This window comes from Methylobacterium sp. A49B (assembly GCF_053346215.1).
Map to the genome: position 1 here is coordinate 1 of NZ_JBKFBO010000074.1, position 41,951 is coordinate 41,951.

At 70.2% G+C, this 41,951-nt stretch carries 37 protein-coding genes and 1 tRNA gene; 22 read left to right on the forward strand and 16 right to left on the reverse strand.

What is annotated here, in order from left to right; genetic code table 11:
* Positions 1 to 963: hypothetical protein (locus ACLBX9_RS08995; protein WP_447718681.1), on the forward strand; the 963-nt coding region annotated here is incomplete at its 5' end.
* Positions 964 to 990: 27 nt separating this feature from the next.
* Here the strand turns inward: ACLBX9_RS08995 and ACLBX9_RS09000 are convergent.
* Both ACLBX9_RS09000 and ACLBX9_RS09005 read right to left on the reverse strand, forming a co-directional pair.
* Positions 991 to 1,704: a MarC family protein gene (locus tag ACLBX9_RS09000; protein ID WP_010685280.1), complete on the reverse strand. Its 714-nt coding sequence runs from the start codon at positions 1,702 to 1,704 to the stop codon at positions 991 to 993.
* A gap of 69 nt (positions 1,705 to 1,773) precedes the next feature.
* A complete protein-coding gene (locus tag ACLBX9_RS09005) occupies positions 1,774 to 2,508 on the reverse strand; it encodes a class I SAM-dependent methyltransferase (protein ID WP_447718682.1) in 735 nt (244 codons plus the stop codon).
* A 142-nt stretch (positions 2,509 to 2,650) separates the two neighbouring features.
* Between ACLBX9_RS09005 and gloB the strand changes: the two genes are divergently transcribed.
* The 9 genes from gloB (at position 2,651) to lpdA (ending at position 14,710) form a co-directional block, all read left to right on the forward strand.
* Positions 2,651 to 3,427 carry a hydroxyacylglutathione hydrolase gene (gene gloB, locus ACLBX9_RS09010; protein WP_447718683.1) on the forward strand — a complete coding sequence of 259 codons (777 nt, stop codon included), beginning with the start codon at positions 2,651 to 2,653 and terminating at the stop codon, positions 3,425 to 3,427.
* 411 nt (positions 3,428 to 3,838) lie between these two features.
* Positions 3,839 to 4,351 (forward strand): TetR/AcrR family transcriptional regulator, encoded by a 513-nt coding sequence (locus ACLBX9_RS09015; RefSeq protein ID WP_244625695.1) that lies wholly within the window; start codon positions 3,839 to 3,841, stop codon positions 4,349 to 4,351.
* Positions 4,352 to 4,750: 399 nt separating this feature from the next.
* Positions 4,751 to 5,713, forward strand: coding sequence for a malate dehydrogenase (mdh, locus tag ACLBX9_RS09020; RefSeq protein WP_010685284.1), 963 nt, complete (start codon positions 4,751 to 4,753; stop codon positions 5,711 to 5,713).
* A 112-nt stretch (positions 5,714 to 5,825) separates the two neighbouring features.
* Positions 5,826 to 7,022: an ADP-forming succinate--CoA ligase subunit beta gene (gene sucC / locus ACLBX9_RS09025; protein WP_447718684.1), complete on the forward strand. Its 1,197-nt coding sequence runs from the start codon at positions 5,826 to 5,828 to the stop codon at positions 7,020 to 7,022.
* Between the two features lie 2 nt (positions 7,023 to 7,024).
* Positions 7,025 to 7,909: a succinate--CoA ligase subunit alpha gene (sucD, locus tag ACLBX9_RS09030; RefSeq protein WP_012317924.1), complete on the forward strand. Its 885-nt coding sequence runs from the start codon at positions 7,025 to 7,027 to the stop codon at positions 7,907 to 7,909.
* A 171-nt stretch (positions 7,910 to 8,080) separates the two neighbouring features.
* Positions 8,081 to 11,068 carry a 2-oxoglutarate dehydrogenase E1 component gene (locus tag ACLBX9_RS09035; protein ID WP_010685287.1) on the forward strand — a complete coding sequence of 996 codons (2,988 nt, stop codon included), beginning with the start codon at positions 8,081 to 8,083 and terminating at the stop codon, positions 11,066 to 11,068.
* Positions 11,069 to 11,159: 91 nt separating this feature from the next.
* Positions 11,160 to 12,479: a 2-oxoglutarate dehydrogenase complex dihydrolipoyllysine-residue succinyltransferase gene (odhB, locus tag ACLBX9_RS09040; protein ID WP_010685288.1), complete on the forward strand. Its 1,320-nt coding sequence runs from the start codon at positions 11,160 to 11,162 to the stop codon at positions 12,477 to 12,479.
* 7 nt (positions 12,480 to 12,486) lie between these two features.
* Entirely contained in the window at positions 12,487 to 13,242 is a 756-nt protein-coding gene (locus ACLBX9_RS09045; protein ID WP_010685289.1) for an SDR family oxidoreductase, read from the forward strand.
* Between the two features lie 67 nt (positions 13,243 to 13,309).
* Entirely contained in the window at positions 13,310 to 14,710 is a 1,401-nt protein-coding gene (gene lpdA, locus ACLBX9_RS09050) for a dihydrolipoyl dehydrogenase (RefSeq protein ID WP_447718685.1), read from the forward strand.
* Positions 14,711 to 14,903: 193 nt separating this feature from the next.
* On the opposite strand, the gene ACLBX9_RS09055 is transcribed toward lpdA, so the two are convergent.
* Complete coding sequence (locus ACLBX9_RS09055) at positions 14,904 to 15,761, reverse strand: response regulator (protein WP_039893883.1); 858 nt, start codon at positions 15,759 to 15,761, stop codon at positions 14,904 to 14,906.
* Between the two features lie 154 nt (positions 15,762 to 15,915).
* Positions 15,916 to 16,884, reverse strand: coding sequence for a tyrosine recombinase XerC (locus tag ACLBX9_RS09060; protein ID WP_447718686.1), 969 nt, complete (start codon positions 16,882 to 16,884; stop codon positions 15,916 to 15,918).
* 106 nt (positions 16,885 to 16,990) lie between these two features.
* On the opposite strand from ACLBX9_RS09060, the gene ACLBX9_RS09065 reads away from it, so the two are divergent.
* Positions 16,991 to 17,311 (forward strand): YnfA family protein, encoded by a 321-nt coding sequence (locus tag ACLBX9_RS09065; RefSeq protein WP_447718687.1) that lies wholly within the window; start codon positions 16,991 to 16,993, stop codon positions 17,309 to 17,311.
* Positions 17,312 to 17,318: 7 nt separating this feature from the next.
* Here ACLBX9_RS09065 and ACLBX9_RS09070 read toward each other — a convergent pair whose 3' ends face one another.
* Positions 17,319 to 17,891, reverse strand: coding sequence for a peroxidase-related enzyme (locus ACLBX9_RS09070; protein WP_447718688.1), 573 nt, complete (start codon positions 17,889 to 17,891; stop codon positions 17,319 to 17,321).
* A gap of 90 nt (positions 17,892 to 17,981) precedes the next feature.
* On the opposite strand from ACLBX9_RS09070, the gene ruvC reads away from it, so the two are divergent.
* Positions 17,982 to 18,605 carry a crossover junction endodeoxyribonuclease RuvC gene (gene ruvC, locus ACLBX9_RS09075; RefSeq protein ID WP_447718689.1) on the forward strand — a complete coding sequence of 208 codons (624 nt, stop codon included), beginning with the start codon at positions 17,982 to 17,984 and terminating at the stop codon, positions 18,603 to 18,605.
* 17 nt (positions 18,606 to 18,622) lie between these two features.
* Here ruvC and ACLBX9_RS09080 read toward each other — a convergent pair.
* A tRNA-Tyr gene (locus ACLBX9_RS09080) sits at positions 18,623 to 18,706 on the reverse strand.
* 446 nt (positions 18,707 to 19,152) lie between these two features.
* On the opposite strand from ACLBX9_RS09080, the gene ACLBX9_RS09085 reads away from it, so the two are divergent.
* The gene (locus tag ACLBX9_RS09085; RefSeq protein ID WP_447718690.1) at positions 19,153 to 21,003 is read left to right on the forward strand and encodes a DEAD/DEAH box helicase; all 1,851 of its coding nucleotides are present in this window, start codon (positions 19,153 to 19,155) and stop codon (positions 21,001 to 21,003) included.
* 23 nt (positions 21,004 to 21,026) lie between these two features.
* Positions 21,027 to 21,344, forward strand: coding sequence for a hypothetical protein (locus ACLBX9_RS09090; protein ID WP_010685296.1), 318 nt, complete (start codon positions 21,027 to 21,029; stop codon positions 21,342 to 21,344).
* Between the two features lie 670 nt (positions 21,345 to 22,014).
* On the opposite strand, the gene ACLBX9_RS09095 is transcribed toward ACLBX9_RS09090, so the two are convergent.
* Positions 22,015 to 23,070, reverse strand: coding sequence for a double zinc ribbon domain-containing protein (locus ACLBX9_RS09095; protein WP_447718691.1), 1,056 nt, complete (start codon positions 23,068 to 23,070; stop codon positions 22,015 to 22,017).
* Positions 23,071 to 23,484: 414 nt separating this feature from the next.
* On the opposite strand from ACLBX9_RS09095, the gene ACLBX9_RS09100 reads away from it, so the two are divergent.
* Positions 23,485 to 23,898, forward strand: coding sequence for a DUF3597 domain-containing protein (locus ACLBX9_RS09100; protein ID WP_447718692.1), 414 nt, complete (start codon positions 23,485 to 23,487; stop codon positions 23,896 to 23,898).
* A gap of 43 nt (positions 23,899 to 23,941) precedes the next feature.
* On the opposite strand, the gene ACLBX9_RS09105 is transcribed toward ACLBX9_RS09100, so the two are convergent.
* Entirely contained in the window at positions 23,942 to 25,069 is a 1,128-nt protein-coding gene (locus tag ACLBX9_RS09105; protein WP_191991830.1) for a polyamine ABC transporter substrate-binding protein, read from the reverse strand.
* Positions 25,066 to 25,422: a RidA family protein gene (locus tag ACLBX9_RS09110; protein WP_010685301.1), complete on the reverse strand. Its 357-nt coding sequence runs from the start codon at positions 25,420 to 25,422 to the stop codon at positions 25,066 to 25,068. The genes ACLBX9_RS09105 and ACLBX9_RS09110 overlap by 4 nt, the downstream gene beginning before the upstream one ends.
* 182 nt (positions 25,423 to 25,604) lie before the next feature.
* Between ACLBX9_RS09110 and ACLBX9_RS09115 the strand changes: the two genes are divergently transcribed.
* Entirely contained in the window at positions 25,605 to 25,868 is a 264-nt protein-coding gene (locus ACLBX9_RS09115; RefSeq protein ID WP_010685302.1) for a GlsB/YeaQ/YmgE family stress response membrane protein, read from the forward strand.
* Between the two features lie 81 nt (positions 25,869 to 25,949).
* On the opposite strand, the gene ACLBX9_RS09120 is transcribed toward ACLBX9_RS09115, so the two are convergent.
* From ACLBX9_RS09120 to rpsO, 3 genes are all read right to left on the reverse strand, one after another.
* Positions 25,950 to 26,171 carry a YgaP-like transmembrane domain gene (locus tag ACLBX9_RS09120; protein ID WP_012317941.1) on the reverse strand — a complete coding sequence of 74 codons (222 nt, stop codon included), beginning with the start codon at positions 26,169 to 26,171 and terminating at the stop codon, positions 25,950 to 25,952.
* Between the two features lie 170 nt (positions 26,172 to 26,341).
* Positions 26,342 to 28,564, reverse strand: a complete 2,223-nt coding sequence (pnp, locus tag ACLBX9_RS09125; protein ID WP_010685304.1) for a polyribonucleotide nucleotidyltransferase — start codon at positions 28,562 to 28,564, stop codon at positions 26,342 to 26,344.
* A gap of 209 nt (positions 28,565 to 28,773) precedes the next feature.
* Entirely contained in the window at positions 28,774 to 29,043 is a 270-nt protein-coding gene (gene rpsO / locus ACLBX9_RS09130; RefSeq protein ID WP_010685305.1) for a 30S ribosomal protein S15, read from the reverse strand.
* 455 nt (positions 29,044 to 29,498) lie between these two features.
* Here rpsO and ACLBX9_RS09135 point away from each other — a divergent pair, with 455 nt between their 5' ends.
* The 3 genes from ACLBX9_RS09135 (at position 29,499) to ACLBX9_RS09145 (ending at position 33,640) form a co-directional block, all read left to right on the forward strand.
* Complete coding sequence (locus ACLBX9_RS09135; RefSeq protein ID WP_447718693.1) at positions 29,499 to 31,499, forward strand: hypothetical protein; 2,001 nt, start codon at positions 29,499 to 29,501, stop codon at positions 31,497 to 31,499.
* A complete protein-coding gene (locus tag ACLBX9_RS09140; RefSeq protein ID WP_447718694.1) occupies positions 31,492 to 32,172 on the forward strand; it encodes a hypothetical protein in 681 nt (226 codons plus the stop codon). The genes ACLBX9_RS09135 and ACLBX9_RS09140 overlap by 8 nt, the downstream gene beginning before the upstream one ends.
* A gap of 73 nt (positions 32,173 to 32,245) precedes the next feature.
* Positions 32,246 to 33,640 (forward strand): amino acid permease, encoded by a 1,395-nt coding sequence (locus ACLBX9_RS09145; RefSeq protein ID WP_447718695.1) that lies wholly within the window; start codon positions 32,246 to 32,248, stop codon positions 33,638 to 33,640.
* Here the strand turns inward: ACLBX9_RS09145 and ACLBX9_RS09150 are convergent.
* The 4 genes from ACLBX9_RS09150 to ACLBX9_RS09165 all read right to left on the reverse strand — a co-directional run bounded on the left by ACLBX9_RS09150 (position 33,633) and on the right by ACLBX9_RS09165 (position 37,145).
* Positions 33,633 to 34,043, reverse strand: coding sequence for a flagellar biosynthesis protein FlgC (locus tag ACLBX9_RS09150; RefSeq protein ID WP_447718696.1), 411 nt, complete (start codon positions 34,041 to 34,043; stop codon positions 33,633 to 33,635). The two genes, ACLBX9_RS09145 and ACLBX9_RS09150, sit on opposite strands and share 8 nt — an antisense overlap.
* Positions 34,044 to 34,105: 62 nt before the next feature.
* Positions 34,106 to 34,966, reverse strand: coding sequence for a formyltransferase family protein (locus tag ACLBX9_RS09155; protein WP_447718697.1), 861 nt, complete (start codon positions 34,964 to 34,966; stop codon positions 34,106 to 34,108).
* Positions 34,966 to 35,733 (reverse strand): SDR family NAD(P)-dependent oxidoreductase, encoded by a 768-nt coding sequence (locus tag ACLBX9_RS09160; RefSeq protein WP_010685311.1) that lies wholly within the window; start codon positions 35,731 to 35,733, stop codon positions 34,966 to 34,968. The genes ACLBX9_RS09155 and ACLBX9_RS09160 overlap by 1 nt, the downstream gene beginning before the upstream one ends.
* Before the next feature lie 104 nt (positions 35,734 to 35,837).
* A complete protein-coding gene (locus ACLBX9_RS09165; RefSeq protein WP_010685312.1) occupies positions 35,838 to 37,145 on the reverse strand; it encodes a capsule biosynthesis protein in 1,308 nt (435 codons plus the stop codon).
* Positions 37,146 to 37,497: 352 nt separating this feature from the next.
* Here ACLBX9_RS09165 and ACLBX9_RS09170 point away from each other — a divergent pair, with 352 nt between their 5' ends.
* The 3 genes from ACLBX9_RS09170 to ACLBX9_RS09180 form a co-directional block, all read left to right on the forward strand.
* Complete coding sequence (locus ACLBX9_RS09170) at positions 37,498 to 38,997, forward strand: capsular polysaccharide export protein, LipB/KpsS family (protein WP_447718698.1); 1,500 nt, start codon at positions 37,498 to 37,500, stop codon at positions 38,995 to 38,997.
* A 221-nt stretch (positions 38,998 to 39,218) separates the two neighbouring features.
* A complete protein-coding gene (locus tag ACLBX9_RS09175) occupies positions 39,219 to 40,709 on the forward strand; it encodes an LTA synthase family protein (RefSeq protein ID WP_447718699.1) in 1,491 nt (496 codons plus the stop codon).
* A gap of 193 nt (positions 40,710 to 40,902) precedes the next feature.
* The coding region (locus ACLBX9_RS09180) for a polysaccharide biosynthesis/export family protein (RefSeq protein WP_447718700.1) at positions 40,903 to 41,951 on the forward strand (1,049 nt) is incomplete at its 3' end.

The following is a 41,951-nucleotide window of genomic DNA, read 5'->3' on the forward strand; positions in this document are numbered from 1 at the left end:
GCCCACGTGAAGTGGTTCTGCGCCTACGATGTGGCCGGGCAGCCGCAGGGTCTCGAGCAGGTGCTGTGCCCGGACTTCGAGTGGCTGACCGGTCTTGCCCTGGTCTGCCTGATGGCGGGCTGCCTGGCCGAGGGGACCCCGCTGGGCGGTGCGCTGCTCAGGGCGCTCGATCGCGTGACCGCCCGGATCCGGACCGACACCGAGCTTCTGGTCCGCTGCACGCTGGGCTTCTTCCTGGTGTCCCTCTGGAGCCTGGGCGGCATCATCCTCACGCCGGAACTCAAGACCGACCTGGCCTGGATCCCGTGGCTGCAACTGGCGATGGCAGGCTGCCTGATCTGGCGCCGGACCATGCCGCTCACCGGCCTCGGCATCGTCTTCCTGTTCAGCTTTGCCACCGCGCAGTACGGCCTGTTCCATCTCGCCGACTACCCGATCTTCCTCGGCATCGCCGCCTACCTGATCATCCAGGGCCTCGGGCTGGATCCGTTCGGCCTGCGCCCCCTCGACCTCGTGCGCTACGCCGCCGCCGTGACCCTGATGTGGGCCTCCATCGAGAAGTGGGCCTACCCGCAGTGGACCGATCCGCTGCTGGCCGCCAAGCCGCAGATGACCATGGGCGCGACGCCCGCGCTGTTCATGCAGGCCGCCGGCGTCATCGAGTTCACCCTGGCCTTCGCGTTGATCTGGACGCCCCTCGTCCGGCGCAGCGCCGCGATCATCCTGGCGGCGATCTTCGTCTCGGCGATCTTTGAGTTCGGCAAGGTCGACGCCATCGGCCATTCCGGCATCATCGTGGTCCTCCTGGCCATCGCGGCCGACGATGCAACGGCAACCGTGCGGGCCCGGCAGGCGCTGATGGCGCCGGCCTGGTACGGGGCGGCGCTGGCGGCCTTCCTGTTCCTCTACTACGTGGGCCACGCCGCCCTGTTCGGCGGCCTCGGCGAGATGCCGATCATCTGATCGGCGCCGCCCGCGCCGGACCCGACCTCATCGCGCCGCACCCAGCGGCGCGAACACGTCGATGAGCCCATTGATCAGGATCTGCGTGCCGACGCAGAGCAGCAGGAAGGCGAACAGGCGGCCTGTGACGCGGGCCCTGGCCGGCCCGATGAGCGCCACCACCCGGTCGGCCGATGCGTAGAGGAGGGCGACGGCGGCGGCCACCACCAGGGCGGCCAGGGTGACGCCGAGGTAGAAGCCGAGCCGCTCCGCGTAGGCCGCGGGCCGGTTCGCGCCGAGGGTGATGGCGACCGCGATCGTGCCCGGCCCGGTGGTGAATGGCAGGGTCAGGGGGAAAAAAGCGATCTCGGCGAGGGGGCCCGGCGCCGGGTCGCCCTGCGGCTCGGTCGGAGCCGCAGCCCGGCTCGTCGACCCCGAGGCCTCAGCCTGCTTGCGCGCCTCCCGCGCCTCCGGCCGGTTGAGCTGGGTCCAGGCCGAGGACATCACCACGAGGCCACCGGCGATACGCAGCGCCCCGAGGCTCACGCCGAAGAAGTTGAGGATCGGCGTGCCGGCCCACAGGGCGCCGAGCATCACCAGCGCGGCGTAGACGCCGATCCGGCGGGACAGCAGCACGCGGTCGGCGTGGCTGTAGGCACTTGTCACCTGCGCGAAGATGAAGGCGCCGCCGATCGGGTTCACGATCGAGATCAGGCCCGAGAGGGCGAGCAGGAACTGCTGGGCGGTGAAATCGATGCTCATCGGAATCGGTCCCGGTTGTGGACCGTCTAGACGACCGAAGCCTTCCGAGACATGGCGCGGACGTCACACTCAGCCCGGGGAGGGCGCCGGTACCAGCACGCGCGCGGGCGCGAGGCGGCGCGCCCGCCGCACCTGCTGGACCGCGACCGGCCGGTAGAGCTGCTTCGTCGCGTCGACCACGTGCAGACCCGCGAAGGGCAGGGACAGGCTGGTGCCCACCCATTCCCAGGCCGGGCCGGTGCGCAGCATCAGGCGCGAGCGCACGGGCGGCATGTAGAGCGTCTCCGACCAGCTCACGGGGGAGAACAGGGTGTCGCGCATCAGCTGCCCGAGCTGCGAGCGGCTGTAGGGCTGGCCGTGGCCGAAGGGCGTGGCCTCGCGGCGCGCCCAGACCCCCCGCCGATTCGGCACCACCAGGATCATCCGGCCGCCCGGCGTCAGCGTCCGCCACACCTCCTGAAGCAGTTCGGTCGGGCTCTCCACGGATTCGAGGGCGTGGACCAGGATGACCCGGTCGATTGCGGCCTCGGGCAGGGGCATCATCGTCGGATCGGCCAGCGCCGCGCAGGAGCGGCCGGAGCTCGGCCAGTTCACCACCCCCTGGGTCGCCGGCATGAAGGCCAGCGTCCGCTCGGCGATGCAGTGGATCGGGCCCAGATACGGGGTGGCGTAGCCGATCCCGAGCACGCGCAGGCCCGACACCGAGCCCAGGAACTCGTGCAGCGCGCGGCCGACCACGCGATGCGTCGTGCGGCCCAGGGGGCTGGCGTAGAAGGCCCGCAAGCCATTGACGTCGAGACGCATGAAAGGACAGGACACCGGGGCCGGAACGTTCACCGTACTCAATGGTGAGCCGGACGGCCCGGGGCAAGCGGCGAAGGAACCCGGCCACACCGCCGCCCGTTCACCGCGGCAGCTTTCGCGCGGAACGGAGGATCTTCATCCGATGGCGGCCGAGACCGAGATCCGCACCTTCCTCTGTCGCAGCGATAATATCGGCGTCCTGATCCGCGATCCCGCCACCGGTGCCTGCGCGGCGATCGACGTGCCGGAGGCCGGGCCGGTCCTGACAGCGCTGGACGAGACCGGTTGGCGGCTCACCGACATCCTCGTCACCCACCGGCACGGCGACCACGTCGAAGGCATCCCGGCGGTCAAACAGGCCACCGGCGCGCGGGTCGTCGCACCCGCCAGGGCCGGCGACGCGGTCCCGCAGGTGGACGTCACGGTGCGCGAGGGCGACACGGTGCAGGTAGGCGATCTGGAAGCGCAGGTCTGGGAGACGCCGGGCCACTGCGCCGACCACGTCACCTACTGGTTCGCGCAGGCCGGGATCGTCTGTGCCGGCGACACGCTGTTCACGCTGGGCTGCGGCCGCGTGATGGAGAGCCCGCCAGAAACCCTCTACCGGTCGCTGCGGCGCTTCGACGAGCTGCCCGACGCAGCCCAGGTGTTCAGCGGCCACGACTACGTACTCTCCAACGCGCGCTTCGCCCTCGCGGCGGATCCGGAAAACCCGGATCTCAAGGCGCGTTTCGCGGAGGCCGAGCGGGCGAAGGCGGAAGGCCGTTTCCTCATTCCGTCGACCATGGGGGCGGAGCGGGCGACCAACCCGTTCCTGCGCAGCGCGCTGCCCGCCCTGGCCAAATCCGTCGGCATGCCGCCAGAAAGTGACCCCGAAATCGTCTTCGTCGCTCTAAGGTCGTGGAAGAACCGCTTCTGATGCAGGTGATAACGAGAAAAATTTGTTGCCTTCTCAAGGCAAACTGACACATAGGGATGTTTAAGCGGTCCTAATCCGCTCAGGTAACCGGGCTCCCGGGGGGAAGCCGCAACGTCAACGCGAAGCGCCGGGACGCTTCAGCCGGTATGATGGGGGTCCGTCTCGCCCTACCACCTGTCCACTTCCCGCCTTCCTCTTCCGTTTCTCAAGCCAGAGTCTGCCGGGTCCAAGGAAGAGTCGCTCGCCGCCAAGGCCAAGCTTCCTGGAACCGACGACGCCGAGACCGGCCCGATCCGCGACGCCGGCGATGCCGGCACGCAGCGGCCCCGCACCCCTGTGGCGGCGGATGTCAGGTTGCTCGGCATCGCCACCGAGCATCTCTCACGCCTTGGGCCCAAGCGTGTGACGGTCGTGGCCGTTGCTGCCGAAGCCGGCATGACGCACGCCAATGTCTACCGTTACTTCCCGTCGAAAGACGCGCTTCTCGACGCGGTGGCGGGCCGATGGCTCCGCGAAGTCGAGGCCCGGCTCGCCGGGATCGCCGACGCCCCGGATCCGGCCGACGACAAGATCGAGCGGCTGCTGACGGCCCTGGCGACGGTCCAGCGCGACGCGCTGTTCGACGAGCCGAACCTGTTCGCGGTGCATCTCGACGCCACCGTGGCGGCCCGTCCGATCGCCCGCCGGCACCGGGTGCGCCTGCGCAGCCTCGTCGAGCGCGTGGTCGAAGAGGGGATCACCTCGGGGATCTTCTCGGCGCGGGACCGCGAGCGGGCGATCGCCTACATCTTCGACGCGAGCTACCGGTTCACGCATCCGCTGGCGATTCAGCACGATGCGGAGGTGCCGCGCGATCTGATCGAAGCCCGGTTCGGCGCCGTGATCCACGCGATCCAACGGGTTTTGCGCTCCGGCGTGCTCTGACTCGTCGCCAAGCCGCTGTCTCTGTGAAGGCCCGGACCTTGCGTCCGGGCCTTCTGCGTTTCCGGCCAGTCGATCGACAGGTCGGCGCGGGAGACCACAAAATGACAGCTTTTCATATCTGTCATCCAAGCTTTGCGGCACGCCATCGGCTGGGTGCAGTGCACCTAAAACCTTCGCCACGTTGACGTTTCCATATGCGGGCCGGCGGTTGTCCGGCCGCCCCGGTCTAAAGGACGAGGGGCCTCGACGCCCGGCATCGGGTTGAAGCGGCGGTGCTTTTCGGCCACACAGCCGCGCAGATTTCAGAGCGGCGAAGCCGGGTCCGCAACAGGCTGACGAGCAGCCCCGGCATCGCCCGACGCAGCATCGACCTCGACACGCAGCGGAGACGAATCCGACATGGCGCGCAACAAGATCGCCCTCATCGGTGCCGGCCAGATCGGTGGCACCCTGGCTCTTCTGGCAGGCCTCAAGGATCTCGGGGACGTGGTGCTGTTCGACATCGTCGACGGCGTGCCGCAGGGCAAGGCACTGGACATCGCCGAGGCCGCCCCGGTCGAGGGCTTCGACGCGACCTATGCGGGTGCCAGCGACTACGCCGCCATCAAGGGCGCCGACGTGGTGATCGTCACCGCCGGCGTGCCGCGCAAGCCCGGCATGAGCCGCGACGACCTGATCGGGATCAACCTCAAGGTCATGCAGGCGGTGGGCGAGGGCATCAAGACCTACGCGCCGGACGCCTTCGTGATCTGCATCACTAACCCGCTCGACGCGATGGTGTGGGCGCTGCAGAAGTTCTCCGGCCTGCCCACCAACAAGATCGTCGGCATGGCCGGCGTTCTCGACTCGGCCCGCTTCCGCCACTTCCTCGCGGAGGAGTTCAAGGTCTCGGTGGAGGACGTCACGGCCTTCGTGCTCGGTGGCCACGGCGACGACATGGTCCCGCTGACCCGCTACTCCACGGTCGCGGGCGTGCCGCTGACCGACCTCGTCAAGCTCGGCTGGACCACCCAGGAGAAGCTCGACGCCATGGTCGACCGCACCCGCAAGGGCGGTGGCGAGATCGTCAACCTGCTCAAGACCGGCTCGGCCTTCTACGCGCCCGCGGCCTCCGCCATCGCCATGGCGGAGAGCTACCTGCGCGACAAGAAGCGGGTCCTGCCCTGCGCCGCCTACCTCGACGGCCAGTACGGGGTGAAGGGCATGTTCATCGGCGTGCCGATCGTGATCGGCGCCAACGGCGTGGAGCGCGTGCTGGAAGTGACCTTCGACGCCGCCGAGAAGGCGATGTTCGAGAAGTCGGTCGCCTCGGTGACGGGCCTGATCGAGGCCTGCAAGGGCGTCGACAGCAACCTCGCCTGACCGGTAAGCGGAGACCGGGCAGCGCGTAGCGTTCGGAGATTCGAATCCCAATCGCTCGATTTCTCTACGCGCCGCCCGCTGCCACCTATTCGCTCCTCCCTACGAGGCTCCGATGAATATCCATGAATATCAGGCCAAGGCCGTGCTGAAGGAGTTCGGTCTGCCCGTCTCCCGCGGCGTGGCCATCTTCAACCCGTCGGAGGCCGAGGCCGCCGCCAAGGAGCTCGGCGGCCCGGTCTGGGTCGTGAAGAGCCAGATCCACGCGGGCGGCCGCGGGAAGGGCACCTTCAAGGGCGCACCTGAGGGTGCCAAGGGCGGCGTGCGCGTCACCAAGTCGATCGACGAGGTGAAGCAATATGCCAGCGAGATGCTCGGCCAGACGCTGGTGACGATCCAGACCGGCCCGGCCGGCAAGCAGGTCAACCGCCTCTACATCGAGGAAGGCGCGCAGATCGCCGAAGAGTTCTACCTCTCGATGCTGGTCGACCGCGCCACCGGCGGCGTCGCCTTCGTGGTCTCCACCGAGGGCGGCATGGACATCGAGGCGGTCGCCCACGACACGCCCGAGAAGATCCACACGATCGCGGTCGACCCGGCCACGGGCGTGATGCCCCATCACGGCCGCGCCGTCGCCAAGGCGCTGGGCCTGTCGGGCGCCCAGGCCAAGGAAGCGGCCGCGCTGACCGAGAAGCTCTATGCGGCCTTCGTGGCCAAGGACATGAGCCTGCTGGAGATCAACCCGCTGGTGCTGACCGCCGACGGGCACCTCAAGTGCCTCGACGCCAAGATGGCCTTCGATTCGAACGCCCTCTACCGGCACGCGGACATCATGGCGCTCCGCGACGAGACCGAGGAGGACGCCAAGGAGATCGAGGCGTCCAAGTACGACCTCGCCTACATCGCGCTCGACGGCACGATCGGCTGCATGGTCAACGGCGCCGGCCTCGCCATGGCGACGCTCGACATCATCAAGCTCTACGGCGAGGAGCCGGCGAACTTCCTCGATGTCGGCGGCGGCGCCTCCGAGGAGAAGGTCACGGCGGCGTTCAAGATCATCACCGCCGACCCGAACGTGAAGGGGATCCTCGTCAACATCTTCGGCGGGATCATGAAGTGCGACGTGATCGCCAACGGCGTGATCGCCGCCGTGAAGGCGGTGGGCCTGCAGGTGCCGCTGGTGGTGCGCCTGGAGGGCACCAACGTCGAGCAGGGCAAGGCCATCATCCGCAACTCGGGCCTCAACGTCATCCCGGCGGACGACCTCGACGACGCCGCCCAGAAGATCGTCGCCGCCGTGAAGGGAGCCTGATCATGTCGGTGATGATCGACGCCAACACCAAGGTCATCTGCCAGGGCTTCACCGGCAAGAACGGGACCTTCCACTCCGAGCAGGCCATCGCGTACGGCACCAAGATGGTCGGCGGCACGTCGCCCGGTAAGGGCGGCTCAAGCCATCTCGGCCTGCCGGTGTTCGACACGGTGGCCGAGGCCCGCGAGGCCACGGGCGCCGAGGCCTCGGTGGTCTACGTGCCGCCGCCGGGCGCGGCGGATGCGATCTGCGAGGCGATCGCCGCCGAGGTGCCGCTGATCGTCTGCATCACGGAGGGCATTCCGGTGCTCGACATGGTTCGGGTGAAGCGGGCGCTCACCGGCTCGAAGTCGCGCCTCGTCGGGCCGAATTGCCCGGGCATCGTCACGGCCGGCGAGTCGAAGATCGGCATCATGCCGGCCAACATCTTCCGGCCCGGCTCCGTCGGCATCGTGTCCCGCTCGGGCACGCTGACCTACGAGGCGGTGTTCCAGACCTCCAATGCCGGCCTCGGCCAGACGACCGCGGTCGGCATCGGCGGCGATCCGGTGAAGGGTACCGAATTCATCGACGTGCTGGAGCTGTTCCTCGCCGACCCGAAGACCGAGTCGATCGTGATGATCGGCGAGATCGGCGGATCGGCCGAGGAAGAGGCGGCGCAGTTCCTGAAGGACGAGGCCAAGCGCGGGCGCAAGAAGCCGATGGTCGGGTTCATCGCCGGCCGCACGGCGCCTCCGGGCCGCCGCATGGGCCATGCCGGCGCGATCATCTCGGGCGGCAAGGGCGGCGCCGAGGACAAGATCGCCGCCATGGAGGCCGCGGGCATCCGCGTGTCGCCGTCGCCGGCCCGGCTGGGCTCCACGCTCGTCGAGGTTTTGAAGGGCTGAGGCCCCGCGCGCCTGCGTTGCGGCCATCGCAGGGCCGCAACCCCCATATCGGGCGTGCAGACGATTTCAGCGGGGCGGTCACCCGCCCCGTTTCGGTTTGAGGGCGCTCCGCCGCGCTGACGGAGATCCCGAAGGGCAGGGCTCCTGCCCGCGCGACAGGATGGACGCACCATGGCACGCCAGGACGTGAACGAAGCGCTCCTCGAAACCTCGTTCCTCTACGGCGCCAACGCCGCCTACATCGAGGACTTGCAGGCGGCCTACGCCCGCAACCCGTCCTCCGTGGATCCGGAATGGCAGACCTTCTTCAAGGGTCTCGGCGAGGACGAGACCCTGGTCGAGAAGAACGCCGCCGGCGCCTCCTGGGAGCGGCCGAACTGGCCGGTGCCGCTGAACGGCGAATTGGTCTCGGCGCTCGATGGCAACTGGGGCGCGCTGGAGAAGGCGATCGGCGACAAGATCGTCGCGCGCGAGGCCAAGGAGGCCAAGCCCGGAAAGCCGCAGGACAGCGTCACGGCCACCACCGGCGTCTCGGTGGAACAGGCGACGAAGGATTCGGTGCGGGCGATCATGCTGATCCGCTCCTACCGCATGCGCGGCCACCTGCACGCCAAGCTCGACCCGCTGGGCCTCGCCCCGCGTGGCGACCACGAGGAGTTGCACCCGCAGCATTACGGCTTCCAGGAAAGCGACTGGGACCGCCCGATCTTCCTCGACAACGTGCTCGGCCTCCAGTTCGGCACGATCCGCGAGATCGTCGACATCCTAGAGCGGACCTACTGCCAGACGCTCGGCGTCGAGTTCATGCACATCTCCGACCCCGCCGAGAAGGCGTGGATCCAAGAGCGCATCGAGGGCAAGGACAAGGAGATTTCCTTCACCCCCGAGGGCCGCCGGGCGATCCTCAACAAGCTGATCGAGGCCGAGGGCTTCGAGAAATTCCTGGACCTCAAGTACACCGGCACCAAGCGCTTCGGTCTCGACGGCGGCGAGTCGATGATCCCGGCGCTGGAGCAGATCATCAAGCGCGGCGGCGCGCTCGGCGTCCGCGAGATCGTGCTCGGCATGGCCCATCGCGGCCGGCTCAACGTGCTCACCAACGTGATGGCCAAGCCCTTCCGGGCGGTGTTCCACGAGTTCAAGGGCGGCTCGGCCTCCCCGGCCGAGGTCGAGGGCTCGGGCGACGTGAAGTACCATCTGGGCGCGTCCTCGGATCGCGCCTTCGACGGCAACAACGTCCACCTGTCGCTCACCGCCAACCCGTCGCACCTCGAGATCGTCGATCCGGTGGTGCTCGGGAAGGTCCGCGCCAAGCAGGACCAGTGGGCCAAGCCCAACATCGAGCGCCGCACGGTGCTGCCGCTCCTGATCCACGGCGACGCCGCCTTCGCGGGCCAGGGCGTGGTGGCGGAGTGCTTCGGCCTGTCGGGCCTGAAGGGTCACCGCACCGGCGGCTCCATCCACTTCATCATCAACAACCAGATCGGCTTCACCACCGATCCGCGCTTCTCGCGCTCCTCGCCCTACCCGTCCGACGTCGCCAAGATGGTCGAGGCGCCGATCTTCCACTGCAACGGCGACGATCCCGAGGCCGTCACCTTCGCCGCGAAGGTCGCGGTCGAGTACCGGCAGAAGTTCGGCAAGCCGGTCGTGATCGACATGCTGTGCTACCGCCGCTTCGGCCACAACGAGGGCGACGAGCCGGCCTTCACCCAGCCGAAGATGTACCAGCGGATCCGCAAGCACCCGTCGGTGCTGGAGACTTACGGCCGCAAGCTCGTCGAGAACGGCTCCGTGACCCAGGAGGCGCTCGACGCCCGAAAGGCCGAGTTCCGCGGGATGCTCGACAGCGAGCTCGACGTCGCCAACAATTACAAGGCGAACAAGGCCGACTGGCTCGACGGGCGCTGGTCCGGCGTGAAGGCCGTGCACGAGGACGTGGACGATCCGCGCCGCGGCCGTACCGCCGTCTCGGCGGAGACCCTCCAGGAGATCGGCCGCAGGATCACGCAGGTGCCCCCGGGCTTCCACCTGCACCGGACGATCCAGCGCTTCATGGACAACCGCGCCAAAGCGGTGGAAACCGGGGCGGGCATCGACTGGGCGACCGCCGAGGCGCTGGCCTTCGGGGCGACCCTCCTCGACGGCAACCGGGTCCGGCTCTCGGGCCAGGACGTCGAGCGCGGCACCTTCTCGCAGCGCCACGCCCTGGTGATCGATCAGGAGAACGAGCAGCGCTACACGCCGCTCAACTCCATCCGCGAGGGGCAGGCGTCCATCGAGATCATCAACTCGATGCTCTCCGAGGAGGCGGTGCTCGGCTTCGAGTACGGCTACTCGCTGGCCGAGCCGAACGCCCTGGTCCTGTGGGAGGCGCAGTTCGGCGACTTCGCCAACGGCGCCCAGGTGGTGATCGACCAGTTCATCGCGTCCGGCGAGCGCAAGTGGCTGCGCATGTCCGGCCTCGTGCTGCTGCTGCCGCACGGCTACGAGGGGCAGGGGCCCGAACACTCCTCCGCCCGCCTGGAGCGCTACCTCCAGGCCTGCGCCGAGGACAACATGCAGGTCGCCAACGTCACGACGCCGGCGAACTACTTCCACATCCTGCGCCGCCAGCTGAAGCGGGACTTCCGCAAGCCGCTGGTGCTGATGACGCCGAAGTCGCTGCTGCGCCACAAGCGCGCCGTCTCGAACCTCGACGCGCTCGCCGAGGGCTCGACCTTCCATCGCGTGCTCTGGGACGACGCCGAGGAGGAGGGCGCGCAGAACAAGCTGGTGCGCGACGACAAGATCCGCCGCGTCGTGCTGTGCTCCGGCAAGGTCTACTACGACCTGCTGGAGGAGCGGGAGAAGCGCGGCCTCAACGACATCTACCTGATGCGCGTCGAGCAGCTCTACCCGTTCCCGCTGAAGGCGCTGGCCAACGAGATGGCGCGCTTCCGCAACGCCGACGTGATCTGGTGCCAGGAGGAACCCAAGAACATGGGCTCCTGGTCCTTCGTCGAGCCCTACCTCGAATGGGTGCTCGGCCAGGCCGGCTCCGCGGTGAAGCGCGCCCGCTACGTCGGCCGTCCGGCCTCCGCCTCCACGGCGGTCGGCCAGATGTCGAAGCACCAGGCGCAGCTCCAGGCCTTCCTCAACGAGGCCCTGGCGGTCTGATTTCTTGGGACTTGGCGGCGGCCTGCTCCGGCCGCCGCCTCTCACTCCTGGCCGTCCGGCACGGCCGAACCGATCCGGAAGTGCAAGACCTATGGCAACCGACATCCTCGTCCCGACGCTCGGCGAATCCGTGAGCGAGGCCACCATCGGCCGCTGGTTCAAGAAGCCGGGCGACACGGTCGCGGCCGACGAGCCGATCGTCGAACTCGAGACCGACAAGGTGACCCTGGAGGTCAACGCTCCGGCGGCGGGTGAGCTCGGCGAGATTCTCGTCAAGGACGGCGAGACCGTGGAGCCCGGCGCGCTCCTCGGCTCGATCGTCGAGGCCGGGGCGGGCGCAGCGCCGGCCAAGAAGGCAGCTCCGAAGGCGGCCGAGTCCAAGACCGAGACCCGCAGCGAGGCCCCGAAGGCCGCTTCCTCCGACAAGGCCGAGGCGCCGGCCCAGGAATCCTCGGCCGGCTACGGAAACCACGGCGACGCGGCCGCCCCAGCAGCGCAGCAGCGCCCGGCGGGCGACAACGGCCCGGCGGTGGCCAAGCTAGCCCGCGAATCCGGCGTCGATCCGTCGGGCGTGAACGGATCGGGCAAGGACGGCCGCGTCACCAAGGGCGACATGCTCGGCGCCATCGCCAAGGGCCCGGCCCCGTCTGCGGCACCCGCCAAGGAGGCCCGTCCGACCCTGCCGCGTGCCCCCTCGGCGCCGGACGATGCCGCGCGCGAGGAGCGCGTGCGCATGACGAAGCTCCGCCAGACCATCGCGCGCCGCCTCAAAGACGCGCAGGACACGGCTGCGATGCTGACGACGTTCAACGACGTCGACATGTCGGCCGTGATGGCGATGCGCAGCCAGTACAAGGACATCTTCGAGAAGAAGCACGGCACGAAGCTCGGCTTCATGGGCTTCTTCACTAAGGCGGTGATCGGCGCCCTCAAGGACGTGCCGGCGGTGAACGCCGAGATCGACGGGCAGGACCTCGTCTACAAGAACTACTACCATATCGGCATCGCGGTCGGCACCGATAAGGGCCTCGTCGTCCCGGTGGTGCGCGACGCCGACGACCTGTCGATCGCCGGCATCGAGAAGAAGATCGCCGGCTTCGGCAAGAAGGCCCGCGACGGCAAGCTCTCCATCGAGGAGATGCAGGGCGGCACCTTCACGATCACCAACGGCGGCATCTACGGCTCGCTGATGTCGACGCCGATCCTCAACGCGCCGCAATCGGGCATCCTCGGCATGCACCGCATCGAGGAGCGCCCGGTGGTCCGCGCCGGCAAGATCGAGGCGCGGCCGATGATGTACCTCGCCCTGTCGTACGACCATCGCATCGTCGACGGTAAGGAGGCCGTGACCTTCCTCGTGCGGGTCAAGGAGGCGCTGGAGGATCCGGCTCGCCTCGTGCTGGACCTCTGAGGCTGTCATGTCGGGCGCTGAGAACAGGGTCGCCATCGTCACCGGCGGCAGCCGCGGCATCGGCCGGGCCGTGGCGCTGCTCCTGGCCGAGCGCGGCTATGCGGTCTGCCTGAGCTACGTGTCGGACGCCGCCGCGGCGCAAGGCATAGTCGACACGATCACCGCCAGGGGCGGCAAGGCGCTGGCCGTGAAGGGCGATGTCGGCAGCGAGGCCGACGTGATTGCCCTGTTCCAGGCCGCCGACGGGCTCGGTCGGCTCACGGCGCTGGTCAACAATGCCGGCGTGGTCGACGTGAAGTCCGACGTCGCCGACATGAGCCTCACCCGCCTGCAGCGGATGATGACCACCAACGTGGTCGGCAGCTTCCTCTGCGCCCGCGAGGCGGTGCGGCGGATGTCCACGAAGCGCGGCGGGACCGGGGGCGCGATCGTGAACCTGTCCTCGGTGGCGGCGCGGCTGGGCGGTCCCGGCCAGTTCGTGGACTACGCCGCCTCGAAGGGCGCGATCGATTCACTGACGATCGGCCTCGCCCGCGAGGTGGCCGCCGAAGGCATCCGCGTCAACGCGGTGGCGCCCGGCATCATCGCCACTGAGATTCACGCCAGCGGCGGTGAGCCTGACCGCGTGGAGCGCCTTGGACCTGGCGTCCCGATCGGCCGGGCGGGCACCGCCGAGGAGGTCGCCGCGCCGATCGTGTGGCTCCTCTCGGAGGAGGCTTCCTACACCACGGGCGCCATCCTCGACGTCGGCGGCGGCCGCTGAGCCTCGACCCGACCTGACATTCCATGCCCGTCAGCGACGCGGCACGACCGAGCGGAAGCGAACCTGCATGTCCTACGATCTCGTCGTCATCGGCACCGGTCCCGGCGGCTACGTCTGCGCGATCCGCGCGGCGCAGCTCGGCCTGCGGACCGCGGTCGTCGAGAAGCGCGCGACGCACGGGGGCACATGCCTCAACGTCGGCTGCATCCCGTCGAAGGCGCTGCTCCACGCCTCCGAGGCATTCGAGGAGGCCAACAAGCACTTCGCCGATCTCGGCATCGATGTCGGCACGCCGAAGCTCGACCTGAAGAAGATGATGGCGTTCAAGGCCGAGGGCGTCGCCGGCAACACCAAGGGCGTCGAGTTCCTGCTGAAGAAGAACAAGGTCGACACCTTCCACGGCACCGGCCGGATCGCCGGGGCGGGCCGCGTCGAGGTCATCGCCGAGGATGGCGGCAACCAGATGCTGGAGACCAAGAGCATCGTCATCGCCACCGGCTCCGACGTGGCACGCCTGCCCGGCGTCACCATCGATGAGAAGATCGTGGTCTCCTCGACCGGCGCCCTCGACCTCGATCGGGTGCCGAAGAAGCTCCTCGTCATCGGCGCCGGGGTGATCGGTCTCGAACTAGGCTCGGTCTGGCGTCGGCTCGGCTCCGAGGTCACGGTGGTCGAGTACCTGGATCGCGTGCTGCCCGGCATGGATGGCGAGGTCGGCAAGCAGTTCCAGCGGATCCTGACCAAGCAAGGCATCGCCTTCAAGCTGTCCACCAAGGTGACGGGCGTCGAGGTCGGCAAGAAGGGTGCGAGCGTCACCGTCGAGCCGGCCGGGGGCGGCGCGGCGGAATCGCTGCAGGCGGACGTGGTCCTCGTCTGCATCGGCCGGGTGCCCTACACGGAAGGGCTCGGCCTCGACACGGTCGGCGTTCAGCGCGACGACAAGGGGCGCATCCAGACGGATTCGCACTACGCCACCAACGTCACCGGCATCTACGCCATCGGCGACGTGATCGCCGGCCCGATGCTCGCCCACAAGGCCGAGGACGAGGGTGTGGCGGTGGCCGAGATGCTGGCCGGCCAGTCCGGCCACGTGAATTACGGCGTGATCCCCAACGTGGTCTACACGTTCCCGGAGGTCGCCTCGGTGGGCAAGACCGAGGAGGAGCTGACGAAGGACGGCGTCGCCTACAACGCCGGCAAGTTCCCCTTCACGGCCAACGGCCGGGCCAAGGCGAACGGCACCACGGACGGCTTCGTGAAGGTGCTGGCGGACGCCCAGACCGACCGGGTGCTCGGCGTGCACATCGTCGGCGCGGATGCCGGCAACCTGATCGCCGAGGTGGCGGTCGCGATGGAGTTCGGCGCCTCGTCGGAGGACATCGCCCGGACCTGTCACGCGCACCCGACGCTCACGGAAGCCGTCAAGGAAGCCGCGCTGGCCGTGAACAAGCGCGCCATCCACGTCTGACCGAAGGGGGGACGCCGGGCGTCCACTCAGTCCGGTGTACCGGGCGTGGATCTCAGACACGCCCTCTCGTGCTAGTGCCGAAGCGCAGCGGAGGCCTCGATGGGGGCCTCCAGATCGCTCCGGGACCCGTGGAGCGTCGCTCGCGAGGCCCGCTTCGCGGTCACGGCAGGCTGAAGCCGTAGGTGGCGCGGGATCAGGCGATCTTGCGCCGGGCGTTCGGCAGGTCGGCGATCCGCAGCAAGGCGCTCGGCGCGGGCGGCGCGGTCAGCGCATTCAGCAGATACGGCCGGCGGAGACCCAACGCGTTGTGCAGGGCGAGGTCGATGTCGCGGGCGTAGAACGGCATTCGCAGCACCGCGTCGACGCCGAAGTAGCGGCCCGCCTGGGCGACCGACTCCAGCTCGGCGGTGGTCAGCAGGGTGATCCGCGTGGCGAGCCCGAGGGGCTGGATCTGGCAGGCGAGTTCAAGCCCGTCGATTCCGTTGAGCTTCACGTCGATGAAGGCGAAGTCGTAGGACGCGAGCTTCAGCTGCTTCAGGGCATGGCGCCCATCATCGGTCTCGTCGAGTTCGATCGCGAAGCCGCTCCGGGCCACCACGCGGCTGATCGCCGAGCGGCCGGCCGGGGTCGAGCAGGCGAGGAGCGCCCGTGTCGGCGCCCGGCGTCGGACATCGGCGTGCAGGAGTTGCTCGATATGACTCGGGTCGAGGGGCGTCTTCAGGACCTCGTAGGCCCCGAGACTGGTGGCGATCTCCTGCCAGTGCGGCATGACGCGGGTCGCCACCAAGACCAGGCAAGGCGGCTCGGCCCCGGCCCGGCGGGCGACTGCCACGGCCTCGGGTCCGCTGAGATCCTCGAGCTGCAGCCCGACGAAGGCGAGGGTGGGGCGGTGCTGGAGCAGGATGTCGCACAGGGCTTGGCCGGAGGTTGCCTCGTCGATGACGGCCTGCGGATCGAAGCGCTGCACCACCGTTCGCAGAGAGTCGCGTCGACCCGCATCGCAATCCGCGATCACGACACGCGCCGACCTCCTCCTGTCTTCGAGCCCCATGGCGTCCGTCCGAGCCGATCCGTTCCCTGACGCTGACAGTGGACTTAGATCGTGACGAAGATCTTAAAAAAATCGGCTGTTCACTCAGACTTGAGGTTATCAGCCCTAAATCCCCTACACTCGGAATCAATAACTGCTGCTCAAACCGGATGAATTAGCGGCTAAACCGCGGGTGGGCGGACGCGTAGGCACTCATCAGCCGGGCGGCGTCGACGTGGGTGTAAAGCTGCGTGGTCGACAACGAGGCGTGCCCCAGAAGTTCCTGGATGGCTCGCAATTCTCCCTGGCGGGCGAGCAGATGCGTCGCGAACGAGTGGCGCAGGGCGTGTGGCGTGGCGCTGTCGGGCAGGCCGAGGGCGCCGCGAGCCCGGGCGACGGTGTACTGGATGATCCGCGGCGAGAGGGGCCCGCCCCGGGCTCCGACGAAGAGCGGGCCGTCCGGCGGCAGCGGCAGCGGACAGGCGGCCACGTAATCGGCGACCGCCCGCGCCACCACCGGCAGGATCGGCACCATGCGCTGCTTGCCACCCTTGCCGAGCACCGTGACCTGATCGCTGCCGGGCAGGGGCGCGTCGCGACGGGCAAGGCCGAGGGCCTCCGAGATGCGCAGGCCTGCCCCGTAGAGGAGCGCCAGCACCGCGGCGTCCCGGGCGAGCACCCAGGGCTCGCGCTCCTCGCCGGCCCGAATGCCCGTATCGGTGAGTGCAACGGCGGCCTGCACGGGCAGGGGGCGGGGCAGGCGCCGCGGGACCTTGGGCGAGCGCACGCCGCCCAGCGCCGAGACGGTGCCGTGGCCCTCCCGTTCCAGGTAGCGCGCGAAGGAGCGCAATCCGGCGAGCATGCGCATCAGCGAGCGGCCGGACACCTCGTCGGCCCGGCGCGCGGCCATGAAGGCGCGGATGTCGCGAACCTTCAGGGCGACGAGCATCGGGATCGTGGGCGTGCCCTGACGCGACGCCAGATGGCGGAGGAACTGGCGCAGGTCGCGCCCGTAGGCTTCTACGGTGTTGGGCGACATCCGCCGCTCACGCGCGAGCCCCTCCGTCCAGGCCCGGACGAGTTCGCGCAGGCGCGGGTCGCCCGGAATCAGCATCAGGTCGTCGGTCGTGAGGGACGCGGTCATGCGTTCAATCGATCGAATGAGTCTTGCCGCGCCCTTAATGCACACGACGGCTCGCACGGACGTCGTTCGATTCGCGCCGCGCAGTCCCCCGTGCCAAGCTGGGCCGATGACCATCCTGGCCTATGCCGGCGCCGCCTTCGCGGAGATCGCCGGATGCTTCGCGTTCTGGTCCTGGCTGCGGCTCGGCCGCTCCGTCTGGTGGGTCCTGCCCGGCCTGGCCTCCCTAGCGGCGTTCGCCGGCCTGCTGACGCTGGTGGACAGTCCGGCGGCGGGACGCACCTTCGCGGCGTATGGCGGGGTCTACGTCGCCGCTTCGCTGATGTGGCTGTGGCTCGCCGAGGGACAGCGGCCCGATCGCTGGGACCTCGCGGGCAGCGCCGTCTGCCTCGCCGGGACGGCGCTGATCCTGCTGGGCCGGCGCGGCTGACGCGGGCTCAGCGGCCCATCGCGTAGAACTCGACGTTCGGCCGCAGATCCGCCACGCTGGCGATCCGGTTGGAAAGGGCAAAGAGGGCGGTGATCGCCGCGATGTCCCAGATGTCCTCCGGGCTGAAGCCGTGCTCGGCGAGCGCAGCGTGGTCCGCCGCGCCGACCGCCTGGGAGGCCGTCGCGACCTTCACCGCGAAGGCCAGCATGGCGCGCTGGCGCGGGGTGATGTCGGCCTTGGCGTAATTGACCGCGACCTGATCGGCGATCAGCGGGTTCTTGGCCCGGACCCGCAGGATCGCCCCATGGGCGACCACGCAGTAGAGGCACTGGTTGGCCGCGCTGGTGGCCACCACGATCATCTCGCGGTCGGCCTTGGACAGGCCGCCGGGCCGGTCCATCAGCGCGTCGTGATAGGCCATGAAGGCTCGAAACTCGTCCGGGCGGTGGGCCAGCGCCAGGAAGATGTTCGGCACGAAGCCCGCCTTCTCCTGCACCAGGGCGATCCGGGCCCGGAGATCCTCCGGCATGTCCGAGAGCTTCGGTACCGGGAAGCGGCTGATCGGGGCGTCCGCGCTCATGGTCATCCTCGGAATTCGCGCGCCTTGGTGAAACCAAGCGTTCACGATACGTACGGCAGCTTCGGGCCGTTCGTCGAGCCGTGGAGCACCATGTCCAGCGCCGTCCGCATCCTCGGCATCGATCCCGGGCTCCGCCGCACTGGCTGGGGCCTCATCACCGCGCAGGGGGTGAAGCTCACCTACGGCGATTGCGGTGTCGTCACGTCGGACGGCGACCTTCCGCTGGCCCTGAGGCTGCGCGAGCTGTTTGAGGGCATCAGCCGCATCGTCGAGGCCGTGCGGCCCGACGAGGTCGCCGTGGAGGAGACCTTCGTCAACAAGGACGCCCAGGCGACGCTCAAGCTCGGCCATGCCCGGGCCATGGCGCTGGTGGTCCCGGCGCTCGCCGGGCTGCCGGTGTTCGAGTACGCGGCGAACCTGATCAAGAAGACCGTCGCGGGCTCCGGCCACGCCGAGAAGGTCCAGATCCAGGCGATGGTGCGCTTCCTGCTGCCGAAGGCCGAGTTCCGCGTCGCCGATGCCGCCGACGCGCTGGCCATCGCGATCACCCATGCCAGCCACCGGGACGCACACGCGCTCCGTCGGGCGCATCTGCCGGGCGGCAAGCGCCGCAGCCTCACCGGCCAGGCGGCCGCCGGACAGGGTCTCGAAGGGAAGGGTTTCTCCGCCGCCGCAGCCGCGCGCATCGAGGCCGCGCTGGCCAAACAGATTTGACGGGACCGGGAAGGACTTGGTGGGGGAAGTAGGACTCGAACCTACGAAGCTTACGCAGCGGATTTACAGTCCGCCCCCTTTGCCGCTCGGGACATTCCCCCAAGGCGGGTTTCTCACCCGCGGCGCCCTTATGGTGAGGGGTGGGCCGGGTGTCAACGCTTGTCGTGACCGGATCCACGATGCCGCGTGAAGCGGAGGCACGCGGCGCCGCCCGCGCCGTGTCCCGGCTCGAGCGCTGTTCCCGCTGGAGCGGAAGAACCGCGACCCCGGCACGGATGCAACCGTGGGCTCACCGCGGGACTCGCGGGCGTTACGGATCGACGGTTCCTGCCGGCGGCTCTGGGCTTCGTGCAAGCAGCCAAGACGCTCACCGCCGGCCAGCCAAGGCCGGAGAGCGACGGCAGGCCCGAGACGCGACGCCTCGGCCAGACCGGGCCAGACTGACGCGCGCCTCGGGACGAAAACGCGAACGTTCCGCGACTCCGGGGATTCCCAAAAGAATCCCGATCGGTCACGGTGCGCACATGTTCCCCTGCGTCGCCGGCCATTGACCCGCCCCGCCCCGTCCCTGCGGTCGCACCAGCGCACGCTGATGGCGCTGGTCGATGCCATGGCCCGCGGGGAGGCGGTCCATATACGGAAAATCCTGGCCGCGGTGACGCCCGGCGGCGGCAAGTCGCTTCTGCCGGTGATCGCCGCGCACCGGCTCATCGCGGCCGGGCTGGTCGCGCGGGTGGTCTGGGTGGTGCCGCGGGACTCCCTGAGGCTGCAGGCCGAAGAGGCCTTCGCCGATCCGCTCTGGCGCGCCACCTTCGGGCATGCCCTCAGCGTGCGCGCGGCCGATAACGAACGCGATCCCTCCCGAGGCTTGGCCGGTTACGTCACCACCTATCAGGCGGTCGCCGCCGCCCCGGCGCTTCACCTCGCGGAGGCGCGGGCGCACCGCACGCTCCTGGTCGTCGACGAGGTCCACCACCTCCCGGTGCCCGGGCGGCCGGGATCCGAGGAGGCGTCGCCGGAGGAGAGCGAAGCGGGGGCTTGGTCCCGGGCAATGCTGCCCCTGATGGAGGCGGCCGCGTTCCGCCTTTACCTCTCCGGCACGCTGGAACGGGCGGACGGGCGGCGCATCCTCGGACTGCCCTACCAGCCGGCCGCGCTGGGGCGCGGACCGGAACTCGATCTCGACGCCCCGGGCCTCGCGGTGATCGGCTACTCCCGGGCGCAGGCGCTCGCCGAGCGGGCGGTGCTGCCGGTCACGTTCGGGGCCATCGATGGCGAGGCGAGCTGGCTGGAAGGCGGGCGGATCGCCGGCGACAGCCCCCGGGTCGGGCCGCACAGACTCGGCGCCGGCTCGGTGCGGGTCACGACCCGGCCGGCCCTGTTCACGGCCCTGCGCACGGGCTTCGCCCGCGATCTCCTGAGCGAGGCCTTCCACGCCACGAAGCGCCTCCGCGCCCGGCGCCGTGCCGAGCGGGGCCTTCCGGCCGGCGAGACGGTGCGGGGTCTCGGCAAGCTCCTCGTCGTGGCGCCGGACCAAGCGAGCGCCCGCGCGTATCTCGCGACCCTGCGGAGCTGGATGCCGCCGGGGCAGGGGGAGCGGGACGTGCGCCTCGCCACCTCCGGCCAGGGCGACGCCCACGCGGCCCTCGCCGCGTTCCGCCTCACGCCCGAACCGGCCATCCTCGTCACCGTGGCCATGGCGTACGAGGGGCTCGACGCCCCGGAGGTCGCGGTGGTCGCCGCGCTCACCCATATCCGCTCGCGCCCCTGGCTGGAGCAGATGCTGGCGCGGGCCACCCGGGTCGATCCCCACGCGGGGTCCTACGACGCGCAGCAGGCGCTGATCTTCCACCCCGATGACCCGCTCTTCGCCCGCTTTCGTCTCGAACTCGAGACCGAGCAGGGCAGCAGCGTGCGTCCGCCGCGCGAGCGGCCGGCGAGCGCCGTCGTGCCCGAGCGGACCCGCTGGCGCGACGACGAACCCGCCGGGATCACGCCCCTGGAGAGCAACGCGATCGGCCTTCGCTATGCCCTGCTTCGTCCGCGCCTCGCCGAACCGGCACCGGCCGCACCGGCGCCGGAACCCCCTTCGATCACCGAGCGGACCCTGCGGCAGAGGCTCGCCGCGACGGTGGCGGCACAGGCGGTCGAGGACGAAGCCTCCCTGCGCGTGCCGCGCGGCGGCAACCTAGCGCATCGCTACAACGCCGTCCTGAAGCGCGTCCTGGGCAAGGGCCGCGCGACGATGACGCTTCCCGAGCTCGAGGCGGCGCTCGCCTGGCTTGAACGAAACCGCCTGTCGGACCATCTCGACCGCCTCGACGGCGACGCCCGCTACGCCTGGTCGGCCCGCCAGCGCCGCGGCCGCTGGCAACCGGAACGCGCTGCCGGTCGCTGAAGCGAAACCGTGAGGAGCGTCCGATGACCGAGAGCTTGCCGGCGGAATTCGCCGCGACCCTGACGGGCGACGCGCCCCCCGCGGGGTGGCCGGCGCCGCTCGCGGCGCTCTGGTGGCTCGCCCGCGAACCGGGGGAACCGGGCTCGGAAGGCTGGGAGCGGGCGCACGCCCTCGTCCAGGACGCGACCGGTCCCGAAGCCGCCTGGGTCCACGCCCATCTTCACCGGATCGAGGGCGATGCCGGCAACGCGCGCTACTGGTACGGCCGCGCCGGCCGCAGCGAAGCCCTGGGGCCGACGGCGGAGGAACGGACCGCCCTCATCGTCGCCCTCTTGGCCTAAGGTTAGGCCCGCGGGTCGCGAGGCATCGAGTCCGGTTTCTACCTTGGCAAGATCGGCACGCGCACTCGGCGAGGCATATTACTCATGGAATTGGTCTTGTAATCTGTTTTCGATCCCGGACTTCGTACGGATCCGACGATGATCCTGATCTGTATCGCCGACACCACGTCATCAACTGATATTAACGTTTGTCACCTGCGATGATTCTCCGCAGTTTTCGGTCATACGACGCGGATTTTCACACAGAAATTGTATTTTACCGCTTCCATGTTCATTGAAAGCTGATTATGCGTGCGGATCTTGAGTCGACCAACAGGGCAGCCGACTGATCGCCGTGATGAGTGTGGGATGTTTAATCTGCGGCATCGGTTTCGCGGGCCTCTCACTGCGCTTCCCGGCGCGTGCGGCCGAGCTGGAACGCTGGTGCGGGATCTGTATCGTGCTTGGATTGTGCCTGCTCGGCGTGGCGCTTCATGGCGCCCGCGCCTAGCTGTGGCGGCCGGCACGGTCCATGACGGCACGCTGATTGGGTGATCGCAGAGACCTCCCGCCTCCTGAGGGCGCGGCGCAGCGGGCCTCGAAGGATGAGAGGATCAGGCTGGACGACCCATATCCGACCGTTCCGGTCTCGTGCCGTGTCCCCTGCGTGGATCCGCGGGGCCGGTGCCTGTCAGGCCCTTGTCGGGGCCGGCCCGAGAGCCCGGCTGCCGCAGGCGGAGCAGAAGCGCTCGAACGTGCTCTTGCGGTGATCGCAGGCGGGGCATCGCTCGAACAGGCCGATCCCGCAATGCGGGCAGAAATTCGCGTCCGGGCTCGCCACGTCGACGGGGCGCTCGCAGCCCGGGCAGACCTTCTTGGCGAGGCGGAGGAGAGCTTGATCCGTCGCGATCTCGGTGCGCCGCTCCTCGTCGGGCCGGGCCTCCGCCAGGCGCTGACGTTCCCGGTAGGTGTGGAGGGCGTTGATCGCCGCGCGTCCGGCCACGAGCGTGACCGCCACCCCGACGCCGTAGTGGACGTAACCGCCGTAGCTCGGCAGATACGGCACCAGCTCGACGAAGAAGGCGAACGCCGCCGCCAGCGCGAAGCCCCAGACGAACGGCCAGTTGCGCGTGTTCCGCCGCTTCAGCAGCAGCCAGCCGGCCAGGACCAGCAGCGGAAGGGTCAAGGCCAGCCGGTAGCCGAAGACCCGCAGCTCCTGTGTTCCCTCGGCGGCCAGGAGCTTCTGCTGGGCTTCGGCCCGCTGCTCGCTCGCCTCGGTCGTCAGCGCCGCCTCCTTCTGCGCGAGACCGAGATCCGTCTGGGCCAAGCCTTCCAGCTGCTCCTCGACGGTCCGCTCGGCGGCCTTCAGGGCGTCGAGCCGCTGCGTGCGGGCGATGAGATCGGGATCCTGATCGACGCGCTGGGTCGTATCCCGTGTCTTGAGCCAGTTGGCGAAGGTCTCGCGGGCGGCCGCGGAGGCTGAGCGGGCCGCCTCAAGGGCAAGTTGCGCCTGGTCCGACTGCTGCTGGTTGTCGCCGCGCGCGCGGCGGACCTGCTTCAAGGCCGCATCGGTGGCCTGCGCCTTCTCGGGGTCGAGGAACTGCTCGAGGGCGTAGCGGTGCTCGACCTCCGGCAGATCGCCGACGACCAGTGATCCGAGCCCGATCAGGAAGCCCGCGAACGCGAAGGCCACCAGCCACAGGATGAGGGTGAAGGTCCGTTCGGAGAGACTGACACCAGATCTCAAGGCTCGATCCTCGACGGTTCCGTGGGAGCGTGACGGCGCCCGAACTGCCGGTGGCAGGCCCCCGAGTCACCCGTCCAGCCCGACACGACCGTCGCGTCCCGCGCGGCCGCAGGATCGAATCAGGCCCCGGGAGGACGCCTCGAGCCTAGCAGGACGCGCCGAGACGCGCCTGTCTTCGTGAGGTGGAGCGGGGCAAGTCTCGCGAGACTTCCGCATCATCCGCTGGAACCCGGCCCGGCGTGATCAGCAACGCGTTCCCGGCCTCGAATAGACCTGCGCGTCGCGAGAGCAGTCGATGGTCGACGCGCGCGCATTCCGGACATCCCCGCCGCGGGCAAACGGAACGCCAAGCCGCATAACCTGTTGTCAGGCCGCCCAGTACGTAAGCTGGGTCACGAGAATTGGAGCGGAGCCATGAGCCTCCTCGGCAGCATCGTCGGCAAGATCCTCCATCCGTTCGGCGGCGGAACCGCGGACGCCGCACCCGCGCCCACGGCCGGCTCGGGCGGTCCGGCCACGTCGGGCACCCCCTCGACGCCCTCGGCGCCCGGCAGCTCCGGCGGCGGCGAGCCGGTGGATGTCGCGGCGGTTCTCACCAGCCTTGCCGAGAAGAACCCGCAGACGCTCGACTGGCGCCACTCGATCGTGGACCTGATGAAGCTGCTCGGCCTCGATTCCGGCCTCGCCTCGCGCAAGCAGCTCGCCGACGAGCTGCACTACACCGGCGACAAGGACGATTCGGCCAGCATGAACATCTGGCTGCACAAGCAGGTGATGCAGAAGCTCGCCGAGAACGGCGGCAAGGTGCCGGACGACCTGAAGCACTAGTCCTTGCGGCTGCGGGATCCGGCGCGCGGCGCCGGATCCCCGTTCAGCGCCCGGTCCGCACCCGCGTCCAGAGGCGGGTCACGAAGCGCTGGGTGCGGTCGTCCCAGGCCGTGTTGATGGACAGGCGCTGCATCGTCGCCTCGTCCGGGTAGATGCCGGGATTGCTCAGGATCTCGGGCTTCACGAACTTCTTGGCCGCGAGGTTGCCGCTGGCATAGGCCACGAAGTTGGTGTTGGCCGCCGCCACCTCGGGCCGCATCATGTAGTCGATGAAGGCGAGCGCCTCGGCCGGGTGGGCGGCATCCTTCGGGATCGCGAAGGTGTCGAACCACATCAGCGCGCCTTCCTTCGGCACCACGTAGGCGATGTCGATGCCGTTCTTGGCCTCCTCGGCCCGGCGCTTGGCCTGCATCACGTCGCCGGAATAGCCGACCGCCACGCAGATATCGCCGTTGGCCAAAGCCTGGATGTATTCCGACGAGTGGAACTTCCGCACGCTGCCGCGCACCTTGTAGAGGGCGTCGGTCACCAGGGTCAGGTCGTCCCAGCGCTTCGAATCCGCCTTGGCGCCGAAGGCGGGAAGCATGCTGGGGATCAGATCCTCGGGGCTGTCGAGCATCATGATCCCGCACTCCTTCAGCCTGTTCGCCGAGGCGGGATTGAGGACGAGGGTCCAGGAGTTCAGGGCCGCGCCGGCGCCCAGCCGCTCGCGGACGGCGGCGACGTTGTAGCCGATGCCGGTGGTGCCCCACATGTAATCGACCGCGTAGGTGTTCCCCGGATCGTAGGCGGCCAGCCGGCTGGTGACCTCCGACCAGAGGTTTCCGAGGTTCTTCAGCTTGGACTTGTCGAGGGGCAGGAAGGCGCCGGCCCGGATCAGCCGCTGCAGGTAGGGACCCGACGGGACGACGAGATCGTAGCCGGACCGGCCCGCGAGCAGCTTGGTCTCCAGGATCTCGTTGTTGTCGTAGGTGTCGTAGACGACCTTGATCCCGGTCTCGCGGGTGAAGGCTTCGAGCACCTTCGGATCGATGTAGTCCGACCAGTTGTAGATGTTGAGGATCCGCTCCTCGGCGGCCGGGGCCGGCCGCACGAGGGGGAGGGCCGCCAGGCAAGCCCCCGCGAGGGCAATCGCCGCGGCTGTCAGGACGGTGCGGCGCGGGCCGTTCACCGGCTCCTCGCCGCCACGACCACGATCTCGACCAGGTATTCGGGCGCGGCGAGCTTGGCCTCGACGGTGGCGCGCGCCGGCGGGTTCTCCGGCGAGACCCAGGCATCCCAGGCGGCGTTCATCTCCGCGAAGGTCGCGATGTCGGCGAGGTACACGGTGGCCGAGAGGATCCGCTCCTTGTCGCTGCCGGAGGCGGCGAGAAGCCGGTCGATCTCGGAGAGGATCTGCTGGGTCTGGATCGTCACGCCGGTGCCGACCGTGTCGGAGGCGACCTGCCCGGCGAGGTAGACCATGTCGCCGAAGGTGACGGCCTGCGACATCCGCTTGCCCGGCTCGATCCGCTTGATGTCCATACCCGTCTCCACCGTCTCAAGAACCGGCGTATCTGCCGCCGCACCGGCTTGGCGGTAAAGGGGCGCGCGCGCAACCACCCGGGGACCCCGAGGAAAATCGTCGTCGCGTGCCAGGGTGCGGGCAACCGTCGCGGGTCGTAAAGCGTTCTGCCGCCATCGACAGTCACGCCTTGGGGTTTGTCATGGGTATCCTCTGGACCATCATCATCGGGTTCCTCGCCGGCGTCATCGCCAAGTTCATCATGCCGGGCCCGAACGAGCCCGCCGGCTTCATCCTAACCACGATCCTCGGCATCGTCGGCGCCTTCGTGGCGACCTTCCTGGGCCAGGCCATCGGCTGGTACGGGCCGAACCAGGGCGCGGGCTTCATCGGCGCCATCGTGGGCGCGGTGGTCGTGCTGTTCATCTACGGCATGATCGCCGGCCGCCGCACCACCACCTACTGATTTCCTCCGGCAGGTCCGGAAACGACGAGGGGCGCCCCGCGGGGCGCCCCTTTTTTTCTGGGCCACGATCGGCCCTGAGGCTCAGAAATGCTCGGAGGCGGCCTTCACGGCGCAATGGCCGGTAGCGCCGCGCACCGCGAGGCCGACGCCGACCACGAGCGCCAGCAGGCTCAGGAGCTTGTTGGGACGGGGCTGCGCGGCCGCGGCGGCGATGCCGAGGCCCAGCGCCACCGAGACGGCGCGCTCCGTCGTCGACAGGTTCGGCTGCCCGCTGAAGATATCGTGCATCATGTCGTTGGCCATGAGGGTCTCCGGTTGGGAAGTCGCGGGGGAACGCGGCATCGGGCGCCCCGTTCCCGGTCGGCGGCCAGCGCTGAGCCCATCCAGAGACGAAACAAAAAGGGCGCGGCCCCGGAGGACCGCGCCCGTTGGGAAAGCCGCGCCGGCCCCAGCCGGCGCGGGCGTTTCCCTGCTTACTCGCCCGCCTCGCGGCGGCGCTCGCCGCGGTGGCGGCCGCCCTCGCCGCGGGGCTCACGCGGCTCGTCACCGCGCTCCGCCCGCTCGGCGTCGCGCTGCGCCTTGATCTTGTCGGTGATGTCCTCGCCGGTCTGCTGGTCGACGACCTTCATGGACAAGCGGATCTTGCCGCGGTCGTCCTGGCCGAGGAACTTGACCTTGACCTTGTCGCCTTCCTTGACGACGTCCGTCACCTTGGCGACCCGGTTCGCGGCCAGTTCCGAGATGTGCACGAGGCCGTCCTTGGCGCCGAAGAAGTTCACGAAGGCGCCGAACTCCATGCACTTCACGATCGTGCCGTCGTAGATCACGCCGGGCTCCGGCTCCGCCACGATCGAGCGGATCCAGTTGTAGGCCGCCTTGATGGCCTTCCCGTCCGAGGAGGCGATCTTCACGACGCCGGTATCCTCGATGTTGATCTTGGCGCCGGTCTTCTCGACGATCTCGCGGATCACCTTGCCGCCGGTGCCGATCACGTCGCGGATCTTGTCCGTCGGGATCTGCATCGTCTCGATGCGCGGCGCGTACTCGCCGAGCTCGGGGCGGGCGGCTGTCAGGGCCTTCGCCATCTCGGCGAGGATGTGGGCGCGGCCGTCCTTCGCCTGGGCGAGGGCGATCTTCATGATCTCCTCGGTGATGCCGGCGATCTTGATGTCCATCTGGAGCGAGGTCACGCCCTCGTCCGTGCCGGCCACCTTGAAGTCCATGTCGCCGAGGTGATCCTCGTCGCCCAGGATGTCGGACAGGACCGCGAAGCGCTCACCCTCGAGGATGAGGCCCATGGCGATGCCCGCCACCGGACGGCGCAGCGGCACGCCGGCATCCATCAGCGACAGCGAGCCGCCGCAGACCGAGGCCATCGAGGACGAGCCGTTGGACTCGGTGATCTCCGACACGACGCGGATCGTGTAGGGGAACTCGTGGGCCGGCGGCAGGACCGGGCGGATCGCCCGCCACGCGAGCTTGCCGTGGCCGATCTCGCGGCGGCCCGGCGAGCCCATCCGGCCGGTCTCGCCGACGCTATAGGGAGGGAAGTTGTAGTGGAGGAGGAAGCGCTCCTTGTAGGTGCCTTCCAGCGCGTCGATGAACTGCTCGTCCTCGCCGGTGCCGAGCGTCGCCACCACGAGCGCTTGGGTCTCGCCCCGGGTGAACAGGGCCGAACCGTGGGCGCGGGGCAGAACGCCGACCTCGGAGAGGATCGAGCGGACCGTCTTCACGTCGCGGCCGTCGATGCGGGCGCCGCTGTCGAGGATGTTCCAGCGGACCACCTTCGACTGGGCCTCCTTGAAGGCGGCCTTGACCTTCTCGGCCGGGAACTTCTCGGCGCCCTCGGGGCAGAGGGCGGCCATCACCTTCGCCTTCACGGCGTCGACGGCGGCGTAGCGCTCCTGCTTGACGGTCTTGGTGTAGGCGGCGCGCAGCTCCGCCTCGCAGACCTCCAGGACGGCCTTCTCGACGTCGGCGTTCTCCGGGGCCTTGAAGTCGCGCGGCTCCTTGGCGGCCTTCTCGGCCAGGCGGATGATCGCCTCGATCACCGGCTGGAAGTGCTTGTGGCCGAACATCACGGCGCCGAGCATTACGTCTTCGGAGAGCTCCTTGGCCTCCGACTCGACCATCAGCACCGCGTCCTGCGTGCCGGCGACGACGAGGTCGAGGCTGGACTCTTCCTTGGTCTCGGTGACCAGCGGGTTCAGCCGGTAGCCGCCGTTGATGTAGCCGACGCGGGCACCGCCGATCGGGCCCATGAACGGCACGCCCGACAGGGTCAGCGCCGCGGAGGCCGCGACCATGGCGACGATGTCGGGATCGTTCTCGAGGTCGTGGGTCAGGACGGTGACGACGACCTGCGTGTCGTTGCGCCAGCCCTCGACGAAGAGCGGGCGGATCGGGCGGTCGATGAGGCGGGAGACCAGGGTCTCCTTCTCGGAGGGACGGCCCTCGCGCTTGAAGTAGCCGCCCGGGATGCGGCCGGCCGCGTAGGCGCGCTCCTGGTAGTTCACGGTGAGCGGCATGAAGTCGATGCCGGGCTTCGGCTCCTTCGTGGCGACCACGGTGGCGAGCACCGATGTCTCACCGTAGGTGGCGACCACGGCGCCGTCGGCCTGACGGGCGACCTTGCCGGTCTCGAGGACGAGCTTGCGGTCGCCCCACATCAGCTCTTCGCGTTGAACGTCGAACATTCCTGATCTCTTCCTTGCCTGCGGCGGGCCCAAGCCCGGCGCCGCCGGGGGCAAGACGGCGAGACACTTCGCTGCGGAAAGTGTCTCGCGATCCTGCCCCGATGCCGACGCCTCGAAGCGGCCCGCTTGTCGGGAGGCCGGACCCATTCCGGCAGCCCGTGATGGTGAAACGCGGCCCCGGGCCGGGCCCGGAACCGCGCGAACCCGCCTTAGCGGCGGATGCCGAGACGCTCGATGAGGGCGCGGTAGCGGGCCTCGTCCTTGCGCTTGACGTAGTCGAGCAGCGAGCGGCGCTGCGAGACCAGCTTCAGGAGGCCGCGCCGGGAATGGTTGTCCTTGGCGTGGGTCTTGAAGTGGCCGGTGAGGTTGGTGATCCGCTCGGTGAGGATCGCCACCTGGACTTCCGGGGAGCCGGTGTCCTTGGCGTCTTTGCGGTGTTCCTTGATGAGCGCGGTCTTGCGCTCTGCCGTGATCGACATCGCGTGCCTTTCGGGTTGTGCTGGTCGGATGCGGCGCCCCGAAACGGGCGCGCGCGGGCTCGGCGTTCGGCCGGTGCCGGGATGTCGTCCAGCACGGTCACAGCGCCAAGCGGCTCAAGCCCCGCCCGGAAACCCGGGTCGAGGCCGCGCGATCCATACACGAAACCGGGGGATATGCCAGCCCCGGGGTGGGGGCAGTTGAACCGCTTCGCGGCACGTCCTGTGGGGGTCCCGGATCAGGTTCCGCTTCCGCTCCACCTGTCCGGGAAGAGGCCGGTGCAGGATGAACCGGCACCTTTTCCGGACGCCTGGAACGCGGTGGAAGGCGATCCGGGACCCAGCACAAGAACGAGCCGCATGGCGGCACTGCCCCAACGTCTCGTCCGCGGCGGCCCCGGGAAAAGGGTTAACGCCCCCGTGATAGGCCGACACCGCGCGCGAAACCCGGCCCGGCGATGAACGGCACCCTCTCGGATGCGTGCGGTGTCGTCCTCGCGACGCTGCTCGGCGTTCCCCTCGTCCTCCTGCCGGGCTACGCCTTGGGCAACCTGACCGGAATCCTCGGCTTCCGGGCGCTGGAGCCCGGGCCGCGGGCCTTGAGCGCAGCGCTCCTCGGCATCGGCCTGCTGCCGGCCCTCGACAGCCTGATCGTCCAGGCCGGCGGCGTCCCGCTGGCCCTTCTGGCGAATGGCACACTCGGGCTCGCGGCCCTGCGCCCGGCACTCGGCGACCTGCGCGGCCCGATCGATCGCCCGGCCGTCGCGCTCGGCGGCCTCTGGCTCGTGATCGTCGCCTACGCGCTGATCGACATCGACACCGGCTCGGCCCTCTACCAGCCGATCACCGTCATCGACCTCGTCAAGCACGCCGCCCTGACCCGTGCGATCGCCGACGGCGGGCTGCCGCCGGTGGACCCGTTCGTCGCCCGCCCGGAGCGGGCCGGCTATTACTACTTCTTCTACACGCTCACCGCCCTGGTCGACTGGGCCGGCGGGCGGTTCGTCGACGGACGGACAGCTTTCGCGGGGATGACGTTCTGGACGGGCCTCGCCCTTTTCGGCCTGCTGGACCGGCTGCTCGCGGCGACGGGCCTCGTCCGCGACGCGGCGCCCCGGCTCGTGCGCCGGTCCCTCTGGATCGTCCTGCCGGCCGGCGGCCTCGACATCCTGCTGGTCGTCGCCGACAGGGCCCAGTCCGGTTCCTGGCTCCCGATCCCGGAATGGCTGAACGAGCAGGTCGTCAACTGGCCGACCTCCCTGGTCTGGGTCCCGCATCACGTCGCCGCCGCGCTGGCCGGTTGGCTGGGCCTCCTGGTCCTGGCCGAGGTCGCCGACCGGGCGCAGCCCGGACGGCGCGCGGAGGCTGCCGCGGTCGCCGTGGCGGGGACCGCCTTCGCGGCCTGCGCGGGTCTGTCGGTCTGGGTCTGCCTCGGCACCACGGCTGCGGCCGCGATCTGGCTGGCGCTGCTCGGCTTCGAGCGCCGCTGGCGCGCGGCGGCCCGGCTGTGTGCCGCCGGCCTGCTCAGCGTCGTCCTGGCCACGCCTTACCTGCTCAGCCTCATGGGCAGCCGGGCCGGATCGGCCGCCCCGATCCTGTTCGGTATCAGGCCCTTCGGTCCCATTGAGGGAATCGCCGACGAGCCTGTCCAGAGCATCCTCCGGCTGATCCTCCTGCCGGCCAATTACGCCTTCGCGCTGGGCGCGCTCGCGGCCGGAACGCTCCTGTTCTGGCAGATCACCCCACGCGGCGCGGCGCATGCGCGCGAGGCGGGACGGCTCCTGACCATCTGCGCCGCCGCATCCCTGCTGCTCGGCGGGTTTCTGCGCTCGGCCATCCTCTACAACGACCTCGGCTGGCGCGTGGTGCTCCTCGCTCAGGTCTCGGCGGTGGTCTGGACCGCGGCCGCCCTGGCCCGCAGCGCTGCCGGACCGCGGCTGACGATGCCGAGAGCGTTCGCGGCATTGCTGCTCCTCGGATATGCGACGACGCTCTACGGCTTCGTCGAGATGCGGGCCTATCCCGCCGCCGGACGGGCGGATTTCGCCTTCCTCAACGGCCGCCCCGACATCGACCGGGACCTGCGCGCGGCCTATGCCTGGGCCGGCACGCACCTGCCCGCGGACATGGTGCTGCAGGCCTCGCCGCGCCCGCCGCGGGTCTTCGCGTTCGGCCTCTACGGGCACCAGCCGGTGGCGGTGGCCGACCGGAAGGCGCAGCTGTTCGGCGCGGATCCGGAGCTGGTCGCCGCGCGCGTCGCGGCGCTCGGGCCGATCTTCGGCGCCGGCCTGACCGCCGCCGAGGTGCGCCGCCTGGCCGCCGCCTCCGGTGTCGGCGCGCTCGTCGTGACGGCGCGGGACGAGGTCTGGGCCGACCCGGATTCATGGCTCCGGCGGGCGCGTCCGAGTTATGCGGGTCCGCTCGTCCGGATCCTGCGCGTGGAGGATATCCATGACTGAGCCTGCCCCCTCGCGCGCGGGTTCCGCCCTGCGCTGGCTCGGCGCGCAGACGCTTCTGCACGCGGGGGCGCTCGCCCTCGGTCTCGGCTGCTTCGTGCTGCTGTTCCAGACGGATCTCTGGTCCGGCGTGACGATCCTGTTCTACCGCGGCCTGATCCTCATGGTGGTCGCCTTCCTGATCACCCTCGCGGCGCTCACGGTGCTGGCAGGCCTCGGCCGCGCCTGGGGCCTGCGCCGCCGCGATGCCCTCGGGGCCTGCGTCCTGTCGCTGTCGCTGAACCTGAGCGCGTTCGTGATCCTGCCCGTGACGGTCGATCGCTCCATCAGCACTTTCCTGCTCGGCCAGATGGCGGCGCATCCCGACGACAGCTACAACGCCGCGCGGGCGCGGGCGGTGTTCGAGACCGTCTATCTCGGCACGTTCCGGCAGATGGAGCGGCGGCTCGCCGAGCAGCACGCGTCCGGCAACATCGCGCCCGCGGAGGACGGCTACGTCATCACCCCGCAGGGCCGGGCCTTCATCCGATTCGCCGGCCTCGTCGCCAGGGCCTTCAGGACCGACACGCGGATGATCGATGGCGGCGCCTCCGACGGATCGGCCTCCGCGCGATCGGCGGAGATCGTCCGCGACGCGGGTCCGGGTGGCGGATCCGAGAGCGGGTTGCGGCGATGATCCGTCCGCGCGCCCGGGCATGGAACGTGCCCTGACGCAGTGCTGGGATCCTGAGGCGCGAGGGATGGGAACGATGGCGGAGTCGGCGGTGACCACTGGGACCGGTGAGGCCGCGCGGTCCGGCCGGGACCTCGCCCGCAGCCTCACGGCCCCCGGCCTCGTGGCCATCGGGCTCGGCGCCACGATCGGCGCCGGCATCTTCGTGCTCACCGGGACGGCGGCGGCCCAATATGCCGGCCCCGCCCTCAGCCTCTCCTTCGTGATCGGCGGGATCGCCTGCGGCCTCGTCGGCCTGTGCTACGCTGAGCTGGCGGCGATGATCCCGGAGGCGGGCTCCACCTACACCTACACCCGCGCGAGCCTGGGCCGGTTCCCAGCCTGGATCATCGGCTGGGACCTCGTCCTCGAATTCGCCATGGCGGCCGCGACGGTGGCGGTCGGCTGGTCCGGCTACGCGCAGTCACTGGTTGCGGAGTTCGGCCTGCGGCTGCCGGCGGCGCTGGCCGGCGCGCCTGGCGACGGCGGCCTCGTGAACCTGCCGGCGGTGGGCATCGTCCTGGCCCTGACTCTCCTGCTGACGCGCGCCACCCAGGAAGCCGCGCTCATCAACGGGCTGCTCGTCGCCTGCAAGGTGGCCATCATCGTGGCCTTCCTGGGTGTCGGCGCGGCGCATCTCCGGCCGGAACTCTGGCATCCTTTCGTGCCGGACAATGCCGGATCCTTCGGTGCCTACGGATGGAGCGGCGTGGTCCGCGGGGCCGCGGTGGTGTTCTTCGCCTTCGTAGGCTTCGAGACCGTCGCGACGGCCGCGGGCGAGTGCCGGGCGCCGCAGCGCGACGCGCCGGTGGGGCTCATCGGCTCGCTGCTGATCACCACGGTGCTGTACGTGGCGATGGCGGCGGTGCTCACCGGCCTCATCCCCTACCGCGACCTCGACGTCGCCGATCCTGTCGCCAAGGCGGTCGACGCAATCGGGCTGCCGGGCTTCGCGACGGTGATCAAGGCCGGCGCCCTCATCGGCCTGACGACCTCGGCGCTGACCGCCCTCTACGGCCAGGGGCGCATCTTCTTCGCCATGGCGCGTGACGGGCTCCTTCCGCGCGTCTTCTGCCGGGTCCATCCGGTGACGCGCGCTCCGGTGGCGAGCCAACTGGTGATCGGCGTGTTCACCGCGGTGGTGGCCGGGCTCGTGCCTATCGACATCCTCGGCGAGATCGTCAGCATCGGCACGCTGCTCGCCTTCAGCCTCGTCTGCGCCACGGTGCTGATTCTCCGGCGGATGGATCCGGACCGCACGCGGCCGTTCCGGGTGCCGGCGGCGCCGCTCACGGCCGGTCTCGGGATCCTGTCCTGCGGGATGCTGATGGCCTCGTTGCCGGCCGATACCTGGATCCGCCTGGGCGTCTGGCTGGCGATCGGTCTCGCCATCTACGCCGGCTACGGCCGGCGCCACGCCCGGCTCAGCTGATCAGGTTGATCGTCGCCTGCGTGAGGGTGCTGAGCGCGTTCGAGGCGTTCAGGCTCAGCTCGTAGTTCCGGACCACCCGCTGCAGGTCCGCCGATTCCGTCGTGGCGTTCACGTTCGGCAGCCTGACGTAGCCCCTGAGGTCGGCCGCGACGTTCGCGGGTTCGTAGCGTCTGCGGAAGTCGCTCGTGTCGCGCACGATCCGGCCGACCGGGTCGCGGGGATCGTCGGGCACCACGGGCGCGAACACCGCGATCTTGCGGACATAGGGTGAACCGCCGGGTGTCGTGGCGACCGACTCGGCGTTGGCGAGGTTCTCGGAGATCGTGCGGATCCGCCCGCTCTGCACCTGCCGGCCGGCGGCCAGCACGTCGGAGGCCGAATGGAGGGCGCTGGTATCCGGCATGGGGATTCGGTCGGCGATCGAGGAGCCTGACCGCAAGCTTACCAAACAGCCTTAACCGCCGGTTAAGCCGCCTTGCCGGAAAGGCTCACCGCCTCTCGGAGATCCCGACCGTCGGTCAGCCGCAGGCCCCTGCGCCGCAGGGCCGCCAGCATGGCCCGGTCGGGGAAGGGGCAGTAGGGCAGCACCGCCTCCGACCGGCCCTCCGGCAGGGCACCGGCCGCCGCGACCGCGTCGAGCAGGTGGTCGAGCATCCCGCGCCCGTGGGCGTGCAGGGCCACGGAGGCCCGGGTCGCGGTGGTGGCGGCCGGCAGCGGCACCGCCTCCTGGGCGAGGATCGCGCCCGTGTCGATGGTGGCAGCCAGCCGGTGCAGGGTCATGCCGAAGCTGCCCGGCCCCTCCGCCAGGGCGTGGATCGTCGGCACCGGGCCGCGGTGGCGCGGCAGCAGGCCGGGATGCCCGTTGATGCCGCCGAGCCGGGCGAGACCGATGGTCTCGGCCTTGAGGATCTGGTCGAAATGGTAGGTCAGGATCAGGTCCGGCGCCGCCTCCCGCAGGCGCTGCGCGACCTCGGGGCCGTTGACGTCGTCCACCGTCAGGGTCGGGATGGCGAGGCGGCGGCACAGGGTCTTGAGGGGCGTCGCCTCCGGCGCGTCCGTGCTGCCGGACGCCGCCTGCGTGAGCGGCGCGAGCGGGCGCAGCAGGTCCGGCAGGCCGAAATTCACCGCGAGATAGGGAAGGATCCCGGACCCGGAGCGCGCGAGGTGCCGCCGGACCTGCCCGGTCAGGCCCCCGCTCGACGGCCGCTCGGCGTTCGAGAGCCCGACCAGGGCGATGTCGGCCCGGTGGTCGGCCACGAACCGGCGCACCACGCGGGCGTTCGGCAGGGCCTCCAGGACGAACAGCGCGATCCGGGCGCGGGGCATCAGCGCCGCTTCCGCCTCTGGAACCGGAACGCGTAGAGGCCGGCCTTGCGGACGCTTTCCGGCAGCAGCAGCACGGTGCGGGCCAGCGCCGTGAGGATGTAGGGGAACGCGATCACGTCGCGGTTGGCCGCGATGCCCTTGGCGATGCGCACGGCCGCTTCCTCAGCGCTGATCTCCAGAGGGCGCCAGCCCTTGAGCTCGCCGCCCATCGGCGTCTTCACGTAGCCTGGCGTCACGACGTTGACCTTCACGCCCCGGGGCCCGACCTTCTGGCGCAGGGCGAGGCCGTGGGCGACGAGCGCCGCCTTGGCGCCGCTATAGGCCGGCGCATCCTGGAGGGGCGCATAGGCGGCGAGCGACGACAGCAGGACGATCTGGCCGTGCCCGCGCTGGAGCATCAGCGTCAGGACCGGCAGCATCACGTTGAGCGAGCCGGTGTAGTTGATGTCGGCGGTCTCGAAGGCCACGTCCTCGGCCTCGACCTGCCCGTCCTGGTTACCGCCGTTGACCGCCGCGTTGGCGATCACGAGGTCGAGGGGCGCGGCCGCATCCGACGCCCGGACCAGCGCCACCGTGGCGTCCCGGTCCCGGGTGTCGAGGCGGGCGGTCTCGACGGCGGCGCCCTTGGCGCGGCAGTCGCGGGCGACCGTCTCCAGACGGTCGGGGTTGCGGCCGACGAGGATGAGGCTCGTGCCGGTCTGCGCGTAGTGGCGCGCCAACGCGGCGCCGATGCCACTCGACGCGCCGGTGATCAGAATGCGGGGCATGCGGCGGGTGCTACGCCGCCGGGCGTGGAAAGATCAAGGTCGGGAGCGGTCGCCGACGGCGAAAGCCGTTTCAAACGCTTCCGAACGGCCCGGCGGGCGTGGCGTCAGTAGACGGGGGCCAGTTCGCCGTCCCTGTCTGCCACCTCGCGGATCGCCCGCGCCGCCGCCAGCATCGAATCGGGCAGGGCCGATTCCATGCGCGGCACCGAGCCCGCCACGGCGCGGTCGATGGCCTCCTTGGAGAAGAAGCCGCCGTTCACCTGGGTCCGGTGCAGCACGACCCGGCGGAAATCCGCCATCAGGTCCATGTCGGGCGGCGTCGGGTTCTTCCAGAAGCCGTCGAGGTCGCCCTGATGGGTCAGGCCCGCCATGTTGTAGATCGCGGTGCCGACCGCGTGGGTCGGGCGGCCCATCTCCAGCGACAGCATGCCCACCGTCGAATTGACGATGACAACGCCGCGGGCGCCCTTGATCAGGGCCGGCAGGTCGCCGCCGTCGATGAAGTCGAGCCGGTCGCTGACGCCGTGGCGCCGGGCCGAGGCGCGCGCGAATTTGCGCCAGTTAATCAGGCCGCTGTCGAGCGGGTGCAGCTTCACCAGCAGGCGGGTCGGCGCCGAGGAGGCGTCCGCGAAGGACTTGATCACCCGGTCCATGAAGCCCTCGACACCGAGGAACGGCGAGTGGACCCGGATCTGGTAGTCGCTGTCGAGCTGGAGCGGCAGCAGGAAGTAGTCGCACCCGACCGCCCGGTAGATCTCGTCGCAGCGCGCCGCCTCGCGGCGGGTATGGGCGCGCCGGGCGAACTTCTTGATCCAGCCGGCATACTCGGCCGCGATGTGGGTCGGCCGGTGGCTGCGGAAATGCGGGAAGAGGTAGGGGAACAGGACGTTGGCGAGGTTGTAGCCGACATCCCAGACGCTGCGGCGGGCCATGTCGCCCGTGGAGGGCATCGCCCGGCCGGGCTGCGGCAGACGGCGGGCCAGGGCGCGCACAGCGTCGGCCGTGCGCGGCAGGGCCGAGAAGCCGTTCACGCCGCCCAGTTCGCAGGTGATCCAGTTCGGGCGGATATAGCCCTCCTCGAACACGTGCACCCGCAGGCCGCGGTACTCTGCGATCATGCGCGCGGCCTTGTGGAACGGCCGGCAATCGCCGAACAGCACGATGTCGGTGACGCCCTCGCGGGTGAGGTAGGATTCGAGATACGCGCCCCAGGCCTCGCGGCGGCCGCGGTAATTGTCCGCCTCGCCGTTCCAGAACAGCCAGTCGCCGGGACACAGGTTGATGCGCCGGACCTGATGGCCCCGCGCGCGCAGCGCCTTCCCGAGATCGGAGAAGAATGGCGTGGCGATGCCCTGCAGGAACAGGAAGGTCGCCGGGCGGTCGCGGAGGACGTCGAGGGCGGGCTGTTGCATTCCGCGGCGCTTCTGTCCTTAACCTGTGGCCGGCCGAACCGGGCCCACGACACCATGAGGTGCCATGCTGCCCGGCGGCCCCGCAATCGAGCCGAGGCGTCGCCAAGGCTTTTCCGCGCCGGCGTGTCCCGTGTGCAACGGTCACGCGCTGTGCGGCTTCGCCACGGATTGAGCCGGCAATCGCGGCGACGATATGTCCAAATCCTTTCCAGTCCGTGGCGAGGGCGGCAGGCGTGGACTTGTCCCCGCGTTGCCCAGCCATCCCACGCGCGCAAAAATGCGCTACAGGCGGGCCCGACCCGGCGCCATCCGCCGCACAAACACCGCCCGACCGGAGCTGGACCCGCAGACCATGTCCGCTGACTCGACCCCGTCGCTGTTCGCGACCGGCCGCACGATCCGCCGCCTGCGGGCGGAGATCGAGGCCGCGACGGGCCTTGCCTTCGGGTCGGCGCGGCCCGGGGCGATCGCGGTGATCTGGGCACGAAGTCGTCTGCCAGGGCGCCTGCTGACCCTCGCCGGATGCCGCCGCCTCACGGTCGCGCCGGGGCCGCTCCTCAGTCCCTACGACAATCCGGACACCGGTTTCGCATCCCTGCGGATCAGCCTCGACGGCGCGCCCGTCGGCGGGGAGGGCGGCATCCACTACCTCGATCCCTGGACGCGGGCGCCGGTCGATCGCGCCGCCTGCGCCGAGCATGTGGCGTGGCTCGCCGCGCGCTTCGCCGAGAACGACCGGCGCGTGGTCTATGTCGGGATGTCGCGCTGGAAGCGGCCCGCCCTCGACGTGCTCGGGGCCGGCCCGGCCGGGCGGCCGGTCCACACCATGACCACGGAGGCGGCGGTCGCCGCGGGGCAGCGCCATCGCGGCCGCGTCCTCGCCTGGGCGACCCGGGCGCCGGGGCAGCTGGAAGAGGCCTGCGCGACGGCCGGGCTGCCACTCGCCCGGGTGGAGGACGGGTTCCTGCGCTCCGTGGGCCTCGGCGCGAGCCTCCAGCCCGGCGCCTCCATCGTGGTGGACGATCTCGGCATCTACTACGACCCGCGGCGGGAGAGTCGCCTGCAGCGGCTGCTGGCCGAGGCGGATTTCACCCCGGACCTCGTCGCCCGGGCGCGGCGCCTGCGCGAGGAGGTCGTGGCGCGCCGTCTCAGCAAGTACAATGTCGGCCTCGACGCCACGGCGCTGGACTGGCCCGCGGGACGCAGGATCGTGCTGGTGCCGGGACAGGTGGAGGACGACGCCTCGGTGCGCTACGGCTCCCCCCTGGTCCGCTCGAACCGGGCCCTGCTGGAGGCCGCGCGACGGCGCAACCCGGACGCCTTCCTGCTCTACAAGCCGCATCCCGACGTGGAGGCGGGCTTCCGTCCGGGCGTCATTCCGGAGGACGAGGCGCTGCGACTCGCCGACCGGATCGTGGCCGGCCTCAGCATCGTCGACCTGCTGGACCGGGTGCACCACGTCGAGACCATGACGTCGCTCGCAGGCTTCGAGGCGCTGATCCGCGGGCTCACCGTGGCGACGCACGGCCGTCCGTTCTACGCGGGCTGGGGCCTGTCGGAGGACCTCGCGCCGGGGGCCGATCGCGGCCGCCGGCTGAGCCTCGACGAGCTGGTGGCGGGCGCCATGATCCTCTACGCGCGCTACCTCGATCCGGTGGCGATGAAGCCGTGCAGCCCGGAGCAGCTCCTCGACCGCCTCACTGCGGCCCGGGAGGCGGCCCCGCGCAGCGCGCTCTCGATCAATCCGGTCGCCCACCTCGTGATGCGCGCGCGCTACGGGCTCCTGACCCCCCTCGTGCGGGCCCTGCGCAGCCGCCGCGGGGTCGGCCGCGACGCCGGCCGCCCTCGGTAGAGCCGATGCCGCGCCGCAAAATCGCGGCGTGCGCGACCCTGATGTGACACCAAAGGGATGGCGCGGGCTGCTAGAGTCGGCCGTCAGCAGAACGCAAGCGGGCCGCACCCGACCATTCCGGATCAGGAACGGCCGACAAGCCCTTGCTCCCGCGCGCTGTTTCCCGCCGGGCTGCATCCCGGCGGCGAGCAGGGCCGCCCCCAACGTCGAGTGCTCGAGTCGTGACGACGTTCCTCACCGCCACCGTCCTCGCGCTCAGCGTCTGCCTTGCCCTTGAGGTGTTCGCGGGCGACTCGATCACCCGGGCGAGCCTCGCGCCGCGGGATCTCGCCCTGCGGCTCCTCGGCTACCTGCTGATCCTGCTGTTCTGGTTCGAATTCTCCTGGCGGCCCTGGCTCGCCGGCCTGACCTGCGTGATCACGGTCGCGGCGCTGATCGTCGTTAGCCGCGCCAAGCGCTCGGTGATCGGCGAGCCCCTGCTGTTCAGCGACTTCGCCCTGCTGCCGCAGGTTCCGCGGCATCCGCAGCTCTACTACATCCCGCCGCTCTGGGACCCGCGGATCTCGGTCCCAACGCTCCTGACGCTCGGCGCGACGATCCTCTGGTACCGCAGCGAGCCGAGCGTCCTCCCGGCGGCCCCGCTCGCGCGGGTCGCGGCCCTGCTGGGCCTGCCCCTCGGGCTCGGGCTGGTCGTCTGGGCAGCACCGCGTCCCGCGCTCGCCCGGCTGGTCGCCCGCTGGTTCCCGGCCCCCGACCTGGAGGCCGACGTGGCCCGGGCCGGCCTGCCGGCGAGTCTGCTGGGCTACACCGCCCGGGCGCTGGCGCGGAGCGAGCCGGTGCCCGAGCCGCCAGCCCTGCCACCGGGCAGGGGCGACGACGTGGTGGTGGTGATCCAGCTCGAATCGTTCATCGATCCGGAGCGCCTGGGCGGAGCGCCGCTGCCGGCGATGGAGGTGTTCCGGACCAGATCCGCGCAGTACGGACGCTTGCGGGTCCCGGCCCACGGCGCCTACACGATGCGCAGCGAGCACGCGGTCCTCACCGGCCGCCCCCCCGACACCCTCGGCTTCGGCCGGTACGACCCCTACACGTCGCGCAGCGGCGACGAGCCGACGAGCCTGGCCCGGCTCGCCCGCGGGCGCGGCTACGAGACCTTGTTCCTCCACCCGTTCCACCGGGACTTCTTCCGTCGGGCACAGGTGATGGAGGCCTTCGGCTTCAGCGACCTCGTCATGGGTGAGGCTTTCGGGGGCGTGCCGCGGGTCGGCCCCTATGTCGGCGACGTCGCCCTCGGCGAGCGCCTTCTGACGGAGGTTGGGGCCCGGCGCAGGCCGCTGTTCCTGTTCTGCGTCACGATGGAGAACCACGGCCCGTGGAAGCCGGGACGGCTGCCCGGCCTCGATGACCCGCAGGCGCAGTATCTCCATCACGTCGCCAATACGGGCCGGATGGTCGAGAACCTCGTGGCCGGGCTCGACGCCCTGGCCCGGGAGCGCGGCGAGGTCATCACCCTCTGCGTGTTCGGCGACCACGCGCCCTCGCTGCCGGCCTGCAAGCCGGGCTTCGGGGACCGGACCACCGACTACGCCCTGTTCCGCTTCGGCCGGCCTCCGACGGCCCCGCGCCGGGTCGACATCGCAGCGGACGCGCTCGGCCGGACGCTGCGCGGCGCCCTGGCCGCCCACCCTGCGGACATCGCCGCCGGGACATGATATGGTTAAGCTTGGGCGGCATAAGCGTGGCGGTGCCACGCTGGTGACGCATTACCGGCCGATAGCGTGGCTGTCCGCGACGGGGCCGCGGCTTCGAAGCGGCCGTTAAAGTGATCGCAGCGTTTGGCGGTCAAGGTGGATGTCCCGGGCCGGGCCAGCGATGGCGCGGCGTCGGCGTGGAGAAGTCTCAGTAATGCTGCGTAAGTCGGCGTGCACTGCCTTGATGACCGCTCTGGCGGCGGGATCGATCGGTGGATGCAATTACCTGCCCGCGGCGGGACCGACGGCGAGCATGATCCAGGCCGGCGCCGAGGTGGCGACGGCGGATGGCGGTCTTCTGGCGCGCTACGAGATCATCGACGTCACCCCGAGCGTCGTCGAGGCCCTGCGCGGCCGGCCGCTGGACAGCCTGCTCGCCTCCTTCGGCGACCACCGCCCGTCCTCCGAGCCGGTGATCGGCATCGGCGACATGGTCTCCGTCTCCGTCTGGGAAGCCGGCTCCGGCGGCCTGTTCTCCGGACCGCTGGTCGCCGACCGCTTCTCCGCCGGCTCGAAGTCCGCGCTCATCCCCGAGCAGCCGGTCGGGCGCGACGGCGCCATCTCGGTGCCCTATGCCGGCCGCATCAAGGTCGCCGGCCGCCGCACCCAGGACGTGCAGGCGCTCATCGAGAACGAGCTCGCCGGCAAGGCCATCCAGCCGCAGGTGCTGGTCTCGGTCACCCGCCCGATCAGCCAGGCGGTCACCGTCACCGGCGAGGGCGCGGCCGGCGCCCGCCTGCCGCTGTCGGGCCACGGCGACCGCATCCTCGACGTCATCGCCTCCGCGGGCGGCAACCGCGCGCCGGTCAACGAGACCTTCGTGCGGCTCTCGCGCGGGCCGGTCACCGCCACGGTGCCGCTGACCACGGTGGTGTCGAACCCGCGTGAGAACATCTACCTGCGGCCCAACGACGTGCTGACCCTGGTGCGCGACCCGCAGACCTTCATCGCGGTGGGCGCGCTGGGCAACAGCACCGAGCTGCCGTTCCAGGCCGACGGGATCACCCTGGCGCAGGCGCTGGCCAAGGCGCGCGGGCTGTCGGACTTCGCCGCCGACCCGGCGGGCACGTTCATCTTCCGGTTCGAGCCGGCCAGCGTGGTGCGCCGGCTGAACCCGGGCTCGAAGCTCCTGGGCACGCCGCTGGTGCCGGTGGTCTACCGGATCGACATGCGCGACCCCAACAGCCTGTTCGTCAGCCAGGC

Excerpts from the sequence above, each read along its gene's own strand:
- ACLBX9_RS09000 (WP_010685280.1), bottom strand. The coding sequence starts at position 1,704 with ATGAGCATCGATTTCACCGCCCAGCAGTTCCTGCTCGCCCTCTCGGGC.
- ACLBX9_RS09005 (WP_447718682.1), bottom strand. The coding sequence starts at position 2,508 with ATGCGTCTCGACGTCAATGGCTTGCGGGCCTTCTACGCCAGCCCCCTG.
- gloB (WP_447718683.1), top strand. The coding sequence starts at position 2,651 with ATGGCGGCCGAGACCGAGATCCGCACCTTCCTCTGTCGCAGCGATAAT.
- mdh (WP_010685284.1), top strand. The coding sequence starts at position 4,751 with ATGGCGCGCAACAAGATCGCCCTCATCGGTGCCGGCCAGATCGGTGGC.
- sucC (WP_447718684.1), top strand. The coding sequence starts at position 5,826 with ATGAATATCCATGAATATCAGGCCAAGGCCGTGCTGAAGGAGTTCGGT.
- sucD (WP_012317924.1), top strand. The coding sequence starts at position 7,025 with ATGTCGGTGATGATCGACGCCAACACCAAGGTCATCTGCCAGGGCTTC.
- ACLBX9_RS09035 (WP_010685287.1), top strand. The coding sequence starts at position 8,081 with ATGGCACGCCAGGACGTGAACGAAGCGCTCCTCGAAACCTCGTTCCTC.
- odhB (WP_010685288.1), top strand. The coding sequence starts at position 11,160 with ATGGCAACCGACATCCTCGTCCCGACGCTCGGCGAATCCGTGAGCGAG.
- ACLBX9_RS09045 (WP_010685289.1), top strand. The coding sequence starts at position 12,487 with ATGTCGGGCGCTGAGAACAGGGTCGCCATCGTCACCGGCGGCAGCCGC.
- lpdA (WP_447718685.1), top strand. The coding sequence starts at position 13,310 with ATGTCCTACGATCTCGTCGTCATCGGCACCGGTCCCGGCGGCTACGTC.
- ACLBX9_RS09055 (WP_039893883.1), bottom strand. The coding sequence starts at position 15,761 with ATGGGGCTCGAAGACAGGAGGAGGTCGGCGCGTGTCGTGATCGCGGAT.
- ACLBX9_RS09060 (WP_447718686.1), bottom strand. The coding sequence starts at position 16,884 with ATGACCGCGTCCCTCACGACCGACGACCTGATGCTGATTCCGGGCGAC.
- ACLBX9_RS09065 (WP_447718687.1), top strand. The coding sequence starts at position 16,991 with ATGACCATCCTGGCCTATGCCGGCGCCGCCTTCGCGGAGATCGCCGGA.
- ACLBX9_RS09070 (WP_447718688.1), bottom strand. The coding sequence starts at position 17,891 with ATGAGCGCGGACGCCCCGATCAGCCGCTTCCCGGTACCGAAGCTCTCG.
- ruvC (WP_447718689.1), top strand. The coding sequence starts at position 17,982 with ATGTCCAGCGCCGTCCGCATCCTCGGCATCGATCCCGGGCTCCGCCGC.
- ACLBX9_RS09090 (WP_010685296.1), top strand. The coding sequence starts at position 21,027 with ATGACCGAGAGCTTGCCGGCGGAATTCGCCGCGACCCTGACGGGCGAC.
- ACLBX9_RS09100 (WP_447718692.1), top strand. The coding sequence starts at position 23,485 with ATGAGCCTCCTCGGCAGCATCGTCGGCAAGATCCTCCATCCGTTCGGC.
- ACLBX9_RS09110 (WP_010685301.1), bottom strand. The coding sequence starts at position 25,422 with ATGGACATCAAGCGGATCGAGCCGGGCAAGCGGATGTCGCAGGCCGTC.
- ACLBX9_RS09115 (WP_010685302.1), top strand. The coding sequence starts at position 25,605 with ATGGGTATCCTCTGGACCATCATCATCGGGTTCCTCGCCGGCGTCATC.
- ACLBX9_RS09120 (WP_012317941.1), bottom strand. The coding sequence starts at position 26,171 with ATGGCCAACGACATGATGCACGATATCTTCAGCGGGCAGCCGAACCTG.
- pnp (WP_010685304.1), bottom strand. The coding sequence starts at position 28,564 with ATGTTCGACGTTCAACGCGAAGAGCTGATGTGGGGCGACCGCAAGCTC.
- rpsO (WP_010685305.1), bottom strand. The coding sequence starts at position 29,043 with ATGTCGATCACGGCAGAGCGCAAGACCGCGCTCATCAAGGAACACCGC.
- ACLBX9_RS09135 (WP_447718693.1), top strand. The coding sequence starts at position 29,499 with ATGAACGGCACCCTCTCGGATGCGTGCGGTGTCGTCCTCGCGACGCTG.
- ACLBX9_RS09140 (WP_447718694.1), top strand. The coding sequence starts at position 31,492 with ATGACTGAGCCTGCCCCCTCGCGCGCGGGTTCCGCCCTGCGCTGGCTC.
- ACLBX9_RS09145 (WP_447718695.1), top strand. The coding sequence starts at position 32,246 with ATGGCGGAGTCGGCGGTGACCACTGGGACCGGTGAGGCCGCGCGGTCC.
- ACLBX9_RS09150 (WP_447718696.1), bottom strand. The coding sequence starts at position 34,043 with ATGCCGGATACCAGCGCCCTCCATTCGGCCTCCGACGTGCTGGCCGCC.
- ACLBX9_RS09155 (WP_447718697.1), bottom strand. The coding sequence starts at position 34,966 with ATGCCCCGCGCCCGGATCGCGCTGTTCGTCCTGGAGGCCCTGCCGAAC.
- ACLBX9_RS09160 (WP_010685311.1), bottom strand. The coding sequence starts at position 35,733 with ATGCCCCGCATTCTGATCACCGGCGCGTCGAGTGGCATCGGCGCCGCG.
- ACLBX9_RS09165 (WP_010685312.1), bottom strand. The coding sequence starts at position 37,145 with ATGCAACAGCCCGCCCTCGACGTCCTCCGCGACCGCCCGGCGACCTTC.
- ACLBX9_RS09170 (WP_447718698.1), top strand. The coding sequence starts at position 37,498 with ATGTCCGCTGACTCGACCCCGTCGCTGTTCGCGACCGGCCGCACGATC.